Here is a 57,671-nt window from a genome sequence, read left to right as displayed (position 1 = left end):
AACCCCGGTTCGCGGCCTTCGTCATCGCGACGGTAAACGTAATTGATTTCCTCGCCTTCGACGGCGCTGATGATCGCCCAGGTTTCGTGGTTGTGGGGGATGGTGCTCTTGCCTGGCAACAACGAGTTCAGATACAGCGTCGGTGTGTCGCCATCGTCATTCAGACGGTAGCGAAACGCCGTGCTGCCCTGCCCCGGCACCGGTGCGGGAAATGCCTCGAAGTTGAACAGATCACGCCGCTCGGCAAGGTCTTCGAGCAGGACAACAATTTCTGCCAGCGCGGCGCGGTCGACGCCACGTTGATTGATCACACGGATTTTCTGCAGAAAATCCTCAACGACGGCGGCACGGTTTTCGGTACTCATGAACGGGCTCCTCGGTGTCAGACGGACAGGCTGTAGCGACCCAGATTGGTCAGCAGATAGGGGTCGTTGGCGACGACAGGACGGCGCCCCGGATCGCCCAAGGCATGGCGCAAAAAGGTTTGCGTGCGCTCGCTGTCCGGGTGTTGAAAAATCTTTGCGGCGCTGCCGTGTTCGACGATCACGCCGTTTTCGGTGAAGTAGACGATGTCGCTGATTTCTTCGGCGAAACGCATCTCGTGGGTCACCAGCACGCAGGTCATGCCCTCTTCGGTCAGCTCACGAATCACCGTCAACACTTCACCAACGGTTTCCGGGTCGAGGGCCGAGGTCACTTCATCGAACAGAATCAGTTCCGGGCGCATTGCCAACGCCCGGGCGATCGCCACGCGCTGCTGCTGACCACCGGAAAGTTGCCCGGGAAAGGCATCGGCCTTGTGCTCCATACGCACTTTGGCGAGCAAGGCACGCGCTTCTTTTTCCGCCTCGATCCGGCTGCGGCCCAGGACTTTGCGCGGCGCGATCACCAGGTTCTCCAGCACCGACAAGTGCGGGAACAGGTTGTACTGCTGAAAGACAAACCCGACCTGCTTGCGCAATTCGATGCGCTGGGCCTCCTGAGCCAATGTGTGCACCTCGGTGTTGCCCACGCGGATCGTGCCGCGCTGCGGCTGCAGCAGACCGGTGATGCAACGCAAAATGGTCGATTTGCCGGAGCCGGACGGGCCGATGATCGACACCGCCTGACCACGATGGACATCCAGATCGATGCCCTTGAGCACCGGGTTGCTGCCGAACGACAGGTGCAGATCGCGCAGGCTGATCAGGGGCTCGGCGACGGTTTCAATAGAAGGCATAACGTCGCTCCAGGCGTTGGGTGAGACGGGAAATCGGGTAGCAATAGGCGAAGAACAACGCCAGCAGACTCAGGTAAATCACCACGGTAAAACCGGTCATGTTTACCGTGTTGCTGGCGATTTGCGCGGTATCAATCACGTCGTGTACGCCCACCAGTGAGGCCAGCGCGGTGCCCATGGTGATGACGGCATACAGGTTCATCCACGGCGGCAACATGCGCTTGAAGCATTGCGGCAGGATGATCGAGCAAAAGATCTGCCCTCGGCTGAAGGCCAGCGAACGCGCGGCTTCCCACTGGGTGCTGGGGATCGAAGCAATCGCGCCGCGGAAGATTTCCGCAACGTTGGCGCTGGCCGGCAAGGCCAGGCCGATGGTCACCTTGACCCAGTCCGGGAACGACACATACGTGCTGCCGATGTGGATCTCGAACGGAAACACGTAAGTGGTGAAGTAGATCAACACCAGCCACGGTGCATTGCGGAAAATCTGCACCCAGATTCGCGCCGGCAGGCGCAGCAAGCGCAATGGCGACAAGGCCAGGGCGCCCACCAGCAACCCCAGCACCGATCCCAGGCCGATGGCGACCAGACTGATCAGAATGTTCTGCGCAAAGCCTGTGGCCAGCGCCGGCGACCATTGCAGCAGCGCTTTGAGCACCGGACTTTGTGGGGTGAAGTAGACCAGCCAGAGCACAGTACCGGCCGCCAGCAGCAACTTGCCGAGGTGTCGACGCGGCCAGGTCAGCGGCGCGGCAACGGATGATTCAATGGCCATAGCCGGGCATCCTCAGGCGCGCTTCGAGGTAGCGCCCCATACAATTGACGGTAAAGCTCAGCAGGCCGAAAAAGCTCAGGATCAGAATCATCAGCTCCAGCACGTTGTCGCTCTGGGTCCAGATCATGATCGCCGCGTAGGTGATATCGCCGACGGCAATCGCCGAGGCCACGGCGGTCATCTTCACCAGATCAATCAGGTTGTTGACCAGTGACGGCAAGGCAAAACGCAGAGCCAACGGCAGTTGCACGTTCCACAACAACTGACGGCTGTTGAACGCCAGAGAGCTGGCAGCCTCCAGCGTCACCGCGGGCACGGCCTCAATGCCGGCGCGCAACGCCTCGGCATGAAAAGCGCCTTTGTGCAGTGAGATCACGATCACCACCCAGGCGAACGGCGTCAGCGGATTCGCCGCGCCGACGGCTTGGGTCAACAACATGTTCAGCACCAGAAACGCGCAATACAGCTGCACCAGCGTCGGTGTGTTGCGGGTGACTTCGACAAATACCCGCGCCGGTCTGGCCAGCCACGGTTTGCCTGAGGTCAGCATTGCCGCCAGTCCGATACCGGCGAGCAAGCTGCCGACGATGGTCAACAGGCACAGCCACACCGTGGTCAATGCGCCCTGTGCCAACGTGCCGCGCTGATAGGCGTCGAGCAGGAAGCTGTAATTGAGACCGAAACCGGCGGTCCAGTGGACGAACATTTCCAGCCAGTGATTCATGCGGCGCCCCGCAATTGTCGGCAGGCATGAGCGATGCGGCGCCCGGCTTCAGCCACGTTGTCGGTCGCGGTGGCGATTGACAGGCGAAACCATGGCGACAAGCCGTAAGCACTGCCCGCCACAGCCGCGACACCCTCATCCAGTAAATACGCGACGACATCCGCGTCATTGTTCAGGCGCACACCGTCCGGGCGATAACGCCCGAGCAGACCGGCGCAGCGGACAAACACAAAGAAACCGCCCTGCGGCTCAAGCACTCCCAGGCCGTCGATGTCGCGCAAGGCGTTCATCAGCAAATCCCGACGCCAGTGATAAGCCGCCACCTGTTCCGGCAAGAAATCCAGGCCTCCGTCGAAAGCTGCCAGTGCGGCGGCCTGCCCCACCGAGGACGCACCGGAAGTCGATTGCGACTGCACGACCGCCATGGCCTCAGTCAGCACTTGCGGGCCGGCGCCGAAACCGATGCGCCAACCGGTCATTGCGTAGGTTTTCGAGACGCCGCCGACCAGCAGACAGCGCGCTTGCAGATCGGGCGCCACATTGAGCAGGCTCTGTGCCGGTTGACCGTCAAAGCGAATGTGTTCGTAGAGTTCATCCAACAGGATCAGCACCTGCGGATGACGGCGCAGAACGGCAGCGATCGCTTGCAGCTCAGCCACGCTGTACACCGCGCCACTCGGATTGCCGGGACCGTTGAGGATTAGCCAGCGGGTTCGTTCGCCGATGTGCTGTTGCAGTTGCTCGGCGCTGAGCTTGCAGCCCTGCTCAAGTCCGCACGCGATAAACACCGCCTCGCCGCCATTGAACCGCACACTGTCCGGAAACGACGGCCAATACGGTGTCGGCACCAGTACTTCATCGCCGTCATCCAGGGTCGCGGCGAACGCGTTGAAGATGATCTGCTTGGCGCCGTTGGCGATCACGATGTCGGCCAGCGGATAGTCGAGACGGTTTTCTCGTTGCAGTTTGCGCTGCACCGCCAGGCGCAAGGCTTTCACGCCGGGGGTTGGCGTGTACTTGGTTGCCCCGGCAGCGATGGCGGCATAGGCGGCTTGTTTGATGTGTTCGGGGGTGTCGAAATCCGGCTCGCCGGTGGTCAGGTCGAGAATGTCGCGACCGGCCTCACGCAATTCAGTCGCGCGGGATTTGGCGGCGGCATTGGCCGACAGCGAGACGCGTTGCACACGTCGGGACAGGCGCAGGTTCATGGCGCAATCACCTCCACGACTTTACCGGGATTAAGCAGGTTTTTCGGGTCCAGCGCCTGCTTGATCCGCCGCATCAGGTTCAGCTCGACCGGGCTTTTATAGCGTTCAAGCATGTCCCGTTTGCGCTGACCGATACCGTGTTCGGCGCTGATCGAACCGCCGTGGGCATGGGCGCTGTCATGGACCAGCTCGCTCAATGCGGCGTAGTTGGCCATGTGCGCCTCGACGGTCGAGTCCAGCGGGTGCGCCACGTTGTAATGCAGGTTGCCGTCGCCCAAATGACCGAAGGTGAAATGACGCACGCCGGGGAAATGCGTTTGCAACAACGCATCGGTGTGCGCGACGAACGCCACGATTTGGGAGATCGGCACCGAAATGTCGTGCTTCATGTTGCGTCCGGCGCGCTTCTGCGCCTCGCTCATGTTTTCCCGCAGCAGCCATAGCGCTTCGCTCTGAGCGAGGCTTTCGGCGATCAATGCGTTGGCGAGCAAGCTGTTTTCGAACGCTTCGCCGAGCACCTCTTCAAACGCTTCGCGCGCATGGCTTTCGCTGTGGTTATCCGACAGTTCGAGCAAGGCGAACCACGGCAGACTGACGCCGAGAAACGGTTGCGGCCCTTCGGGAAACTGCTCGCGTAACAACGCCAGACACTCGGCGCTGAGCAGTTCGAACGCCGTGAGGCTGGCGCCGAAACCAGCGCGTGCATGGGAAAGGAATGTCACCGATTGAGCGAGGGAGTCGAAAGCCAGCAACGCCGTGGCTTGCGCCTTGGGTAACGGGAACAGCTTCAGCGTCGCCGCGGTGATAATGCCGAGTGTGCCTTCGCTGCCAATAAAAAGATCGCGCAGGTCGTAACCGGTATTGTCCTTGCGCAAACCGCGCAGACCGTTCCAGATTTCGCCCTCAGCGGTCACCACTTCCAGGCCCAGGGTCAGTTCGCGGGTATTGCCGTAGCGCAACACGGCAGTGCCGCCGGCATTGGTGCCCAGATTGCCGCCAATCGTGCAACTGCCTTCGGCGCCCAGACTCAGTGGGAACAAGCGTCCGGCCTGACGGGCAACGTCCTGAACGTTTTGCAGAATGCAGCCGCTCTCGACGGTCAGGGTGTCGTTATCGGTGTCCACCGAGCGCACCCGATTCAGGCGATCAAGCAGCAACAGAACGGCGTAACCACTGGCGTCCGGCGTGGCGCCGCCCATCAGACCGGTGTTACCGCCCTGCACCACGATGGGGGTGTCCCGTGCCACGCAGGCACGCACTACCGCCGCGACTTCCTGGGTACTTGCCGGGTGTACAGCGGCAATGACTTGCCCGACATACCGGCCCTGTTTGTCAGTCAGGTACGCCGCCGCGTCTTCGCTGCTCTGTACATGGTTGGCGCCGAGCAGTTGCTGCAACGCTTCGAACAATGCCCGGCTCATGATTGCGCCGCCAACGGCGCCGCATTGCGGTACTGCTCGTGCAAGTCACGCAAGGCCTGCGACGGTGCCATGCCGGTGCGCTCGCCGAGTTCGATCAGCCAGCCACTGCGGTGCCAGTCACGGACGATGGCATCGAGTTTTGCCTGGGTATCGTGCTCGCCCTTGCGTAGCCAGATCACTGAGTTGGACGGAATCAGATCGTTCGGCAGCGGCGTTTCATAACCGGACCACTCGGCATCGCTTGATAATGCATGCATGGTCGGGCTGACATGCACCGCTGCCACACAACCATTGCCGCGCAGCGACAGCAGCGATTCCGACTGACTGCGGAACGCCTTGATCTCGGCACCGTAGGTTTCCTGCAAAGGCTTGATGAAATTGCTGCCCTGCGACACGCACACCGGTTTGCCCTTGAGATCGGCCCATTGGGTAATGCCCGCACCCTTTCGAATCAACGCCGCGCCACCGACCTCCTCGTAAGGCGTGGGCACGTAATCGAGAATTTCGGCGCGCTCATCGGTGAACTGCATGTTGGCAATCAGGATGTCGACCTTGCCCTGCTGCAAGAACTGCACGCGATTGGGTGCCAGCACCGAGACGGTTTTGGCTTCGACGCCCAGTGCCTTGGCAATGCCCTTGGCCAGTTCGACGTTGTAGCCCAGGTGCTCGCCGGTCTTCGGCTCGATCGTACCGAACGGCGGGCCGCTGAGAATCACCCCGACGCTGATGGCGTGGCGTTGCTCGATCTTGTCCAGCGTCGCATCGGCCTGGGCGAGACTGGCGACCATACCGGCACACCCCGCCAGGCACAGGGTTAGCAGATTTCTTGCGGAAAAATGACGGTTCATGCACGACTACCTTGCAAGGCCATCGCGCAGCACGATGGACCGTGGAAAACGTGGGCGATCAGGCGCCGTTGGCTTGAAACTGCTTTTGCAGTTCCACCAGCGCAGGTGATGCGGGGGTGATGTGGTTGCGGGTCTGGGCTTCAATCAGCCAGCCGCTGCGATGCAGGTCTTGGATGATCGGATCGAGCCTGGCCTGGGTGTCGCTTTCGCCGCGACGGGTCCAGATCACCGACGGTGCGGGGTTGAGTTCGGGACTGATTGCTCGATAGCCCTGCCATTCGGCGGAGTCGGCGAGCAGCGGATTGATCAGCGTGGCGTCATGCACCGCCGCGACGCAGTTGTTGCCACGCAGGGCGAGCAACGATTCCGACGAGCTCTTGAAGGCTTTGATCTCCACGCCCAAATCGGTCAGCGGCTTGACGTAACTGCTGCCCTGCGAGGTGCAGACTGCCTGGTTTTTCAGATCTCCCCAGCGGGTGATCTTGCTGTCCTTGAGTACAGCGGCGGTGCCACCGACGCGATAGAACGGCGTCGGTACGAAGCCGAGGATCTCGCCGCGCTCGGCGGTCCACTCCATGTTGGCAATCAGCAAATCGACTTTGCCTTGCTGGAGAAACTGCACGCGGTTCGCGGGCAGGACCGGCACCAGTTGCACTTCAGCGCCGAGGCGACGGCCCAACTCCTGCGCGAGCTCAACGTTCAGGCCTCGCGGCTTCTGCGTGGCAGGATCAATCCCGCCGAACGGGCCACCGGACAGCAACACGCCGACCACCAACTGATGACGCTGCTCGATCTTCTCCAGCGTCGCATCCGCATGGGCACTCGCACTGCCGGCCAGCGCGATCAGAGCGCCCATTACCACGGGCAACCATTGTTTAACAGGCGTGCGCTTGAGCAACATGAACTTCCCCCAGATGGTTGATCGGCGTACCCCGATCTGTATGAGGGCATCCTATGTACCGCGCAGGTGTAACGGAAATTCAAATATCTAATATCGTTATAACTCGGCGTATTGCGACTTTTGGTATAAGCCTTTGAGCCCTGGGTTTACTGGGAGTCTGGATTGATCAATTCAACCCATCGACAGAAACACATCAACATCTGTAATGTTTAGCGTTGCCGTATTGATATAAAACAGCCAACAGGAATGGCCATGTCGACATCATCGACCCTCGACCTCGAATTGCTGCGCACCTTTATTGCTGTTGTGGATCACCACAGTTTTGCCGAGGCCGGCGCACAACTGGCGCGCACGCAGTCGTCGGTCACCCAACACATGCAGCGCCTGGAACAACTGGTCGGCGTGAGTCTGTTCGAGAAGCGCGGGCGGCAAAAACAACTCACCGAGGCTGGAATGCAGTTGTTGCGCAATGCACGGCAAATGCTTTTGCTCAACGACGAAGCACTTAATGGTCTGCGCGAAAGCACTCTGAGCGGCGTGTTGCGCATCGGCTCGCCCCACGACATCGCCGATACCATCCTGCCGCCGATGCTCAGCCACATCGCCCGCTCGGCCCCGCGCCTGCGGCTTGAGATCGACGTCGGTCGCAGTCCGTTTCTGATGGAAGACTTGCACCGCGGCAAGATCGACATGGTCATTTCCACCCGCCAGGACGCCAGCCTCGAAGGCTTCGCCCTGCGCACTTCGCCGGTGTGGTGGATTTGCTCGGCGCAGTACATCCATAACCCCGGCGAACCCTTGCCGTTGATTCTGGTGGACGAGCCGAGCATCTATCGACGCTACGCACTGGAAGCGCTGGAACGCGCGAACATCCCATGGCGTCAGGCGTATCTGGCTTCCAATCTGATCGGAATCAAAGCGGCGACACGCGCGGGTCTCGGCGTCACGGCGCGGAGTATGGAAATGCTCGGGCCGGACATGCGCGTACTGGGTGAAACCGACGGGTTGCCACGGTTGCCGGACGTGACCTATTACCTGTGGATCCGCCCCAACACCGTGAACCCGCTGGTGCGCCGGGCTTATGAGTTGATCAGAAGCCGTCAGGGCCTCTGATTGATCCTGAACTGAAGCCGGCGATCAATAGCCCCAGATCACCCGGTAGGTTTCTTCTCCCCCTTCGCGCTTTAATGCACCGGCAGGACCGCTTTCGTCGGTACGAAAGCACAGGTGCGGCTTATCGTTGTGTGAGCATGCAACGAGGTCTGCACCCGCGGCCCGCTTATTCAGTGCCGCCAGTTTTTGTTCGAGCTCGGCCACCTCAAGCCGACGTTCTGCGATCTGATCCAGCGTCGGAACCAGCAGCCACACGGCAAACACCTGGGCTGCCAGGACGATGACGACAGTCGCGATGATCCCTGACCAGAGTCTTTTGGTCAGGTGACGGCTTTGCTCTTGATACCGCGCCGTGACCGAACGTGCCACCTTGTCAGCCTCCACGAATTTCTCCCGCAATGACTGTGCGGTTTTCTTTGCAGTGGCTTCAGCGATCTCGTTTAGTGACTGCTTGACCGTTTCCGGAATCTTTCGAATGCTCTGTTGCACGGTTTCAGCCAGCGGTTGCAACTGCGCAGTCAACTTTGCTGCTGATTCCCGGTCGTGTTCAGCAGATGCCATGATCGCCTGAGCGGCGTTGACCAGTTCTTGAAGGTGTTTCAATGAAATCTCGCTCAACGATGGACTCCTGGTACGCGTTTTTTTCAAACATGTGACGGCGATATTGGGACACGAGCAGGACGGTCTATGGCTCCCAATCCATCTCAGGTGCCTGATACTCCATTTCTTTCTCGGCCACATCTGGCATTGCCCGCTCCAGGCGCGCGGCCAAACCCATACTCCGTTTCTCGTAATCAACAAGCCACTCGCGATGCGGTAAATCCAGGTCCGTTATGTCCCTGAGTTGCGCAAAATGAAGGGCTCCACCGCCACCCAACACCAGCAGTAAACCGCTGGTACCGGTGTCTTCTTTTCCTTGAGTCATTCGCACCAGGGCCAGATATCGCTGAGCCCGTTCAGTTGAAGTCTCTGGAGTCGGGACCAGAGCCTGTTTTGCAGTCTGTCGGATAAAGTTTTCCATACCCTGGGCCACACGTGCATCGGTGCCCAAGGCTTCAACGTAGGGAACCGCGCGCACCAGTAAAGGGTTATCCACTTCCGAAGATGCGGCTACATCTACGTACCAATGTATTTGTTTAGACGTGGCCCTCATCTCATCGTTTTTTTCCAGTGCCGCCATTAGTGCACGGTGGCGAAGCTGCTCTTTTTGCATTCGCGCACCTTGAGCCTTGAACTCGATCAATCTGACAACCCCGGGGAAGGTCAACAGAACATCGCCTAACGCCGTGTCTGCGGGTGTCTGTTGCAAAAGGTTCACTACACTTGGAAATGGCGTTGTTTTGCCCTCCAGACCGGAGCGTATGGCGAAGCCCAAACCGTATAAAAAATTTCCGATGGCTACGTTTTCATAAAGCTTCAACAGTTGTTCTCCCCAACGTTTGCTTAACCGTATGTATTCAGGACGTGCCTATAGCCGACTCCACGTCTGTAACTCCGTCCGTCAGTCGCGAGCCTACTCCATCTACGCGGTGAGGCCAGGTCCGCATCTGTCACAAATAACAGCTTTCCTGGCAAAACAATCACACATTGCTGAAATTTAGAAAAACTTTTCAACCCTCTGAGTGCGCCAGCCTCGGCTCAAAGGCGTTATTGAATGACCAACAACGCTTTATTACCGAATTTGTGATTTAACTAGATAGTTACCTAATTATATAATGCGTTCCTCATTTCAACGGGACACTCAACGTGAAGCAGAGTCAACGCCTCTCAGGCATCTCAAAATTCATTCTCGTCGGGCTGGGCGTCGTGATCGCCCTGCTCGGCTTGGCGCTCGCTGCTGGCGGCGTGAAGTTGGTCACCCTGGGAGGCTCGTGGTACTTCCTGGTGGGCGGTGTGGTCATGGCCGTTTCCGGTCTGCTGATCGCGCGTTTCAAGCTGGCTGGTGCGTGGCTGTTCGCCGCGTTTCTGGTGGGCACCGCGATCTGGGCAGTGAGCGATGCCGGCCTGGTGTTCTGGCCGGTGTTCTCGCGCCTGTTCATGTTCAGTGTGATCGGTCTGGTCGTGGCGCTGGTCTATCCGCTGCTCAAGCGTGCCAACGGCAGTGTTGCGGGTCGCGGCGCTTACGCCGTGGCTGCGGTGCTGGCGGTCGGCGTGGTTGTAGCGGCCGGCAATATGTTTGTCGCCCATCCAACCGTGGCGGCAACCGGCACTGGCCCAGGCCTGACCCCGGTCGAGCCGGACAAGGCGCAAAAGGACTGGGCGCACTACGGTAATACCGAGGGTGGCAGCCGCTTCGCTGCGCTGGACCAGATCAACCGCAGCAACGTCGACAAATTGAAAGTCGCGTGGACCTACCACACCGGTGACGTCGCCGAGAGTGATGGCAACGGTGCTGAAGATCAGCTCACCCCGCTGCAGGTTGGCAACAAGGTGTTCATCTGCACCCCGCACAACAACCTGATCGCCCTCGATGCCGACACCGGTAAAGAGCTGTGGAAGAACGCGATCAACGCTCAGTCGAAAGTCTGGCAGCGCTGCCGTGGCATGGCCTATTTCGACGCCACCGTCGCTATCGCTCAGCCGGCCAATTCGAAAATCATCGAAGCCAAGCCTGCTCCGGCCGCCAATTGCCAGCGTCGTCTGCTGACTAACACCATTGATGCCCGCCTGATCGCGGTCGATGCGGACACCGGCGAGTTCTGCCAGGGCTTCGGCAACAATGGCCAGGTTGATCTGAAGGCCGGTCTGGGCAACGTCCCGGACAGCTACTATCAGCTGTCCTCCGCTCCGCTGATGGCCGGCACCACCGTGGTGGTTGGCGGTCGCGTGGCTGACAACGTGCAAACCGACATGCCGGGTGGCGTGATCCGTGGTTTCGACGTGATGACCGGCGCCATGCGTTGGGCCTTCGACCCGGGTAACCCGCAGGATAAAAACGCACCGGCCGACGGCAGCACTTATGTGCGCAGCACGCCGAACAGCTGGGCGCCGATGTCCTACGACCCGGCGACCAACACCGTGTTCCTGCCGATGGGCAGTTCGTCCACCGACATCTATGGTGTCGAGCGCAGCAAACTCGATCACACCTACGGCGCTTCGATTCTGGCGCTGGACGCCACCAGCGGTGACGAGCGCTGGGTATTCCAGACCGTGCACAACGATCTCTGGGACTTCGACCTGCCAATGCAGCCGAGCCTGATCGACTTCACCAAGGACGGCAAAAGCATTCCGGCGCTGGTCATCGGCACCAAGGCCGGGCAGATCTACGTGCTCGACCGTGCCACCGGCAAACCGCTGACCGAGGTTAAAGAAGTCCCGGTCAAAGCAGCGAACATCCCGAACGAACCGTACTCCCCGACTCAGCCGAAATCGGTGGGCATGCCAGAAATCGGTGCTCAGCACCTGACTGAATCGGACATGTGGGGCGCAACCCCGTACGACCAGTTGCTCTGCCGCATCGACTTCAAAGGCATGCGCTACGACGGCCTGTACACCGCGCCGGGCATGGACAAATCGCTGAGCTTCCCGGGTTCGCTGGGTGGCATGAACTGGGGCAGCATCTCCACTGACCCGGTACACGGCTTCATCTTCGTCAACGACATGCGTCTGGGTCTGTGGATTCAGATGATCCCGTCGCAGAACAAGGGTCAAGCCGCTGGCGGTGGCGAAGCGCTGAACACCGGCATGGGCGCCGTACCGCTGAAAGGCACGCCGTACGCTGTGAACAAGAACCGCTTCCTGTCGGTGGCCGGCATTCCTTGCCAGGCACCACCGTTCGGCACGCTGACGGCGATCGACATGAAGACCCAGAAAATCGCCTGGCAGGTTCCGGTCGGCACCGTTGAAGACACCGGTCCACTGGGCATCCGCATGCACCTGCCGATCAAGATCGGTCTGCCAACCCTCGGCGGCACGCTGTCGACCCAAGGTGGTTTGATCTTCATCGCCGGCACCCAGGACTTCTACCTGCGCGCCTTCAACAGCGGCAACGGTGAAGAAGTCTGGAAAGCACGTCTGCCAGTCGGCAGCCAAGGCGGCCCGATGACCTATGTTTCGCCGAAAACCGGCAAGCAATACATCGTCATCACCGCCGGCGGTGCGCGTCAGTCGACTGATCGCGGCGACTACGTGATGGCTTACGCCCTGCCGTAAACCGAGGTGTTCACGTAAAGCGCGGCACCTTCGGGTGCCGCGCTGCTTTTCCCCTATTGCTCAAGTTTTCTGCAGGAAGATTTACATGCTATCGGCTGTTGGTTTTTCCCGTTCCAACCTGTTCAAAGGCCTGGTGCTGGGCCTCACATGCACCACCACCCTCCCCGCGCTGGCCGACAATGATTCTGATCTGTTGACCCGCAGCACCCTGACCGGTGACTGGGGTGGCTTGCGTCATCAGATGGATGAACAAGGCATCAAATTCACCGGCGACTACAGCGGCGAAATGGCTTACAACGCCGATGGCGGCTTGCATCGCTCGGCGCGCTACTCGCAGAACATCAAGCTCGGCGTGCAGTTCGATCTGAGCAAGATGTACGGCGTCGACAACGCCGGCAAAGTCCAGCTGACCATCAACGACCGACGTGGCAACAGCGCGTCCGAAGATCTGGTCGGCAACCGTCTGCCGATTCAGGAAAACTACGGCGGCCTGTACACGCGCCTGACCGAACTGAGTTACGAGCGCAGCCTGTTTACCCCGGCGCTCAATGTGAAACTCGGTTACATGGCCATGGGCAACGACCTTGGTGGTCTCGACAGCGGCATCCTCTGCAACTTCATGAACGCCGGTTTCTGCGGCCATCCGCTGAACATGTCCGGCGGCAGCGGCTGGACCAACTACCCCAACGCGCGCCTCGGCGTGCGAGTGAAATACGACCTGTCGTCGTCCTGGCAACTGCGCGTGGCGGCGTTCAACGTCGACCCGGAAAGCAACGGCAACTCCAGTCGCGCCTGGCACCTTGGCCCGAAACACACCACCGGCACCGTGGTGCCCATCGAGCTGGTGTACAAACATGCGGGTGAGCTGCCTGGCGAATACAAGCTCGGTTACTACTACGACAGCTCTGATGTAAAACGCATCGGCAGTGACAAAGAAGTGTCCGGTCGCGGCGGTCATTACCTGCTGATCGATCAGGCGATCTGGAGCTCGCCGACCTCCGAGGGCCGTAGCCTGCACGCTTTCGGTCAGTACTCGGCGGCCAGCGAAGCAGCCTCGCCGTTCAGCAAGTGGTACGGCACCGGCGTGGTGCTGTACAAACCGTTCGAAGGTCGTCCGCGTGACACCGTTGCTCTCGGTTACGGCCGCGCCGTGCCGAACCCGCGCAGCCGTGACGTTTTGCAGGACGCCGCATTGAATAACGGCACAGCGTTCCCGAACCTGGACAGCGCCGAGCAATTGATCGAACTCGGTTACGGTTATCAGGCCACGCCTTGGCTGACCCTGCGCCCGAATGTGCAGTACATCATCGAGCCGGGCGCGTTTTCCGCGCAGGATATCGACAATGCGCTGGTGATCGGATTGCAGGTAAAAGCAGCACTCTGATATCGACGGTTTGAGCACCCGGCAGCATTGGTCTCAACTGCCGGGTGCTGGCTGATGGATGCGACCGTGGCTGAGGCAAGTCAATGCCAATTGGCAGCGATCACGGGAACCAATGCTGTCTGGTAGGCTGCGGGCAGTGTTGTTTGTCCGCTTGCCGGAGGTGCAAAGGCTGCCATGGCAGTGACCAGATTATTGACTTGAGTGTCCAGCAGCACCTTTCCTCCCGATGCCGTAAATTGTTCAACATGGTGTTCGTTGCCCAGATACCAGTCCTGTATGAGCAACTGATCGGACTTGCCGATGACGCTGACTTCCAGGTCATTGTCGACCCGGCGAAACCAGAGATTATCGGCAGCGGCCGAAATCAATGCGACATCGACATCGCCGGTGAAAGACTCTGTCTCTATGATCCGGTCGCGCCCACTGCCGGCGGTCAATAAATATTTGTCGCTGCCTGTGCCCCCCGCCAGGACATCATTTCCAGCCATGCCATTGAGGGTATCGTCACCCGCCTGGCCCATCAGGATGTTGGCGGCGCCATTGCCCAGCATAATGTTCGCAAGGGTGTTACCGGTTCCATTGATTGCCGCGCTGCCGGTCAACGTCAACCTTTCAACATTCTCGGATAATACGAAAGAAACGCCCGCACGAACGTGATCATTTCCTTCGTTCGCTTTCTCGATAATGACATCCGTCGCAGTACTGACTTCGTAAGTATCGTCGCCATACCCGCCAATCAGCGTATTGCGCCCTGCTCCCCCCGAAAGCGTGTCATTACCGTAGCTGCCTTCGAGCCTGTCATCACCCGCACTTCCTGTCAGCACCAGCGGCTCATATACCTCGCCTTTCCAGGCCGCGACCAATAAAGGTTGCAAAGCACTTTTCACTTCTGGCGAAAGGTTTGTCTGGCCGAGCGGCGGCAGTGCAAGTCCGGCCATCGCCTGAACCAGTGTCTCGACTTGCGCCGCCAACAGCGTGCCGCCATTGGAAGATACAAACGCTTCGACCCGATAACGCTCACCGAGATACCAGTTGGTGACGACCACGCCATCGATAGTCCCGATGATGCTGACCTCCAGATCATCGCCTGTACGTCTGAACCAGAGCTGATTGGCCAACACTGAATTGGTGAACGCGACCGTGTCGAGGTTCTCGTTCGGATCGTTTTCCACAATACGATCCTTGCCGTTTCCGCGTGCAATGACGTAACGATCATTGCCTGCGCCGCCAACCAGCAGATCGTCGCCCTCAAAACCATTCAATATATCGAGGCCACCTTCGCCTCGCAGTGTATTGCCAGCAGCGTTACCGAAGAGAACGTTGTTGCTGTCGTTGCCAGTTCCGTTGATCGCATCGGTACCTGTCAGGGTCAGTAACTCGACATATTCAGGGAGGACAAAACTCACTGAGGACTTGATCGCGTCGGAGCCGCCATCCACCGTTTCAATCACCGAATCTTCAGCGCTGGAGACGATGTAGATGTCGTTGCCAGCGCCGCCGATCAGGATGTTTGCGCCTGAGCCGCCGTTCAGCGTGTCGTTGCCGGCGCCACCGTCGAGCGTGTCGTCACCCGCGTAACCGTTCAATAAATCATCGCCGGCCTTGCCCAACAACACATCGTCTCCCGCACTTCCCTCAAGGGTATCGTTTGCGGAGGTCCCTTCTTTGGTAATTCCCGGCACTTTCGGCGCCGTCCAGTTTTCTTGGAAGGCTGCAGCCAATGCGGTCGCGAGCGTGGCGGGAAGGCTGAGTTGCCCGACAGCCGGCGACGGCAATGCTGCCATCACCTCGACCATTTTCTGCACCCCTGCCGCCGTCAGCGTTTTGCCGTCGGCAGTCTTGAACTCTTCAACTCGATACTGCGTGCCCAAAAACCAGTTTTCCACGACAACGTAATCATCGGTCCCGATGATGCTCATCCGCAGATCATTGCTGACTCGTTGCAACCAGAGTTGTTCGGCAATGATATTGGCCGCGAACTGGACGATATCGCGATTGCCAGCCGTCGCGTCACTTTCCACGATGCGGTCATGGCCATCGCCACGCCCGAACCGGTAGAGGTCGTTGCCGCTTCCTCCCACCAGGACATCATTGCCTTCGTTACCCGCCAGGGTGTCATTGCCTGCCCCTCCTTCCAGGCGGTCATCTCCCTGCGCGCCAGTCAGTTCGTTCGCACCGGCGTCACCGGTGAGCGTGTCGGAGTAGGAAGAGCCAATGACATTTTCAAAACCACTCAGGGTGTCCGTTGCGCCTTCACCGTTACGTGCGGTCCCCGAAGCCAGATTGACGGCGACGGCCGATGACACGGTTCGATAGTCCAGCGTATCAACGCCCGCACCGCCGCTAAGGATATTGTTGCCAGCACCTCCGCTGATGCGGTCGTTGCCGTCGCCGCCACTGATCTGGTTGTCCTGGCTGTCACCCGTCAACTGGTCGGCAAATGCGCTGCCGAACATATTTTGCACATGCGTGAATCCATCAAAGTCTCTCGGCGTGAGCGAGTCGAGCTTCACACCAACGCCATGCATCAATCCTGAAAAATCCACCGTATTGACACCCAGAAGGTTGTCATAAAGAGAAAGACTGTTGACGGCTACACCACTCAGCGTCAGCAGTGTCACCCCTGGCCTGAACGACAACCGTGTCTGCGCGGAGGTATCTTCATCCACATAAAGGGTTTGAGAACCGGGTGTCAGCAAGAGTCGATCACCCGACAGTCCGACCTGGAAATTGTTCACTCGATGGCCCGTTGCACCTGGCAGGTCGGTGAACACAAAGGTGTCACGCCCTGCTCCGCCCGTCAGCACGTGCCCCGCGCCTGCTGCGGACACCAGCAGGCCACCGGAGCCACTGGCCACCGCTGCGGCATTCACCCCGGACACGAATTGTGCAGTGGCATACCCAAGCATTGCCCCCACAGCCGCCGGCAAGGCCTGCAGACTGGCCGCCGCTGCGGCGTACGCATTTTGCGCGTTAGCCTGTGCAATCAGGATCGATGCCGCTTTATTTCTGTCAACCTCGGAAGCCCAGTCATAACGTACGGTTTGCACCACATCGACCCATACGCCCTCGCTTGGTTTGAAGACGTTGGTTGGAACAAATCGTTGAGTCGTCACCGAGCGGTTGGCGGGCAAAACACTGCCCAACCGATCGCGATTGCGGGTCACCGCTTCTGCTGCAACAGACAATTGCGAGAGTGCGTTCTGATAAAGCGAAATCGCGTTGGCAAAGCCTTGTTCAAAGGCTGCGGCCGCGGATCGGGCAGACTGAATGCTTTTTTGATCGCGTGCGTTATTGGCCCCAATGGCCTGGCCCAAGGCGAATTGTCGAGCGGTGGCGGACGAGGCCGCAGCCTGCCCGGCGGTTGTAGTCGCTGAAAGGGAACTAGTGATCAAACCCAGATCCGCTATAGAGGCACTGACCACACCAACACCTCGTTCGAGGCGACTGGCAGGGACAGTAACCGACTGCGGAGAGGACACTTCAATGGTTTGCTGGATATAAAAAGCATCGGGATTGAGCGCGGTTATCCGTTCATAGCTCGTCACATAATCGGGACGTCCCTGCAACGGATTGGTTGAGTCAAAATTATTGGCCGTTGAGATGACATAAGTCTCGGCGTCGCTGTTCGTTCGATAGCGATAACTGTTGAGGCCCGGATTCAGATAAAACGAGGACACCTGAGCGGACAATGCGCGGACAGACGCGTTGGCGTTGTTCAAAGCGGTCACCGCCGAGGCCGACTGATTGACTGCGGCGTTGGCCAGGGTCGCGCCTTGAAGAACGCTGCCTGACTCGTAAAGACGTCGTGTCTCCAGCGCCACGCCAGTCACTGAGGGCACCAAGGGCACATCGACTACGGTGCTGAAATAAGCCGCCAATGAGGGCGCCTGCGCAATGGTCGCCGGATCCATTGGATCAAACCCGGGGTTGGTCTGTTGCCACGCCGCTGTCGTTGCGACAGCAAGTTCCGCCGCCTCCCGGCTCAATTTCAGGCCATTGCTCAGTTCGATCGACGCCAGTTTTCGATAGTCGGCAACGAACCAGTCCTGAATGGAAACCTAATCATGAGTACCCAGTACCGAGAGAACCAGATTGTTTCCTTCCCGCGCTAGCCACAGATCGCTCGCCTTGATACCGGCCTGCAACGCTAAAGTGGAGCTGGGCCCCGCATTGGCTGATACCCCGTTAAGCAGTGAGTCCTGACCGTCGCCTCGATCAAAGAGGTACCTGTCATTCCCGCCTGCACCGACCAGGCGATCGTTGCCCCGGCCCCCGATCAGGACATTATTGACCGTGCTGCCGGTCAATGTGTCGCGCCAGGCCGACCCGGTAATGTTCTCAATGCTGTAAAGCGTGCTGCCAAGACTATCGCTGCCGGTCGACAGGTTTACGCTTATCGCACCGTTCGCTTCGGCATAGCTGACGGAGTCCGTGCCCGTATTACCATCCAGCCAGTAACCTGCGCCGGTGATCACAAAGGTGTCGTTACCGCTTCCACCTCGCAGAACCGAAGCCCAATCACCACCAATCAACGTATCACCGTAGTTTGACGCGGTAATTTCGTTCACATGGACCTGGCCGTCGAACAAGCCGTTGGCTCTCAGGCTTCGAACCCCGGCCTGATTGAATTCGGCAAACGACATGGCACGAACACCACTGAAATTGGCATACAGATTCAATTCGGCAGCGTTCACGCCGAGCAGGTCGGCATAGCGCTGGCCGTCCGCTGTACTGACGCGTACCCCCGTCGAAAGGCTGGTGATTTTTGCGCCGTCGCCCAAACCGAGAAGTTGAATCTGGTCACCGGCACTGCCCGCTTGAAAGCCTTGCAGAGTCACTTGGCCGGAGGCCAGGCTGAGCAAAACATTGTCGACGCCACTGTTGAGTTGAAACTGCTGAGCGCCTTGGCCTGCCAGGATCAGGTTGTACGCGTTGCCCACCGCGACCGTACTGCCGCTGACGCCTGCATAGGCTTTGGCATAACCCGCCGACTGTGCAAAAGCCCCCAAGGACGCATCGATTCCGACTTTCAAGTCGCGGAACAATTGCAGAACACCGGTATAAGCGGCAAAGGTGTCCGCAGCGAAACCGGCATCCTGGGGGGAGAAAAAGGTATAGCCGCCCGCCAGATGCCCCGTGTAAGACGTGTTGATCGGCACCAGCACATTCAATTCCGCACGCAAGTATTCCAGTTGCGCGGCATACGTAGCCCAGGCCGCAGCGGTACCCAGATAAGACGTCGCGGCGGCACCCCAGGACGCCGCAGCCGATGCCGCACTTGCCAGCGCCGCTGCACGATATGCAGGCGTGGAAAGCGCATTGGCGACCAGAGCCGCGCTCTGGGCATTGGCGAGTGCCGTCGCCCCGGCATCGACAGACTGCAAAGTGGTAACGACCGCATTGTAGTAAGACGAACCCGATTGCATCAGCGCCATCACATCTTTCCCGGCACTGCTGCCACGCTGCACTGCCGGGTTCTCCCCGGCATGCGAAGTAATCAGCGTGGGGTCTTTCACCGTCAGCAAGGGGTTGGGATAGCCCTGATACGTGTGCGAGCGCGCCGTGTTCATCCAGTTTTGCAATGTTGCAATCTGTGCCGAGAAATTCGGAACCCTGGCTGCCAGCGCGGCATTTACGCCGCGTGCTTGGCCCGCCGCCATTGCGGCATAGCCTTTTGCCGCGTAATCAGCAAATACCAGGGTGCCAGGACTGACAGGTCCGGAGCTAGTGGCGCTGTTGGCAAGCTGTTCGCTCAAGCCGACATCCGCCACTTCGCGGCGAGTTCCGTCGGCGAGTGTGAACCGGGCTGTCGAATCGATCAGTCCGCCAGCCACTTGCCGACCATCATGGATCGAATGCAGATCAATGGAGGCAATTCCCAAAGCCGCCAAAGTCTTCAGTTCGCCGCGCGACGCAATGCCGTTCTGGTCGGCGTCTACCCAGACCTGGACACTATCGAAGTAACTGGCACCGGTCCGGGGATCGATCAGCGCGGTCTCGCGTGAAAATACAGCGCTTCCCGCCTGAGTCAGTGTCGCCAGAGCAGAGAAGCCGTTCTGACCGGCCTGGGCGGTTTGGCCTGGCGCAGCAAAGGACTCACCGAACCATTCGGCAGAACTGTCGACAGTGCCGTTGCCGTTGCTATCGAACACCAGGATGCCGTTCTCGGCCCCTACCCAACCCACCGCACTTTTGCTGCCATCGGCGTTATGGTCAAACACCGCGTTGCTTTGCGAAGGCGCAATCAACTGGATGCCATTGCCGGTCAGATCCAATACCAGCGGTAAACTGTGCACCAGAGGCTCGTTGCCATAACTCAAGACTTGTACGTTGAACAACGAGGGTGGCCGGGTGTTCCAGCGTTGCTGAGCGGTTATCGCTTGCTGAACGGCCGCCGCCAGACTGGATGCCAATATCAGTGACGAGGGAATCGTGCCACTCAGGGCGATGGGGGCCCAACGGTCCGAGACAGCTGCCAACGCCAGGCGCTGCTGAAGATATTTCAACGACGACGCGTTATCGGCCGCCATCGCGACACCCTCGGCAGGTGTGTTGAAAACAAGGCTGGTTTGCGCTTGTTGGGACTGCATGGCCGTTGCCGTTGCCAGTCCGATAGTTTGTTGAGAGGTCTGGGAAAGATAAGTGGCCAGACCCGCGTCAGTCCCCGTGAAGGTTTTGCCGTTTTGAGTCCAGGTCGTGCTGGCCGGTCGTCCGTCAAAACCGTAGGTCTGCTCGACAGACAGACCGTTCGCATTTTTCCAGGCGACAGCCATGCCTTGCGCGGTCAAACGGTAAGTAGCCGACAGGTCACCATAGCTGTGCTGGACAGACACATTTTGTTTGCCGACCGTCACGCTTGCCTCTTTCGGCACATCGATCAGTGTGACCCCGGCTATTTGTATTTCGATCCCGCTGCCTTTGTATAAAACAGCGCTGCTGCCACCACCTGCCTGCGACAGCGGAATCGACAACTTGATATTTCCATCAGCATCAATTTCGACACCATTGATGTCGTCGATTGAAATCCTGGTAATGTCTTTGAGTAAAACCTTGAGGGCGTTTTGATCGATGGCGCCAGACACAGCCGATGACGTTACGCCGAAATAGTCGATGGTGGTTTGCAGGTTTAGCGGATTGATCAGGTTTTTGTTTGCAGCATCCATGGCTACTTTCAAGAACCCGGAAAGCGTTGCTTCATCGACACGCTCCTGCCAGCGGCCGAAGTCTTCATTAGTGGTGGTGAATTGGGCGGTATTGGAAAGATAAAAAGACTCATAGTTTGTTCTACTGACCTCCGAAGCCGTCAGCAGGTACTCGGCGGTGGCGTTCAAACCACCCGTGCGGTTCCCCCACATGGCCAACTCGGCAACAAATTGCAGGTCAAGGGCGTTTCGGTTCAAACCGCCAGGCCCGTTAGGGTTGTTGGCGGCGGCATCCAGCGCCACGTTTACATACTTTTCGATAAGCACCAGCTGTTTGGCGTCGGCTTCATCGACAAGATCGCGATGGGCCGACAAAGCCCGGTCAACCAGTGCCGTCTCGTTGACGTTGAGCATGATTTTCTGGCTGGCCTTTGAATAAAGGCTGTCAGCCTGAGCCTGAGTCAGCGCGCCGAGCGCAACTTCGGCGTTGAGGATTCCACGAAAGGCCGTTTTAGCGATGCTGCTATTGCCCACATCATTCTGAAGCGAGCCAAATGACAGCCCGCTCTGGCCGGTGGATACCGAGGAAACGTAAGGGTTCGAGCCGCCGATTTCGGAACTTGAAACGGACTTTTTAAGAAAGTCGCGCAACTGCTGACTGTCGAGCACAGGCACCTCCTGGTGAACAGTAAAAAATAATTATGGTTACCTGCGCGCCGTTTCAGCCGCCGTAACAATTTTCATAAATAGTTTTCAACTTCCATTGATCTGAATCTTCAAACGCATCCAGCAGTAAAAAATGGCCGACCATTACATCATTGCAGACAAATACTTGTTTATTCGCGCCGCTGGCTTCATAGCTGCAGACAGCGCCATAACTATGATTACCGTTGGCGATGCCTGCGGGCAGATCGTAAATATCCGAACAAACCGTTATTTGCCCCGGATAACCTTTTTTGTGCAGGCTTTTATTGAATTCAACTAACCGCTGAGCGATCTCCTGCGAACTTTTCAGAGTTCTTGCAATGGACTCATTACCGCTCCACTCCACCTCGCGGGATGACGCATGGGTGCAAAACATATGCGTCGTTAAAAAGACGACTGCCGTAATCCTGTACTTATGCATATCCCGCCCCTGGTGCAGGTCATCGTCTGCTCATCAGCATGGCAGCACTCGTGATCGAGACGCCCATACAGATGAGACTGATCGGGCCGCTCACGACCGAACCGTGATCGGAGAAAAACTCCGCCTCTCTCGCACAAACCCTGCGCCCCCGTCCCGCCAACTGTTCTTCTTCAACGCTCGCGAATGCTTTCGTTGCCGTACTGGACCAGAGGATCCAGGAAGTACTCGATCACTCGACGTCTTCCCGTCTTGATCTCGGCAGTCACCGCCATGCCTGGCGCCAGACGAATGTTCGTGCCGTTCACGGCGATGGTCGAGCGCGCCATGGCAATGCGCATGGAATAGATCAGCCCGCGTTTTTCGTCGTTGATTGCATCGCTCGACACTGAGATCACGGTGCCTGGAACAACGCCGTACTTGGTATACGGGAACGTCTCGACCTTGACCTCGGCGTCCTGACCGGGCTGAACAAAACCGACGTCCTTGTTCGGCAGAAAAGCCTCGATCTCGATAACTGTTTCTTCCGGCACGATCAGCATCAGAGGCTGAGCCGGGGTGACAACACCGCCCAATGTACGCACCGCAAGTTGCTGGACAGAGCCGGATACCGGTGCAGTCAACCGGGTCAGGTGGGCGGACTGCCGCGCCTTGATCAGGTCTTGCTGTAGCAAGGCGATATGCTGATTGCCTTCATTCAAACGTTCCAGGTTTGTCTGTCGGGCATCTGCCCGCAGGGTCTCGCCCTGTTGCCTGACTTGCGAGATAGAAGCCTCGATTTCCTTCAGGCGGCTGCGTTGCACCGCCAGTTCTGCCTCTTGTTCAATGCGCTCGCGCTCGCGTTCCAGGTAGGTATTGCGCGCCACATATTGCTCAGCGACCAAGACTTTCAGAGACTCGGCACGCTGTCGGGCGATGGGTGATGTTTTCTCTAACTTGCTGACCAGCATGCGCGTGGACTGAAGTTCGGCCTGACGGCCAGAGAGTTGCGCCCCGATACCGCTCAGTTTGGCTTGCAAAGACGAAAACTCTGCTTCTGCCAGTCGCTGCCCGTCGGCGAACGCAAGCGGATCGACTTCAGCGGGCGCCAGCAGCGGCATGCGTTCGCCGTTGATGGCGGCGAGCATGGCCTCTGCACGGCCTACCTGCAAAGCCCAGGTCTGTAATTCGTTGATGATGCGCTGCGCTTCCGCCCCGGCCACTGTGCCGTCGAGTTCGATCAGTAAATCCCCCGCATGCACAAGTTGTCCTTCGCGCACGTGAATGGCCTGGACAGTCGCCGTCCCGAACGGCTGCACCACCTGCGTGCCTTCACTCGGAATGATCTTGCCCTCTGCCGTCGCAACAATGTCGACTTGCCCTAATGTCGACCAAAGCACCGCCAAAAGCGCGAAGCTGATGAGTAACCACATCGCGACCCTCGGAGCGGGTGACAGCGCCTTTTCCTGCAAGGACAGCGCGGCGGGCAGAAATTCTGCCTCCTCGGCATCATGCCGTTTGCGCTCCCAGGATTTGCGCTGTCGCCAGGACGTTGTCCATACAACGTTATAGCGCCTGAGCAAATCTCCCCAGGCGCGCAAGGTATGCCCCAAGTCCATGTGTTATCCCTGCTGCATACGATAAAGCGCCGCGTAGTGCCCATGTTCCAGCTGGATCAATTGAGCATGGGTGCCCTGCTCGACGATGTCACCGCTGTCCATGACCACGATACGGTCGGCATCTTTCACCGCCGAAAGGCGATGGGCGATGACCAGTACGCTTCTGCCGTGACTGATCTGGCGCATGTTGTTCTGAATGATGCGTTCGGACTCATAATCCAGCGCACTGGTCGCTTCATCAAAAATCAGGATACGAGGGTTGGTCAGTAATGCCCGCGCAATGGCGATACGCTGCCGTTGTCCTCCCGACAGCGTGGATCCCTGTTCGCCCACCATCGTGTCGTAGCCTTCGGGCAACTGAGCAATGAACTCATGGGCTCCGGCCAGCCGCGCAGCCGCCATGACCTGTTGCAGAGGGGTACCGGGGTCGTTCAGCGCAATGTTGTCGCGAATGCTTCGGTTGAACAGAATGTTCTCCTGAAGGACCACACCGATCTGGCGGCGCAGTGAACTCGCATCGATGGTTGAAATATCCACACCGTCGACCAGGATCCGACCCTGCTCTGGCTGGTACAAGCGCTGCACCAGTTTGGTCAGGGTACTTTTCCCTGAACCCGAGCGCCCGACGATGCCGACGGTTTCACCGGCTGATATGGCCAGACTCACCCCGCGCAATGCCGGTTGCGCGCCGGGCCGATAGCGAAACTCGACCTTGTCGAACAATATGGTGCCGTTCACCGGCGGTAATGCGGGCCGGGGGGTGTGCACCTCCGTGCGGGTGTTGAGGATATCGCCCAGGCGTTGCATAGAAATGCCCACCTGCTGAAACTCAGTCCACAGTTGGGCCAATCGCATGACAGGGCCAGCGACATTCCCGGAAAGCATGTTGAAAGCGATGAGCTGCCCGACCGTCAGTTGGCCATCGATGACAAGTTTTGCCCCCAGCCACATGGTGGCCACGGTGACCAGCTTACTGATCAGGGTGACCCCGCCATTGGCCACTGTGCCAATCGCGGTAGTCCGGAACCCGGCCTTGACGTAAGCGGCCAACTGGTTGTCCCACTTGCGTATCCATTGAGGTTCGACGGCGCTTGCCTTAAGCGTCTCAACACCGCTGATGGTCTCGACAAGGAATGACTGATTCTGCGCGCCACGGTTGAATTTTTCATTCAGTCGGGCGCGTAGAGCCGGAGTGAATCCTAGAGATAGCAAGAAATAACAAGGCAGTGATACCACCACGATCAACGTCAGCCAGACGCTGTAGTAAGCCATGACGGCAAGAAACAAGATGGAGAAAAACAGATCCAGTACCACCGTGATGGAGTTGCCGGTGAGAAAGGAGCGAATATTTTCCAGTTCTCGAACCCGCGCAACAGAGTCACCTACCTGACGCGCGCGAAAATAAGCCAGCGGCAGGTTTAACAAGTGGCGAAACAAGCGTGCGCCCAGCTCGACATCAATGCGACTGGAAGTATGGGCAAACACATAGCTGCGCAGGCCGTTGAGCAGCACCTCGAAGATGACTACCACCAGCAACCCGGCAGCGATCACGTCCAGTGTGGTGAAACTGCGATGCACCAGCACCTTGTCCATCACGACCTGAAAGAACAGCGGAGTGACCAGCGCAAAGAGCTGGAGCACAAACGACACGACAAATACCTCAAGCAACAACCTGCGATACTTGACCACTGCCGGTATGAACCAGCTGAAGTCGAACTTTGCCAAGTCGCCACTGATCGAGGCGCGTGAAGCAATCAGGATCAACTCGCCAGACCAGCGCTCACGCAACGCTTGCACTGTCAGCTCGACGGGGCTGGTCTGGCGTGGATCCTGAATCAATACCTTGTCAGCATCATGGCGCGCGATGATGAAAAAGTTTCCCTGATGGTCGCGCGCCATGGCCGGTAACGGAGTCGTCGCCAGACGATCAACGCGCGTGTTCGACTTACGGGCACGCAGGTCGAGTTTCTTTGCCGCCAACAACACCTCGGTCGTGCCGAAAGCGCGACCATCCAGGCAAAACTCATGCGCCAGTTGGTCAACGTCGACTGCCACAAGGTGGTATCGGGCGAGCATGGCCAGGCACAGCAAGCCTGTGTCGATCAGCGCGGCTTGTGCCCCACCTTCCTGTCCAGGTTCTGCGCCTTCTTTTTCTGGTCGGTTGTCTGCGTATCGAGTGGGGCGAGGAGATTCGGTTTCCAGCCTCATCGATCATTCGCCGTTGCGGCAGGCCGGGGGTTTATGGTGTCGGCTGATATATCCGCGTTGGCGTGGTTGCGGAGCCTGGCGCCGTACGGAGTGCGGACGCACCTCCCCGGCAGATTTATAGCGACAGTGAAGTCATCGCTGTGCTTCATCGTGATATCCCTATCCAGAAAGTAACCCGCATGAAATCCATCCTAGGCCTCACAGGTTGCATTCAACCTTATCTTTCATGGATTTTTTATGACTGCACACTCGCATGGGCTATGGGAGAACAGGATAGGCAAAGCCATAGAGGAATGACCGCTCCATCGCTTAAGCCGCACGGGATCCTGTCATTGAATGGTCGCCGGGGAGGAAACCAGGGCGTAAAGCCCTGGCCGATCGCGGACGTCACTTTTTCTTTTTAGCCGGCTTGTCAGCCTTCTTCGAATCCTTGGCCTTCTCAGGCTTGCTGTCGGCTTTTTTCGCCGACTTCTTCGGCTCGGCATCTTTTTTCTTGTCTTTCTTGTCCTTGTCGGAGGACTTGGAAAGCGCCGAGGCCGCCGCTGATTTCTTCTCAGGTGATGACTTTTTGTCTTTCAAGTCCTTGCTGGCTTTCGAAGCGTCACCTTTGTCTTTGCTTTTCTTTTCGTCTTTAGCCACGTTGACCACCTCTCGGAGTGTGCCGTTATTGACACGGGGCCTGTGCGATTGACCACAAGCTAATCATTAGGCGAGCAGGTTCCGAGGCCGTTCAGATTATTTTCAGGCGTTGAAACAGGCCAAATGAAGGCAGCGCCGAATGCCGCCAGCGCCACCTTCAGCGACTGCCGGTTAATCAGGCCTTGTTACCAGCCTCCTGGAGCGCCTTTTCAGCGTTGAAGCCGTCGAAGTTTTCGAACACACCCATGAAGCCAGGCACGGTCACCTCTCGCGCCCAGTCGCGCTGCAGTTCGCAGTACATTTGCACGCGGCTGATGAGCTTCGCCCCCGCCTGTTCCATTCGGCGCAACGCCGCCTCGTGGGCGGCGAGCGATGTGCCGCCCACCGCATCGACCGGCACATAAACCTCATAGCCTTCCTGGATCGCGTCGAGCACCGGGAAGGTCAGGCAGGCTTCGGTCCACAGCGCGGTCATGATCAGTTTCTTGCGCCCGAGCGCTTTGACTGCCTGCTTGAACTCGGTGTCCTCCCAACTGTTGATCGAAGTGCGGTCATAGATCGGCAGATGACCAAGCACCGCTTGCAACTCTTGAATCGGTGGTTTGTTGCGGCCCGTCGCGACATTGACGGTCGAGTGGATGATCGGCAGGTTGTAGTTGACCGCCGCTTTCGCAACGCTGGTGATGTTGAAGACCAGTTCATCGCGTGGCATCGAGCGGATCGAGGACACCTGAACCGGTTGATAGTCGATGACGATCAATGCTGAATTCTCGGGCGTCAGCAGTTGATCGGTGTGGGGGTTGCGGATTGCTTCGCTTGCCATTTGCAGGTCCTTTTGTATGGGTAACGCACGTCGGTGCAGCGGCCGTGGCCCGTGCGGCTGATGGGTTCCAGAGCACCGGCGAGTTGACGCCGCGCCTGGAAAACCCATTGTGCTGTTCCCCTACTCGCGGCAGTAGTAGCATCCCGAGGCGAACTGTGTCGCGCAAAGGGGAACGCGAAAATGGATATCGAAGAACTGCAAACCTTCGTCGAAGTGGCGGATGCCGGGGGCATTTCCCAGGCAGCGCTGCGGCTCGGTGTTTCGAAATCAATCGTCAGCCGCCGACTGGCCCGGCTTGAAGCAGAACTGGGCGTGCAATTGCTGGCACGCTCGACGCGCGGCGCATCGCTCACCGAGGCCGGCGCGACGTTCCGCGATTACGCCGCCCGAGTCTGCAGCGAAATCGACATCGCCAAGGAAACCATCCTGCCCGCCGGCGCCCTGCGTGGCCGCCTGCGAGTGGCGGTGCCGCTGTCGTTCGGGCCGACACACTTCGCCCCGGTGCTGGCGGAAATGGCTCGCCGTCACCCTCAATTGCACATGCAGACCTGCTACAGCGATCGCTTCGTTGACCTGATTACCGAGGGCTACGATTGCGCCATTCGCGTCGGTTATCTGCAGGACTCCAACTTGATCGCAAGACGTATCGGCCCGGTCTACACCAAGCTCGTCGCAAGCCCCGACTACATCAAAGCGCACGGCGCCCCGGAAACCCCGGACGAGCTGCACGCCCATCAGGCGCTCATGCAAGGCACCGAAGCCTGGCAATTCATGCAGGCTGAAAAGGTCATCACGGTTCGCCCGCAAGGACGCTTCAAGGCTGACAACGGCACTGCGCTCGCCTCGGCCGCGGCTGCCGGCCTCGGCGTCGCCTACTTGCCCGACTGCCTCACCCACGAACACATCACCTCGGGTGCACTCGTGCCGATCATGACCAACCATCCACCGCCCCCGGCCGGTGCCTACCTCCTCCGCGCACCAGGCCCGCATCCCGCGCGCAAGATCCGCGTGCTCACTGATCTGCTGATCGAGTACTTCGGCGAATCGCCGCACCTCGCGGTGCAGCCGCTGTCACAGCACGATGAAGCGCCGGCGTTTAGCTGAGGAAAAATCAAACCTGAAGCCATGAGAGGAGAATTGAGGTGCCGCCACGCCTGCAAAGCCCAACGCGTCGGACTGCCTTCTTGGCAGACACCACGGCGCTGATCCTGTTTTTCACCACCACCGGCATCATCAATGAACGTTTCATTGCCGGCATGACGTGGGATCAGGTTCTGCAGGCGCGCCTGCTGGGTGCGGCGCTGATGATTCCGGTCGCGCGACCTTACGGCCTATGGCGGGATTGGGTGATGACGCGCGCCGGGCAGGGTCGGGTGTCGAGGTTGTGCTGGGACAGTATCGCCCTGGTCAGTTTTCAGGTGCCGATCTATGCGGCGATCATTGCCTTCAGTGGTGCATCGGGCGAAGGATTGATGCGCGGCACGCTGGGTGCGGCGGTGATGATGCTGGTTCTGGGGCGGCCTTATGGGGCGTTTCTTAACGGGGTGCGGAGGCTGTTTGGCTTGCCTCCGGGTGGGGACAGACCGATGTCGTTGAAGGGTTGAATCAACAGCCGGAAGCAGTCGCTCGAGAAATACCGCCGACGCAGCTTCTTGATGAGTAGAAAGCTTCCTCCCACTCCTACAATCGGGACGGTGGTTCACGTCCTGCATTGATCTGTGAAAAGACATGGTCTGGATCTGCCTGGCACCAATATTTGAACAGTAGGCTTGGTTCGGAATCTGCAAAATACTGACTCAGAATGCTCTCGGCGGGGATCGTCAATTTGGGTTCAGGCCATTGCTGAGCTAAAACACCTACGTCTTTGCCCGATAAACAAATAATCCACGTCGCCTTGCCTCCACTGATGGCAGGCAAGTACCCCATACCTTGGATCGCTTCGCACAATGTGCGCAGTGTTAGCGTTGGATCAAGCTTGATTGATGTTCCATGACTTTCCAGATCATCCCCGGCATGCACGCTATCCCGATCAATGCTGATGACACACATGAATGCTCCTTGCCAACGTCGTGCGGTTACTTGAATGACAGTTCCCAGTCGATCTTATACCCCCTCCCCCGGTGCGAACCTATGAATCTCTTCCACGCTGCAAATGGCCATTTACTTATCGAATTCGGTGAGTTGTCGGATGCCGACTGGAAGTCGCTGGAAAGCAAACTGGTTGATGCCTGGGGCTTTCGACGCGTGGGCGAAGTCGTTGTCGGCCTGGACGGAACAATCTGTCCCGACTTCGAGCGCCAGGACCTGACGCTCGCTGCAGGTTGGGACATCTGGTTAGGGTATCACTTGCTGTCTGAGTGCGCCGCCGGCGACGATTTTTTGCAAAGAATGTGTGATGAGCTGCAGTTCTGAGGTATCCATTTTCGGGATTTCAGGTAAAGACCACATTTATAAAACATTTCGTGTTGACAGATTTATTTGCGAAAAAATGTATAGCCAACAATGTAAGTGCCTAGTTTATTAGTGCGAGCAGTCACCCACACGGCACATATACCGCGACCAATTTGCTCGTTCAAATCTGATTTGTTTGTGCAGAGTTCAATCCTGCGATCCGTGTCTGGAACACTGATCCACAGACCAGCCTCGCAACGACTGTATTTCCCGATGGGCGGCCCTGGATAAGTAACTTCATACGCAGACTCATAACTGACAGTTTCACCAGGCAACAGGTAGGCGGCGACAGAATAACAATTTAGAGAAACCATCAAACTCAGGCAGAAACCACCCAAAAAAGACTTTATCGTGCTTCTTGCCGTTGTGCCGGCGCGAATTGTCGGAACTGCAAAAACAACCCCAAAAATAGCGCCAGTCAGCAGGTATGTCGTCAACTCCGGAATTTCCGGCATTAAAATTGTTCGTGATGAAATGTTGGCGGCCCAAAAAAAATAATTAATCCACGCCCCCGCAAGTAAAACCACAACAGCTGTAATAACTCGTTTCTTCATTGTTTTCTTTGGTGAGCCAGGCCTTGTTTCTTGCATGCTATTTCCAGGTAATGCTTGGGTAGTTTATTAAGCGCGTCTCTGAAGTTATCTGTGGTTTCCTGGTCTCAGTATCCCTTGTTCCGATAAGCATCAGTATCACGTTGCATCAGGAACCATGTTTTGTCCCTTATTCTCTTTCAAGATTTCGTTTCAGACGCCCAAGGTCCCTATTGACCAGCAACTTATGGACCAAACCCACCGGCAACATGTAGATGCGCCCAAAGACGTTATGCGTTACGACAGAGGATGTGATCGTAAACACACAATCTGTTATCGAAAGGCAAATCATGACATCCAGATGTCGGTCGCGCACGCTCAGAACGAGCAGGTCGGGGGCAGTATGCTCCACCAGAAAAAAATCCAGCTTTTCTCCAGTCTGTACGGTTTCTCGCCTGGCGCCGGAGAACCCGCCGATGCGCTTCACCCCGAACAGTGAGGAAATCACGTCCCTCGTCCGAAAAGCCAGTCGCATGAACAGCCCCGGCTTGGCCCTCATGAAGTTCCAGGCATCAAGAGTGGTTATCTCAACAGGTAGAGGCATCGAACTGCTGTGATAGTAATCAAGATCGGGCAATGCACTCAGGGTGTGAGCGGGTGATGTGTTGGCCATGCATGTTTCCTGTCGGTGGTCCGACTCGTCACTCGACAATGAAGATTTCAGGGGCGAAAACATCGGGCCAGGCCATCAGTGTCTAACGAGCTGACCCAAGTGTTTATGCGCCATTCGCGGGACGGGCCCACTGCCCGATAAAGTCGCCAATTCTGCGCTCAATGCCACTCTCAACGGTCCGCAGCCGCAGAATGGGAATGCCGCTCTTAGCCAGAATCTCATTTTTCATGGCGTCCCGAGCGGCCTGTACGGGGTGGTCGTGGTACCCGCCATCGACTTCGATCACTCCTATCGGTTGCTTGCCCACTTTGAAATAGATCACGAAATCGCAACTGGCGCGCCGCATGAACGCCTGTTGGGGCTGCGTCCAGTCGAGGCCAGCCGGTGATGCAAGCTGATCCAGCTGAATCTGTGTGTGGTATTTCAATGCCTGGCACGCCGGGGCCGACAGTGCCTCGCGCAGCAACCGGGCCACGATCTGCTCGGACTTGTAGCGTGAATCCTCAGGCCGCAAGCGAGCGTCCAGGCGTGCCAGAGACTGGTCGTACTCGCGGTACAGCAAGTCGAATGCCGAGACCACCGGCGCCCGCACGATCTGCTCGTCTTGCGCGTAATAGCTGATGTAGCGGATCAGCGCAGCAATGTGGCCATTGTTGCCCGTGAACACCTCATCGCCGGTTACCAGGGTGAAGCGATGTTTGGCCCGCGAAACGGCCACGTTGATCATGCGCGGGTCGTCGACGAAATCCAGGCGTGTTCGCCCCTGGTTGTAGCGCTTCTTGTCGAGCACGGTGGAAAACACGATCTCGTCGCACTCGCGCCCCTGAAACTTGTGCACGGTGTCCTTGACGAAATCCGCCGGCAAGTGCGTGCCGGACAGATTAACTTGTGCCCTGTACGGGGCAATGTAACCGCGGCCTTCACCGTCCATTCCGACGGGTTGCCCCTCCTCTTCTAGCACCTTCAGCAGGGAGTCCAGTTCCCGAAGGTTGGTGTTCTTCCGGGCGTGGTTGCCCTTGGCCGTCACCACCAGACGCAGGGGCGCTTCGCCGTTGTCCTCGGTCATCGGCACCAGTGCGTTGTCGTAAAACTGCTGGTTGCAGAACTGGATGATCCTGGGGTGGCAGCGGTAATGCTCTTTCAGCAGGGTTCTGGGCAGCGCGTCCTGGAACACCGCAATGCACGAATCGAGCAAGCTGTAGCGCTCGCAATCGTAGGCCTCGGCGGGCGCTTGCAGCCCCAGCGTCACGGGGATATGCGGCAACTGGCGGTTGTCGCCCACGACGATCAGGTTCTTTGCGCAGCCCAGCGGCAGGATGCCCGGTACGATGTCCTGCAAAGAGGCTTCATCGATGATCACGTAATCGAGGACCGCTCCCGGCGCGATCGAATTGACGATGGAGTGCGTGCCGCTGCCCAGGATAGGGAAGCGCTGCATAAAGGTATCGAAACGCTCGCAGTAGGTTTTGACATCAAAACTGTCCGACGGCGGGACCTGAAGTTGCAGGTGGTGCTTGAGATGCTGCATCGATGCGGTTGTCAGTTCTTTGAGCAGCGCCGTGAAATTCGCGCGCGCCAACGAATCACGGCACGCCTGCAGCTGCGCTTCCTTGTCCCGGAGCGACTTGTCGTAGTAATGCATTTGCAGGGCATGGAAAACGGCCATGCGCGCCTCGGCGTCGGCGAATGGCCTGGTGCGAAAGATCCTGAATTTGAACAGTAGCTCGATACGGTCTTTGAGATGGATGCGCTGTTCGCCGAGGTAAGCCAGGTAGGCCATGAGGTCCGCAGTCTTGCGCGGTGTCAGGCCGTACTTGTCGAGCGTACCGGTGGCCTGTACAGCGCTTTCTGCCTGCCACTGCTGCAGGTAGAGCCGCTCGATGACCAGCTCGTCCAGCTCGATTTGCAGTTGCGCCGCCCTGTTGTGGTCTTGCAGGTGCTGCTTCAAGCGTGTCAGCAGGTTCTGGACCTCATCGAGGGATGGTGCCGCCTCGGGCGCACTTGGCGTCCACGCAGGCAGGTCGTCGAAGAAGGCCTGGCGTTTGCTCTGGTTGCCAAGCTTGGCGACCAGGTGGCCCAGGCCGTATTTCTCCAGCTTTTCGTAGACGTTCTCCACGGCAGCATTGTTGTTGGACAACACTGCGACTGTCTGTCCGCGTAACAGAATGTTGGCGAGGATGTTGAGGATCGTCTGGGTCTTGCCGGTTCCTGGCGGCCCTTCGATCACGCTGACTTGCGCGCTGAATGCCCGCTCGACGGCCTTAAGCTGACTCTCGTTCAGCCCGAACGGATAGATCAGCCCCTGCCCCGGCGCCAGCGTGCCGTTGCGTCCCGTACAGTAGGCTTGCAAGGCAGTGCCAGCGATGGCGGGCAGTTTTTCGAGCTGACGCACCACATTGTCGGCAATTTCACGATCATCCTGCGACTTACCGTGACTCTGTCGGGCTTGCGCCACGGCAGTGAGATAGCGGAAGACCGGCGTGTCCCGCATCGCTGTCGGAGCGGTAAAGCCGATGCCGTCCATTTTGTGAACATAAGGTTTTTTGCCGCCCGGGTAGTGCACGACGGCATAGCGCTCGCCGTAAATCGTAGCGTTGACGATGGGCTTGGTGCCGCCGCGCTTGTGCAGCAAGACATTGCTCAACTCGCGGGTGGGCGAAACCAGGCAATCACTGAGCGGGCGGGTGTCTTTTTTTCTGGAGGGGTAATGACAGGTCAGCTGCAGAAATGCGTCCCTGTCGCTCCAGCGAATCGCCCAGTCGCTGATCTTTGCGGTCTTGTCCTCACCATCCATCTGAATCGAAGCCATATTCCTCGTCCCTATACGCATGACATCCGGCTTCGCTTCGCGCCGAATGCTACCTCTCCAGTAGCCGCCATATTGCCATCATTGCATGCAAGGTCGATAGCCCGGCCTTTAACGCCTGCGCAGCGCCGGACGCATTGAAGAATCGCCGAGCAGATGCAGGGTTTCGTCAAGGACGTCGACATCGGCAATGAGGCTGGCAAAATCCCAGTAGCGGTTGAACGTATCGGATGTGTGGTGGTACGTATTCGAGTCATAGAAATCATGCCGCTTCATGCCTTCCTCAACGCCTCCTTTGAACAAGTCGCTGCCGGTGCTCACCTGCACCGTGGGGATATCAATCCGGGCAAAACTCGCCTGATCAGAGCGGAAAAAGTATCCCGCCGAAGGCTCTTCATCGAGACTGATTGTGCGCCCCAGGGTGTGGGCGGCACTGACAAAGGCATTGGGCAAATCGGACTGATCGCCGTCCACCAGAAACAGATCACGGGTTCTGCCAATCGGTACGAAACCATCGACGTTGAGCGCCGCCACCACATCCAGCCCCGTCTCGCGGATCAACTGTGCGACCCGTGCGGAACCGTGCATGCCGACCTCTTCAGCAGACGTCCAGGCAAAGAGCACCGTGCGCCGCAGCGGCGTGGTGTCGGCCAGACGTCTGGCCAGTTCAAGCAAGACCGCCACACCGATCGCGTTATCGACAGCGCCCGGGTAATAACCGCTGCCGTCGGCGGTTTTGCCGAGGTGATCCAGGTGCGCGCAGAACAGGACACATTGGCGGGGAAACAGTCGGCCCTTTTGCATCGCCAGCGCATTCCGGCAATGCCGGATGACAATGTCGCAATCGAGCCGCAGTTGCAGGTGTGCATCGAGCCGGCACGGGCGTCCCGCCATTGGCCTGGGGTCGGCGATGAATGCATCAAGGTCAACACCGCCGTCGGCTAACAATCGCCGTGCGAACCGTTCGCTGCAGAACCCTTCGAAATCCAGCCGACTGCGCACTGCGTGCGGAAGAAAGCGAAACGGCCGGCGCATTTCGTCCTGCACCAGATGAAACGCGCTGCCGAACAGTTCATCGGTGTGGACGATGATTACGCCCGCCGCACCTTGGCGGGCCGCTTCTTCGTATTTGTACTCCCAGCGCCCGTAGTAACTCATGCGCTGGCCGAGGAACAGTTCGCCTCCCGGGCTGTTGCGTCCGGGATCGTTGGGCAACACCACGACCACTTTGCCAACAACATCCAGTCCGGCGTAATCGTCCCAGTCGAACTGCGCTGCGACAATGCCATAGCCGACAAAGACCAAAGGCGCGTGGTCGAGTAAAACCCTGGTTTGCTGTGAGCGGATCAGCAGTTCATCGTCCTGTTCGAGGTTGTAGCGGGTATCACCCTGAATGATCGTCCGGCAGCTTTCGGCATCGGATCGCACCGTGGCGCAACCGAGAGGGACTGACTGGAACAGGCTCCGGCGGCCCTGCCAGGGCGTCAACCCTAGCGCTCGTACTTTTCGCGCAATCCACAGTGATGCTCGCCACGCACCGGGTTCCCCTGCCCCGCGCCCGGCAAAACGGGCGCTGGACAAGGTCCGACAACTTTCGGCGAGCGCTGCCGCATGGAGCTTGTTTTTCAGGTAACCGCGAAAGACCGGAGCGCGAGCGTTTTTTTGCCTGGCTTTTTTCAGGAGCGCGCGTCGCATGTCGGCTCCCCTTCCCCTGGCCACTTGAACAGCCGGGCGGCGTTGTCAAAGAACACCTGCCGGTGGTGCTGCTCGTCGATTGCACTGGCGCACGCGGCCACGTACCCAGGGTAATCGACGCTGGGCCAGCCCGAACCGAAGAGGAACCGCTCCGGTTTGCCGGTGTAATCGAGCATCCAGCGGATCGGTTCGACCATCAACCGACCAAGCGTGGCTTGCGAAACATCGCTCAGCGACCCTTCGATGATCGAACTGAGTTCGAGCCAGACGTTGTGGTTTTTCGCGGCCAGCACAGCGGCATCGGTAAACCACGGGTTACCGCTGTGAACCAGAACGAAGTTCACGTCCGGATGGTCGACGATGACCTCGTCCAGGCTGAGCGGGTGTGCGTACTTGAGCTTGGAGCGATGCCAGCCTGTGTCGCCACTGTGGAAGAGCACCGGGACATCAAACTGACGCGCCAGGGTGTACAGCGGCATGAGCCTGTGATCGTCAGCATGCACATGCATGAATCCCAGATTGATTTTGATGGCCCCATAGACACCGTGCGCCAGGTCCTGCGCCAGCGACTCTGGCGACCACTCAGGCTGAGCGATGACCGCGCACCTGGTCATGCCCAGCGCCTGCAACTGCCCGGCATCGCAACCGGGTTTATGCGAATCCGTTACGGATGCGCGGATGTCGAAGCGCGCTTGCAGCGCCTTGAAAGCTTGCAGACTGTCCGCCCGCGCAAATTCGGTATGCACGTGCGCGTCGAAAACAGGCCCGGAATAACGACTCATCGAAAACTTCCTTGTGTGGACGATCGCAATTGCCGCGCATCCCGTTGCGCGACCGCTCAAGCGCTAACTGCTGGCACTGCTGTAGGAACGCAGCGCAAACAGCCAGAACACCCGTGACAGACAAACAAACGCGACGGCAAAAAGCAGCGCGCCCATGACCTCCTGCCAGCCGACCATGCCCATGGCCGCCGCTACCGGGACATTCGAAACGAAATACACCGGGACCAGAAACGTCAGGACCATGCGGATCGTCTGCGGAAACGCCGTGACCGGAAACCGCGCGATCTCCATGAGCGTGTAGCTGATGATCCAGACATCACCAATCTTCACAAACCAGATCGACAAGGTGCAGGTGATCAGAAACAACGAGTAGAAGATCGCCACTCCTGCCGCCATCAACCCCAGAAACGCCGAGAGATTGCCCACCCCTAGCGCACCTTCGATGTGCATCGCATACACAACGACCGCAAGCCCGATCAATACACGAGGCAGTTCCCAAAGGCTGATTTTCGAGCATGACACCAGAAACTGGCTGTCGACCGGGCGCACCAGCATGTAGTCCAGATCCCCGGTGCGCACTTGCTCCGACAGCGCGTGCAGGCTGGGAAACAGCCAGACCTCAAGCAAACCTTCCAGCACCAGGGCCACGCCGAACAGCGCCAGTACCTGATGCAGGTTCCAGCCCCCCAGACTTCCGACTTCGCTGAACATGGCATCGAGGAAGTACAGCGCCAGGAGCATCCCGACCACCGTGTTCAGGGCATTGGTGACGGCATTGATACGAAATTCCAGCTCCGCAAGCATCGAATGCCTGATCAGGGCCAGCAGCACTTTCAACGGTCGCAGGTTCATATGCCGGCCCCCGAAAAACGCTTCAACCCTTGGCGCCACAGCCTTCGGCGCAGCCCCACCAGCAGCACCACCCAGAACAGCTGCACCGCGAAACCCTGCAGCAGATCGCCGTCGGCAGCCTTGCCGATCAACACCTTGACCGGAAAATCCAGTGAGGCGGAAAACGGCAGCAACGCCACCAGATGACGGGTCGCTTCGGGAAACAGGTCGACCGGAATCAGCATGCCGCCCAGCACCGTGTACATCGACCAGACCATTGCATCCAGCGCCAGCGAATTGGCCATCCAGAACGCAAGCAGGCCGACGCAGTAATAGATATGGAAAATAATGATCCAGGCCAGCACCAGCGAGACGAGGAATAACGGTAATCGCCAGGCGATCGCTGCCAGGTCGATGACAAACAACGAGGCCCCGACACAGAACACGGTGATGACGATCGGTGCGCGTACCACCATCTGTCCCAAATGCTCCGCCACATGAAACCAGAAGGGTGCGACCGGTTTCAGCAGGCGACCGGACAGCGTGCCTTGGCGGATTTCGTCGTTCAAAACGAAGATGACCCATACGGCAGTCAGCTGTCTGACCAGATAGATGCCGAGGAAATACGCCACGAAATCACTGGGCGCATAGCCGCCGATGACCTTGTCCCGAGACAGCTCCCACCAGATCATCATCATGAACAACGGTGCAACGCCGCTGATCAACCAGACAAACAACTGCGCCCGGTAGACCACCGTCACCAGCACGCTTGTACGAATCAGGCGCCCGGCGATGCCGGGCCACGAAGCCAGAGCAACCATCACGCGTGCTCCTTTGGCAGCAACAGGCGCGGAAACGCCTGCTCCAGAGAGGGCGTCTGGATCGAGATGTCCGTCACCGGAAAGTTCGCCAGCAGTTGCGCCACGGTGTCGGCGAACTGCTCTTCAGGCACCAGCAGCTCGGCGCTTTCACTGTCCAGGCTGAGCAGATTGCCGTAAACGCTCAGTTCGTCGCTGCCGACTTGCGAGGAAAAGCGCAGGCTGACCTGGCGTTCGTTGACGTGCGCCTTGACCAGCGCCTGACGTGCGCCATCGAACACCACGCGTCCTTGGTCCAGCACGATGACGCGGTTGGCCAATGCCTCGATGTCCGCCATGTAATGGGAGGTGAGAATGATCGTGGCGCCAGACTCGCGGTTGTACTCAAGGAGGAATTTGCGAATGGCGACCTGCATTTCCAGGTCAAGGCCGATGGTCGGCTCGTCGAGAAACAGGATACTCGGGCGATGCAGCAGCGAAAGAATGAGCTCGCATTTCATCCGTTCGCCCAACGACAGCTTCCTGACTGGACGCCGAATGATGTCGCCGGCGGACAGCAACTGGCACAGCTCATCGATCCGGCGCCTGCATTCGACAGGCGCAATATCGTACAGCGCACCATGAAGATGGAAGGACTCCAGCGCCGGCAGATCCCAGGTCAACTGCTGCTTTTGCCCCATGACCAGCGCGATCGACTTGAGAAACTCCGCGCGCCGCTTGAACGGGTCATGGCCCAGTACCGAGAGGTGCCCTGCGCTGGGTCGCACGATACCCGAGAGCATTTTCAGCGTGGTGGTCTTGCCCGCGCCATTACCGCCGAGAAAGCCGACCACCTCACCCGCCTCTATCGAGAAGGAAACATCCGTAACAGCCGGTACGTACGTCTTCTCGCGACGAAAGTAACTCAGCAGGCTGCGCGACTGCTCGTCACGGGCCCGGTAAACTTCGTAAACCTTGCTGATACCACACAGCTCGATTGCTTTTGACATACCTTTCCTTGAAATCCCGCATCCTTCACTTCAGTCAACACGCCAGCATGTAGCGGTGGCGATCCCTGTATGTTGGCGTACTCAGCCACGGCGAGCCAGCAGTTGATCGTGATGGGCTTGCACAGACAAACCGTCGTCGATCACCAGGCAAACCGCAGGCAACAGGCTCGATTGCGCCAACAGGCCGAGGCCGAGTACTTCTTGCAGTTTGAAACCGGCCGCCAGCAGCATCGCCTTCGTCCGACCGACGTCAACCGTGATCAGGTGCACCAGACACGGCGCCGCCATCAACGCGGTCGACGCGTTGTCGGGTAATGTCTGACGATCAAGAAAGGCCAGACGCTGCTGGCCGATCATCAAGCGTCCCGGCTCCATTGCGATGCTGACCCGGTCATCCAGGTGTGTGAAGTAATGGTGTTGTTCCTGCTCGGGCCGGGCACAGAGCAAGGACACCCCGCCGAGCGCAAACAAGCCGTTATCCGAGACTTGAGTGGCAAGGTCGCCACCGATGCCGCGCACATACTCGATGAGCGACAGACTGACATCGTCCGTACCGCCAGCGGGTACGTTGGCGATCAGCCAGGCCGGCGCCGTCTCCCCCGCCGGAGCCTTGGCCGACAGGGTCAGGGCCGCGCGTTGCGAGGGCAAAAGGCACGCCAGATGTGCCACCAGATCCGTTGAACACAGCCAGATTGAACAACCTCGATCGCTCCCCTCCAGATTGCCCGAGCAGAACTCCAGGTACCCGCCGTTCAGCCGGAAGAATGCGCTGACACGGCCATCATCGTGACGCACTTGTCGCGTATGCGCCGTAAAGCCTGCACGGGTGAACTGGCCGATGACCTCATCGAACAGGCCTTGCGACACAGGGTAGACGACGTGATCCAGATGGGAAATCACCGGCGCCTTCCCGGCAAAGCGCATGGCTCACCCGCTACACCTGGCGACTGCCGCAATGGTTTTTTGCGCTGCGTCACGCGGCTACGCCTGTCGAGGCTTTTGTACCTCGGGTGCAGAGCGTTACGCCATGCTCGTGCACGCCACCACTTTTTTCCTCTTGGCTGACACCTTGCAGGCCCGCCGCTTTGAAGGCTTCGAGGAATCGGCTTCGTGGCCAGCGTGTCAGCTTGACCTCCAGCTCTTGCTCCCATCCCTGCGACTCTTCGCTTTCTTCGTAGTAGTCCACCATGACAATCAGCTCGCCACCGGGCGCCAGCAGGCCGGCGGCTTTTTCGATAGCGGCGGTGACGTCTTCGAAGTAATAGAACACCTCCATGGAAAAAATCAGCTCAAACTGCATGCCCGCCGGCCGCTGCCAGTTCATGAAACTCTCGACATCAATGTCGACATTGCGGCAGTCCTGGACTCTGGCTCTGCACATGCGCGCCATTTCCTGACTGAGCTCCACGGCACGGCAATAGCCTTTGGCAAACTTCGAGCGGGCCATGTACTCCAGGGCATATCCGTTGCCCGGACCGATCTCCAGGTAGCGACCTGCAGAGGGTTCAAGCGCGGACAATACCGGTTCGACCCGCGCCCAATGCTCGCGGGCCATGTCCACCGCGCCATCCTCGATGGCCCACTCGTCGAAGAGCGTCTCGACTTCCAGTTCGTGACTCATCCAACACTCCTGTTTACTGCCGGGGTTCGATCCACGCTAGCGGATCCATTGATAAAAATGCACAGCGTTACGGTGCGAGCCAATTACCAGGTGCCCATCATCAGTGAGCAACGGCGAAGAATGAAATCCCGTGTCGTGCTCCAGTTGCCACAAGGTTTGTCCGCTATGTTGGGCCAGGCAGTGCAAGCGCTCATCGGTGCCGACGAACAACGCGTCGCCGCTTGGCAGCACGGTGAAGGGTGTGTAGCGGAATTCGCAGGCGAGATTGACCCGCCACAACATCTTCAGGCTGTGCAGATCAATGCCGTACACGTGACCGTCATTGCTGCCGACATACGCCACACCTTCGGGCGACAGGCTCGGGCAGGACACCACGAAACCGTCGGTGTGAAATTGCTGCAGCACCGTGCCGTCGGCAGCATTGAAGACAATGATCTTGCCGTCGACTTCGGTGCCGATGATCCCGCGTCCCGAGGCATGGTCGATCGCAGCAGTGCCTTCAAACCGGCTGGTTTCGGTGATTCTCCAGCGCTCCTCGCCTTCGGGGCTGAAGCACATCAGCACATTGTCCGTACCGACGATGACATTGCCGTTCCCGTCCAGTGCCGGTGAACTGTAGAGGTCGTCCTCAACCTGATCGTCGAAGGATTGCTTCCACAGCAACGTGCCCGAAGCATGATCGACGGCGTAGAGCGTATGGTCGTAGCTGCCGGCGTAGACGATATCCCTGGCCGAGTCGATGGTCGGGCTGGCGTGAAACGGCCCCTGCGCCTGAAACGTCCACAGGCATTCGCCGTCACGGGAGATGCGACGTAGCAGATGGTCCTCGCAGCCCACGACGAAACTGCCGTCTGCCGACACGGCTGGCGAGCTGTAGACCGGTCCCTGAGTCGCAAACCGCCACTGTGGCTCGCCGTCACTCAAGCGTACGCACTGCAAGCTGTTATCCCAGCAGCCGAACAGAATCCGGTCATCAGCGATCCTGCCGGGAATGCTCCATACCCTCTCGTCGCAGGACACCGTGCGTTGAAAAGTCGGAGGCGCCTGCCAGTCCTTGTGCGAGCTTTCATGCCAGGGTCTGTGACTGCGCAGCGCCTGGTTGTTTTTGTACCAGGTGCTTTGCAGGTGCTGCGCATACACCGTTCCGGGTGCCGCGCGATCCGCGGTAACGCTCAGCATGAGGTGTACCTGGCACTTTCGATGCCGCCGCCGTACTTCTCGGAGATTTCGACCTTGTAACCGTTAGGGTCAATAAAATAAACGGAACGTGAAGAATGATATTGAACTTCATAGTCCGGCAGTAACTTGACGCCATGATCGCGAAGTTGCGTCAATACTCGATCAAAGTCCTCCACCAAAATCCCGAAGTGAGTAATTTCCAGTCCGTCGTTTTTTACGCCGCGACCTTCTGCATACTCATGCATGCACAAATAAAGTGTTTCATTGGCCCCGATCGTCATCCAGCGAGTAAATGCGCGAATACCCACCTCCTTGACTTCGAAGCCAAACACTCGCGCATAAAAATCGCGACTCTCTTCAATGTCAGCGACGTCCAGCTGAATATGATCCACAGCGACTATCCTGATCTTGTCAAGTACGACGCTCATTGGACTAACCCTCGATATTCGTCGGGCAATATACCGTCAGCATGCCAGCGGTCGATGCAGGACTTGAAGTAAGGCAACTGTTCTGGAACATGTTCCAGGGCCACTCCATAACCGGCGACGCCTGCGGATATATTGGTTGTGTCCAGCGACAAGGTGCCCTTGAATGCCGCCAATGCCTGATCGAAGTTACCCATTTGCTGGTGACAGGCACCGATCATGTACTGCGAGTAAGTCACTCGTGGAAAACCGATATCGTAAGCTTGCTGGTAACGTTGCAACGCACGCTGCCATTGCTGATCCTTGACTTCGATCTCGGCAGCCTCGTGGTAGGAGATGCTCCAGTGGGGATCGTAGGCGATCAACTCGTCAGCCACCTGGCGGGCCCTCTCGATGTCGCGGGCGACATAGAGCATTTCCTTGAGCTTGGATTCATAGACAGTCTTGCGCGCTTCCCTTGCCGGGATACTCGCGCCTTTTTCACCACGGATGACCGCATCGGCATATTCTTCGGCCAGCAGCATGTATTGCCGCGTGGTTGCCACATCGCCCCGGGCTGCCGGCACCATGGCCAGTCCGCGATAGAACGATGACAGCGAAACCAGATCCACCGGCGCGTCGCTTGAGGCAATCTGCCGGGCGGCCTTTTCGCCAGCGTCGATGAACCATTTGTTCAACTCATCATCGATGGAGTCGCCCTTCAATTTCCAGACAATCGCCTGCGAGCAAACGTCCAGAACCCGGGACGGTGGCATACGCTGAGCCTGCAGCAATGCTTTGAGCGCAGTGAAGTCTTCCTGATGCGATGTGGTCATTTCAAGACGGTTCTGAATGGCGAACCGGGTCAGATGAAATGTCACACGCTGGTCGGGAAACAGTGCCTCGTAAGGGATTTTCGTCAGGACCTGATTGGCGTAGCGGTACCTGCAACTGGCCGCCAGACATTGCGCGAGGCTCAATTTCTGCACTGGCGGGGCCCACTCCAGCATGTCGGCCAACCACTTGACCTTGGTCACCGGGCCATCCATCGGGTAGGAAAAAAACTCCAGTTCGTCGACACCTATGGCGTGGCGCTGCGCCACCTCAATCAACGTCGAGGGTTCAAGCAGTTGAGGCACCCGATAAGGCACCTCATCGAAGTTCTGTTCTGCCAGGCCCGCACACACGGAGCGCGACCAGTTCGTCGGATGGGCGCCTGAGTCATCATAGAAAAACACGGCGCGCGAAAACGCATCGTCCAATTTGCTGTGCATATCACTTTCCCTAATGACATGTAGAAACTGCGCTGTCGAGATTAAATACGGCCGAAGCAACGCTTCGGCCGTACCTCACAAGACACCGGTATCTTGTGTACAGCGGACAATCAGAGGATGAACAGTGCCGAAAGAATTCGGTTCTGTACGCTATTGAACTTAATCATGTTGAAGCTCCTTTTTTGAAAGTATGCATGGCGTATCCATGCGATTCCGTTACTTCATTCGCAGCCAAGTCTTTCAACACGACCGGAATAAAAGTTACCGCTTCTCAGAGGATGAACAGCGCCGACAGCATCCGATTTTGTACGCTTTGATATTTGATCATTTCACTATCTCCATGTGATTTAAAGTTTGCTGCAAATTGCAGCGCCGTAAGATTTAGCTGTCATCCGAAGATACGTCAAGAAGGTTTTTGAAAGGCTCTTGCCAGGGCAAAACGAACCTTCCAGTTAGTTCCAATGGCGTTTTTTGACGTGTATCAATGGTTTAAATGAAAAATAACCCGATCATGTTTTTTGCGATTTGTGACGGTGTACAGAAAGTTACCCGCCGTCGCGCCTCGAGAATTCGGCACCTTCCGCGTTGAAAGGTACAACAGAAACAAATTGCAACAGTCCGTGGTGAATTGACGCACCTGCAAACCTCAACTAGTTTAAACAACCGTCAGCGGTGGTAACTGGAAGTATCCGCCGTGAGACAGCGCATTCGAATGGAGTTCGACCGGCCGACACCCGCCTCGTCAGCCGTATGATCAGGAGCGATCAACCATGAAGTCCCTTAATCTGGGAATCCTCGCGCACGTCGATGCCGGCAAGACCAGCCTTACCGAACGGATCCTGTTCGATGCCGGTGCGCGTCTGCGCCTGGGCAGTGTGGATTCGGGCAACACCTGCACCGACAACCTGCTACTGGAACGGGAACGCGGCATCACGATCAAATCCGCCGTGGCCTCGTTCGAGCTCAACCACCTGCTGGTCAATCTGCTGGACACCCCCGGACACCCGGATTTCATTGCCGAAGTGGAGCGTACGCTTGCCTTGCTGGACCTCGCCGTCGTCGTGGTGTCGGCCGTCGAGGGGGTTCAGGCGCAAACCCGAGTACTGGTCAATGCCCTGCAACGCATGGCGATACCTCATGTGTTCTTCATCAACAAGGTTGATCGCAAAGGCGCCGATTTTCTGCGCACCCTGGAGGCTCTCGAAGTACAACTCAAGAGTCGCCCGTTAGCCTTGTGCGCTGTGCATGAGGCCGGAACGGCGCAGGCGACGGTCGAGCGCTCTGATCCGGCGTCAGCCGAGGTCGCGTCACAGTGGCTGGACGTGTTGTGCGAACACGATGAGACGTTGTTGCACGACTACGTGACGGCGGCGCAAACAATCGAAAGTTCGCGCCTTGAGCAAGCAGTGCGCGAGCAACTGGGCAGAGGACTGATCAATCCGGTGTTTGCCGGGTCCGCCATTACTGGAGTTGGTGTCGCACAGATGATCGAGACGCTCACGCGGTTGGCCCCGGCCAAATGTCACGATACCGAGGCGCCCGTGCTCGCCTCGGTATTCAAAATCGACCGGGGCTGGGGTGGGCACCGGCGTTTTCATGTTTGCGTCCAGGCCGGCACGCTGCACGTACGCCAATCGATCGAGACGCCGCTAGGCACCAGCAGAATCACCGCCATTCAGGTCTCCGAGAGCGGCGGTCTGCAACCGGCAACCCTCGCCCGCGCAGGCCAGATCGCTTGCATCACCGGGCTTGAAGGCGTGCGCATCGGTGATCAGATCGGCGCGTGCAAAGAACGGAACACCGCCGCGCACACCTTTACCCCACCGGCGATCGAAACCCATGTTTCAGCCGCTTTGCCAGCGCAGACCAAAGCCCTCTGGGAAGCATTGAGCCTGCTGGCAGAACAGGACCCGCTGATCGATTTGCGTCGAAATCCAGCAGGGCAAATGTTCGTCTCGCTGTACGGCGAGGTGCAAAAGGAGATCATCCAGGCCACGTTGCAAGAGGAGTACGCCATAGAGGCGGTCTTCGAGGAAAGCTCGGCGATCTGCGTTGAAACCCTGCAAGCGTCTGGTCAAGCCCAGGAATCTATCGATGAACCCGACAACCCGTTTCTCGCCACCGTCGGTATTCGTGTCAGTCCCGGGGCCGCGGGCTCGGGGCTCACGTTTATTCGGCAGGCCCATGCCGGGCTGATGCCGACGAGTTTCTACAAAGCGATCGAAGAATCCGTCTTCGAGAGTCTCAAGGAAGGCCCGTGCGGCTGGATGGTTCACGATTGCGAGGTGACATTGACCACCGTCGACTATGCATCGCCCTCAAGCACTGCGGCTGATTTTCGACACCTCACACCGCTGGTACTGGCTGCAGCGATCACTCGCGCCGGCACCAAGGTCTGCGAGCCACGCAGCCAATTCAGCATCGAAGTGCCGGCGGCCATGAGCAGCGCGGTGCATGGTTTGCTGGCCAAGGCAGGAGCCACAATCCATGGCACCACGCTGGACGCAGAGACCGCGCGGATCGAAGGCTCGATCGTCACCACGCGAATCTACAAGTTGCAGCACCAGATACCCGATGTCACCAGTGGCCTCGGTTTTATGGAGAGCCAACTGGCCACGTATACGCCGATCGCGGGTACCGCGCTTCGACGGGAGCGCACCCTGGCCAACCCTTACAACCGCCAGGATTACCTGCGGCAAGTCAGACTGGGCTTGCGCGCCGGACGGCCGGCGAGCAGTGCTTGATGGCTAAGTAACCGGCGGCTGGCTGATCTGGTTGAGATGACTGACATCGGCGGCCGGCAGGTGCAGTTGCGGGGACGCCATGATCTCGCGCAATTGCTCGACAGTACTGGCCCCCACCACGGGCGCCACCACCGCTGGTTGCGCCAGCAGCCAGGCGAGTGCCACTTGCGTACACGTACTGTCGCAGTCCCGCGCAATCCGACGCAGTGATTCAAGGATCTGCCAGTTGCGCTCATTGAAGTAGTCTCTCTGTACACCGGGCGCGCGCGGAGAATCCGGCAATCTTGCCTGCGGGTGGTACAGGCCAGACAAAAAGCCCTTGGCGAGCGGGTTGTACGGCAACAGCCCGACGCCCTCTTCCACGCACAATGGCTGCAGTTCGGATTCGACTCGACGCCGTTCGAGCAGGTTGTAGCGCTCTTGAACACTGACATAGCCGACCAGTGCGTTGCGCTCGCTGATCGCCAGTGACTTCATCAGGCGCCAGGCCTTGAAGTTGGAGCAACCGATGTAACGCACCATCCCCCGCTGCACCAGATGTTCGAAAGCGCGCAGGGTTTCTTCGACCGGAACGTCATCGTAGTCATCATGGGCCTGATACAAATCGATGCAGTCGACTTGCAAACGCGCAAGCGAACCCTCCACAGCCTTGACGATATGTCGCCAGCAAAGCCCCTCGTCATTGGGCCCGGCCCCCATGCGCCCGGACACCTTCGTTGCAAGCAATACCTGGTTGCGGCTGGCCGTGGTTTTCAACCAGCGCCCGACGAACTCTTCCGAGGCCTTGCCACCGACACCGTCGCCCAGGACCGGGTAGACATCCGCCGTGTCGATCAGGTTACCGCCCGCTTCGACATAGGCATCGAACAAGCGGCGTGAAGCAGGCTCATCCACCCACCAGTTGCATTGCGCGGTTCCCATCGCAATTGCGGAAACCTTGAGTCCCGAGCGTCCCAGTCGTCTGTAGTTCATGATCGATATCGCCGTCCCTGTTACGAAGCTTCCATGATGTCGCGGGGCAGTATAGTGGAGTCGCGGCGCCTGCCCCTTTCAAGGCTGACTGCTTTTGCAGGTATCACAAATACCACCGATACTCCCGCGCACTGATGTCCTGCATAAACGCCAAATGATCCTGGCGTTTATTCTCGCAATACACGTCGACAAACTCAGCGCCCAATCCTTCACGCAATTGCGGTTGATGCTGCATCGCACGCACGGCCTCGAACATCTCCTTGGGGAAATCAATCCCGCTGCTGCGATCTTCGTTCAGCGGCGCAATGGGCTCCTTGCCCGATTCCAGCCCATGCTCCAGCCCCACCAGAATCGCCGCCAGCACCAGATACGGATTGGCATCCGCGCCCGCCAAGCGATATTCAACCCGCAAATTCTTCGCGTCCGACTCGGGAATGCGCAAGCACGCATCACGATCCTCAAATCCCCAACTGGCTTTGGTTGCGGTGTTCACCGTGCCGCCCAAGCGGCGCATCGAGTTCTGGTTCGGCGCGAAGATCGGCATGCTGTGCGGCAGCAATTCCAGACAACCGGCGACCGCGTGGCGCAACGCCTGTTGCTGATTCGCGGCCAGCAGATTATTGCCCGCCGAATCGTAGACGCTGACATGCACATGCATGCCACTGCCGGGATGTTGCAAGTACGGCTTGGCCATGAAACTTGCACGATAACCGTGTTTAAGCGCAACACCGCGCGTGCTGCGGCAGAACAACGCTGCCCAGTCGGCCGCACGCAAGCCATCGTCGAGGTGGCTGAAGTTGATTTCGAATTGACCGGGACCGAGTTCAGCGGTAATCACCGTGGCGTCGATGCCCTGCACCCGCGTCGCTTCGACCATGTCATCCAGCACCGGCGCGAAACGTGAGAGCCGTTCGATGTGCAGGTTCGGTTGATCATCGGCATCGTCAGTCAGGTCGTCGCGGGGGAATTGCGGCAGGCCATCGCGCAGCTTTTTGTCGAACAGATAAAACTCCAGCTCGAACGCCACCACCGGGTGAATGCCTTTGCGCGCCAGGCGCTTGAGCACCTGCGCGAGGACTTCACGGGGTTCGAATTCGATTGGTTTTTCGGTGCCGTCCGAGGTGATCAGCATTTGCCCCAGCGGCTGCGCCTCCCACGTCACCGGTTTTAGTGTGCCAGGCACCAAGCGGCGCACGGCATCCGGGTCGCCGTCGTTGAAGCAGTAATCGCCAATCGGGAACAAACCGCCCTGCACGCCCAGCAACACACAGTTCTGCGGCAACTTCAGGGTGCTGCCGGCGGCGACTTTTTCGAGCATGTCGATTGGATAACGCTTGCCATAAAAGTGCCCGGGAATGTCCAGGGAAATCAGGTCGACATAACGCACTTCGGGGTAGCGTTGGCGAAAGGCACGCACTTCGGCAAGCAGGTCAGCGCAGACAGCGTCCATCGTGTTCATCCTTTGTTGTGATCAGGTGTAGACCCAGAGCACGCGAGTCAGCTGCTCAGTGAGGTTGCCGTAACGGCAGCGGGTATGACTGTCGAACTGAAAGCTGTCGCCGGCTTTCAACGTGGTCGGTTCTTCGTCGTCGCCCAGCCATAAGGTCAGCTCGCCTTCAAGGACGTAACCGCCCTGCTCCGAGCTGTCGGTCAAATGGCGGTCGCCGCTGCTCGCGCCGGCTTCGAGATGACTTTCGAGCATGGAGAACGACGCGCGAATCTGCGGCGACACCAGAATGTCGGTGATGCCGTTGGCGTAATACAGCGTGCGGCGCTCGTCCGGGCGCGTCACCCACGGCAATTCCTTGGGCTTGGGCAGGCTGTAGAAATAGGTGGTCGGCACGCCAAAGGTTTCACTGATCGCGGTCAGATCCGCCACGGTCGGCCGCGACAGTCCGCGCTCGACCTGCGAAAGGAAACCCACCGAACGGCCGATCTTGTCCGCCAGCTCTTTCAGGGTCCACTTCTTGTGCTTGCGCAGGTCGTGGATGAGGATCGCCAGCGCGGCGATTTCTTCTTGCTTGTTCATGGTCAAAGTCTCATCAAATGCTGTCGCGCAGCCGATACCAGGCCTTGCCGATGGCCTCCAGCGGTGCTGCGAAACACTTGCCACCGGGGAAGCTGCCATTGCTCAAGCCCTGATACAGCGCCAGTTCATCGGCATCGCCAAGTATCGCATCGGACACTGCGCGCGCTGCAGCCAACGTCGGCAACACGCCGTGGCCCGAATAGCCCTGCAGCCAATATCGATTGCCCGCGCCGCCGACATCAGGCGTGCGGTTGATCGTCAGATCGATATGCCCGCCCCAGGCAAACTCGATGCCGACGCCTTTGAGCTGGGGGAATACGCGTTCGAGAAACGGCCGTGTTGCCGCAGCGATGTCCTTGGGCATGCCGCCCAGATAAGTGCAGCCGCCGCCGAACAACAAACGGTTGTCCGGCGTGCGGCGGAAGTAATCGAGGACGAATTGGTTATCGGTCACACAGACGTTGCGCGGCAACAGCGCGGTGGCTTGTTCGGACGTCAGCGGCGCGGTGGCGACCTGATAAGTGCCCACCGGCAGAATGCAACGGGACAGTTGCGGGTCGAGTTCATCGAGATAAGCGTTGCAGGCAAGCACCAGCACATCGGCGCGCACCGAGCCGCGCTCAGTGTTGACGCGAAAACCTGCGCCCTCCTCCTGATAACTCAACGCTTTGCTTTGTTCATGGATACGTCCGCCGGCGCGCTCGATGGCGGCCGCCAGACCCAGCGCGAGTTTCAGCGGATTGAGGTGCGCGCCGTGCGGGTCGTAAAGCCCGGCCTGATAACGATCAGTGGCCAGCCATTCCGGCAGTTGTTCTCGAGGAATGAACTGCAAGGCATCATGACCCCACTTGTGACTGGCTTCGTGTTGCCATTCCGTCAGCAGGCTGACCCGGCGCGGCATCACCGACGTCCACAAATGCCCGGGCCGATAGTCGCAATCGAAACCATGCCGTCCGGGCAACTCGCATAATTCCCCAGCCGCCCAGCGCATGCCATCCCACAGCCGTTTTGCCCGCTCATAACCGAGCGCAGCCTCCAACGGCGGCATATCACACGACCAGCCGAGAATCGCCTGCCCGCCGTTACGACCCGACGCCGCCCACGCCACTCGACTGGCTTCCAGCAACATCACGCGCTTGCCAGCCAATGCCAGACGCAACGCCGTGTGCAAGCCACTGAAGCCTGCGCCAATGATCACCACGTCAGTGTCATGTTCGCCTTCCAGAGTCGGTCGATGGCTCAGAATATCGGCGCAACTGTGGGCGTAGTAGCTGTCAACGTGCTGGCTGGATTGCTGAAACATGGCGGCCTCATGAAATTTATTTCTTATAATTTCATGAAAATCTACAGAATAAATTTCACGCCGGCAACCCGCCTTATTCAGTCACGCCGGCATGACAGGTCTGCGCGCGTTGATAACGCTGGGCACGATCAATGCTGTAGCGCATAGCGCCGGCAATGTTCCAGATAGCCTTTTTCATGATTGCCGACCAATTGCACGACGCTGGTCCACAGCCACGACGGCGCATCCAGACGTTTCGAGCGGCAGGTTTGCAAGTCCGCCATCCACTCGGACCGGGTCGTCAGGTCCATTTGCCGGGCATGCGCCACACCGACGACCTGTGCCAGGTAGCCCGCCGCGAGCATCGCATCGCGCTGACTCAACTGATCGAGTTCCAGCTTCATGTCTTGCGGCAACAGTTCGCGGACGAAAAAGCCGTGATCGAGCATGCGTGTCGCCAGCATCCGGTTGCCCAGCCCGGGTGAAAGAAACCGCGCGCCTTCGACCACCCGTTTGCCATTGTCGCGTGGCATGGCTGCACGGGCGGCGCGCGGTGCAGCAGCGCCGACGGCTTCTTTGATATCGAGCAGGCAATATTCCTCGTCATCGCCCTTGCCCACGCCCAGCAGCACCGCATAACGCTTTAACCCCAGCGAACTACAACCCTTTACCCAATACGCCGAGTCGAGCATTTTCACGCGATCATCCTGTGAGCGGCCCTTCAACGACGTCACTAGCGTGTGGATTTCGGGGGTGGCGCAGAGAGTTTTCAGCGCGGCGCGCTCATCGCGCGATAGCGCCCAGAATTGTTTGCCCAGCGGAATGGTTGGCTTGGTGCTCTCGATGCGCTCCTCGGCCAAATGCTTCCAGGTGCGCTGCACGGCACTGCGCATACCCGCTTTGACTTGCGCCGGCCGCGGTGGGTCTTCCTCAAGATCGCCGTCAAAGGCTTGCTCGTAACCGCGCATCATTTCTTCGAGCATGCGTGCGGTGGCCACGCCGGGCAGATCGGAGCCGCGCGCTGCTGTCGCGAGTGAAAGCGCCAGGCGCACCAGATCATGCGCCGGGTTACCGATCACGGTCTGATCAAGGTCACGAATATAGATATCGATCTGCCCTTTGAGGTCCCCGGTCGGGCCCAGATTGCCGGCATGGCAATCGCCGCAGATCCACACCGCCGGGCCTTTGGGCAGGCTGCGGCCCGGTTGGCTGTGCAGCCATTCGTAAAACTGCACGGTGCTGCCGCGCACATAAGCGTGCGCGGATCGGGCCATTTTCAGATTGCGCAGTTGTGACAGCGGTTCAAGTCGGGCGGAAGGACGCGGGGTTTTCATGGGCACTTCTTATGCGGGATGTGAGCTGTTGACCGCTCGCGACGCACGAATGTTTCAAAGTGTTTCAGAGAAATTCGTAGAAGCTACCCGCCCTAAAGTGGCAGTTCTACGCACGCCAGTAATCCTCCACCGTGGCGGTTGCTCAGCGTCAACTCGCCGCCTTGTTCGCGCGCAATTGCCCGCGCCGCCGACAACCCCAGGCCTACGCCTCCGGTGTCGCGGTTGCGCGAAGCCTCCAGACGGAAGAACGGATCGAACACCTGCTCCAACGCCGCTTCGGGAATACCCGGGCCTTCGTCGCTGACTTCGATGCAGATCGAATGATCGTCACGCTTCAACGCAATGACCGGGCGCTGCGCATACTTCAGCGCATTCTCCAGCAGATTGACGATCACCCGTTTGATCCCCAGCGGCCGGCCTTCGTACACCAGATGCGCGGGGCCATCGAAGCCGACGTCGAGGTGCTGGTCACGGTAATCGTCGACGATGGTCTGCAGCAGCTCCGACAGATCGAACGCCGTGGTCTCCTCGCGATGCGTGTCTTCGCGGAAAAACGCCAACGCAGCGTTGATCATCGACTGCATCTCCTCGACGTCACGAATCAGTTTGCCCTGATGATCGAGGTCTTCCATGAACTCACTGCGCAGGCGCATGCGGGTCAACGGTGCACGCAGGTCGTGGGAAATTGACGCGAGCATGTGCGTGCGCTCGGCGATGAAGTGCTGGATCTGCGCCTGCATGGTGTTGAAGGCGATGATCGCCTGGCGAATTTCGTCCGGGCCTTCGAGCTTGATCGGCGGTGCGCGCAGATCGGTGCCGAACCGTTTGGCGGCCCGCGTGAAACGCTGCAAGGGGTTGGCCAGTTGCCGGGTGGCGACCCAGGCGACAAGCAACGTGGCAATCAGTCCCAACGCGATGACGATCGCGATACGCACGCCAAATTCCAGGCCCCAGCTGCGCTCCGGCGGGATAAATGACAACCAGCTGCCGTCGACCAATTGCACGACGGCGGCGTAATGCGCCTGGGGACTGCCGTTCGGCCAGTCGCCTGGGCTGAACACCTCGATTTTTCGATCACTGCCCAGCAGTTGCTGCATCACCGGCACTCTGCTCGCTGGCAGGCGAAGGCCGTCATTGGGCAGATCGAAGTCGGCGCGCTGTGCTTTCCACGACACTTGCAGCATGGCGCTGCTCGCCGCTGTGGCCAGTTGCGGGCGCAGGTTGGCCGGGGCTGCTTCGATCACCCGCGAGGTCGCGGCAATCTGCTCCAGCAGGCCGGTGCGTTCGATCGGTGGCCGCGCCCAGATGCCGGCGACTTGCACGAACAGCGCATTCAATGCCAATGAAGCAATCATCGCCGCCACGATAGTCAGGGCGATGTGCCGGCGCAGTGTATCGGCGCGAAATAGCCGGCGGATCACGAGCGGCTGACCTTGGCGGTGAACAGATAGCCGCCGTTGCGCACCGTACGAATCAGGTCAGGTCGCTTGCTGTCCGGTTCGATCTTGCGACGCAAGCGGCTGACTTGCACATCGATGCTGCGATCGAACGCGTCATGACCGTGGCCGTGGGTCAAATCGATCAACTGCTCGCGGGTCAGAATCCGCTGTGGATGGTCGAGGAACACCACCAGCAGATCGAACTCGCCACCGGACAGCGGAATCATCACGTTTTCCGGTGAGCGCAGTTCGCGACAGGTGATGTCAAGATGCCAACCGGCGAAGGCGATCACCGGCCGCGAAGGCTCAACCGCTTGGGGCTGTTCGCCGGCGCGACGTTGCAAGGCACGCACCCGCGCGAGCAATTCCTGCGGCGCAAAGGGTTTGGTCAGGTAATCGTCCGCGCCCAGTTCCAGACCGACAATGCGATCGCTCAGTTCGGCCATGGCCGTAAGCATGATGATCGGAATGCCCAGTTGCGCACGCACCTTCTGGCACAGGCTCAGACCGCTTTCGCCGGGCATCATCAGATCAAGAATGATCGTGTCCGGGCGCTGCTGCGCAATGGCCGCCCACATCGCCTCGCCATTAGGGGCAACGTCGACCTCATAGGCGTGCTGCACGAAGAACTTCTTCAGCAGCGCGAGAATTTCCACGTCGTCGTCGACGAACAGCAGTCTGCTCACAGTGACAGGATCCATGCACCAAAAAGAGCCAATCTAAAGCCATTCATCGCGCCGGTCATTTATTTCAATCGAGCAACATTCCTGCGCGCCAGACATCAAGCGGACATCCTCCGGCAAAACCGCGCGGGCACTCTGCAGGTATTTCCAGCGGGGGGATTGGCATGAAGGTATTGAACAGCAAACCGGGCGTTACGCAGCACAACGGCAATCGGCCGTTGATTCTGAGCCAGCGCACCGCTGCGCTCGGCCCGGACACACCGGTGGTGTTTCAGGAATCGTGCATGGGGGTTTCCAGTGATCAGAGTACGGTGGTTTTACGCCGCTACTTCGAGCATTTCAGCCCGACCAATGCGCACTGGGTGGAATACGTGCACAGCGTCAGCACCGCCGATCTGATGAACTGGATCATGGCCCACGGTCGATTGCACATCGAGTGCTCGGACAACCTGGCGCAAAACAAGGAAGCGGTTTGATGTCGCGCATTCATTCGCTGTCGCTGTCGATTGTTGCCACGCTGAGCCTGGCGGCGTGCAGCAGCAAAACGCCGGAACACAGCGGCTTTCTGCATGACTACAGCGTGTTGACCGAGCGCCAGTCGCCGTCCGGGCAACCCGTGTTGGCGTGGGTCAGCCCGGCCCTCGCCCGGGGTCGATACACGCAGGTTTATCTGGCGCCGAGTCAGTTTTATCCGGGTGCCGAGCCGACGCAGCGGATTCCCTTAAGCACGCTGTCCGGGGTTACCGACTATTACGACGCGGCGCTGCGAGTGGAATTGGGCAAGGTCATGCATCTGGTCAGTCAGCCGGGGCCGAACACCCTGGTGGTACGCCCCGCCATTACCCAGGTGGCGACCAGCACTCAGGGTTTGCGCTTTTATGAGTGGCTGCCGGTGACCCTTGTCGCTGCGGGTGTGAGCACGGCGACCGGCATCCGCGATCAGGACAGTCAAGTCGCCACCGAAGTGTCGTTCGAGGATGGTTCGACTGGCGAAGTGATTGCCGAATTGGTGCGCAAAGGCACCGGCGTGCCGCTGGAAAACGACAAGCAAGTGTTGACTGCCGATGACGTCAAAGTGGTGCTGGATGGCTGGGCCAGCGACCTCGGTAAATCCTACGCAACCCTGCGCCGGTAGCATTACCCTGTAGGAACTGCCAAAGGCTGCGATCTTTTGATGTCGCCCTTTAAAAGCAAGATCAAAAGATCGCAGCCTTCGGCAGCTCCTACACAGGTGCTCCAGGAAAAAAAGCAGCGAGCAGTGAATTATTTCGTGTCCTCATGTATCTGAGCCAAAGAGCACGCGCCATCAAATAGATGGCATCTACGCGGCACGATGGATCAGCAAAGAGAAGACCCGGATGAAATCACGCAAGAAAACCGTCAAGCCGATCGGCCTGAACGACATCACCATTGTCGACGACGCCAAGATGCGCAAGGCGATCACCGCCGCCGCACTGGGCAACGCCATGGAATGGTTCGATTTTGGTGTGTACGGCTTCGTCGCCTATGTACTCGGCAAAGTGTTCTTCCCCGGCGCCGACCCCGGCACGCAGATGATCGCCGCGCTGGCGACGTTCTCGGTGCCCTTCCTGATTCGGCCGCTGGGCGGCTTGTTCTTCGGCGCCTTGGGCGACAAGTACGGGCGACAGAAAGTCCTCGCCGCGACCATCGTGATCATGTCGCTGAGCACCTTCGCCATTGGCCTGATTCCGTCCTATGCCTCGATTGGCATCTGGGCACCGATCCTGCTGTTGCTGGCGAAAATGGCCCAAGGCTTCTCGGTGGGCGGTGAATACACCGGCGCGTCGATCTTCGTCGCCGAATACGCGCCGGACCGCAAGCGTGGCTTCCTCGGCAGCTGGCTGGACTTCGGCTCGATTGCCGGTTTCGTCCTCGGTGCCGGTGTGGTGGTGTTGATCTCGACGACGCTGGGCGAAGCCAAGTTCGAGGAATGGGGCTGGCGTCTGCCGTTCTTCCTCGCCTTGCCGTTGGGCATGATCGGTCTCTACTTGCGTCACGCCCTGGAAGAAACTCCGGCGTTCCAGCAGCACGTCGAAAAGCTTGAGCAAGGCGATCGCGAAGGGTTGGCCGGCGGCCCAAAAGTCTCGTTCAAGGAGGTCGCGACCAAACACTGGCGCAGCCTGATGACCTGCATTGGCGTGGTGGCGGTGACCAACGTTACCTACTACATGCTGCTCACCTACATGCCGAGTTACCTGTCGCACAACCTGCACTACAGCGAAAACCGAGGCGTGCTGATCATCATCGCGATCATGGTCGGCATGCTGTTCGTGCAGCCGGCGATCGGCTTTATCAGCGACAAGATCGGCCGCAAACCTTTCATCGTCGTCGGCAGCATCGGTTTGTTCATTCTGGCGATTCCGGCGTTCATGCTGATCAACAGCGGCAAGATCGGATTGATCTTCGCCGGCCTGCTGATGCTGGCCGTGCTGCTGAACTTCTTTATCGGCGTCATGGCTTCGACACTGCCAGCGATGTTTCCCACGCACATTCGCTACAGTGCGCTGGCGGCGGCTTTTAACGTTTCGGTATTGATCGCCGGCCTGACCCCGACCGTGGTCGCCTGGCTGGTCGAAAGCACCAACGATCTGTACATGCCGGCGTATTACCTGATGGTCATCGCCGTGGTCGGTCTGGTCACCGGCGTAACGATGAAGGAAACCGCCAACAAGCCGTTGCGTGGTGCCGCCCCGGCCGCGTCCGACCTTGAAGAGGCCAAGGAACTGCTGCAAGAACACCACGACAACATCGAGCAGAAAATCGAAGACATCGATGCTGAAATCGCCGCGCTGGAAGCCAAACGCAAGGAACTGGTGCAGCAGCATCCGCGAATTAACTAAGCCGGGTGCCGCGGTCAGGCAAAGCGCCTGACCGCGGCATCGATGAACTGGCGAACTTTCGCGGTCTTCTGCCGATGCGCCGTGTACAACAGATGCATTTGTCTGCTCGGCGCCTCGAATCCCTCCAGCAATCTGACCAATTCCCCCCTGCGCAACGCCGGCTCAAGAAAGTCGGCAGGCCCCAGCACTACCCCGAAACCATCAACCGCCGCTGACAACAACGCCTTGCTCTCGTTGACGTGCAGGCGACTGCTGACCGGCACGCGCTCGACCTCAGCGCCATTGAAAAACGACCACTCATGGTCGGCAGGCCGTGACCAATAGGCATAACCCAGGCACTCATGCTGTTGCAGATCGGCGGGCACTTGCGGCGTGCCGTGTTCGGCCAGATAGCGTGGCGCCGCGCAGACGATCAATCGATACGCAGCCAATGGCCTCGCAGTCAGACTGGCCGTGGCCAACGGGCCAATCCGAAAAGCCACCTCAAACCCATCCTCCACCAGATCCACCGCGCGGTCGGTCAAGTGCAGGTCGATTTCCACCTCGGGGTACTCGCGCAAGAACGCGGTCACGAACGGCATCAGACTGTAAGAGCCAAAGCTCACCGGCGCGCTGACCCTGAGCTTGCCGCGTGGTGTGTCGTTCATGACTTGCGCCAGTGAGTCAGCGGCTTCAGCCTCACCGACGATGTGCTTGCAGCGCTCGTAGTAGGCCTGGCCCAGCTCCGTCAGGCTCTGCCGGCGCGTGGTGCGATTGAGCAACCGAGCACCGAGCCGCTGCTCAAGGGCAGCAACGTGCTTGGCGACCATTTGCGCTGACATGTCCAGGCGTTGCGCGGCGCTGGCGTACGAGCCGGCTTCGGCCGCCATCACGAAAGCCGCCATGCTAGTCAGCCGATCCATTCGATACTCCTGTTAGCGAAAGTAAGTAACAGAGTGCGATTTATCTGCACCTGGTCAGGAATCATCATAGTGGCTCCCCACCTGACAGAGG

Annotated in this window: 49 protein-coding genes (1 of these 49 only partly in view); 10 read left to right on the top strand and 39 right to left on the bottom strand. The window is 58.8% G+C overall.

Annotated elements, in window-relative coordinates; translation table 11 throughout:
- The 8 genes in view from U6037_RS14110 to U6037_RS14075 are tightly spaced (at most 58 nt apart) and all read right to left on the bottom strand, a layout consistent with a single transcriptional unit that may run on beyond the window.
- A protein-coding gene (locus U6037_RS14110) for a cysteine dioxygenase (protein ID WP_322847206.1) crosses the window boundary here: on the bottom strand, positions 1-365 show its 5' portion. The gene continues 232 nt to the left of window position 1, outside the view; 365 of the gene's 597 nt are visible here — the first part of the coding sequence; the start codon lies at positions 363-365; its stop codon lies off the left edge, out of view.
- Between the two features lie 17 nt (positions 366-382).
- Complete coding sequence (locus U6037_RS14105) at positions 383-1,219, bottom strand: amino acid ABC transporter ATP-binding protein (RefSeq protein WP_141125683.1); 837 nt, start codon at positions 1,217-1,219, stop codon at positions 383-385.
- Positions 1,206-1,994 carry an amino acid ABC transporter permease gene (locus U6037_RS14100; protein WP_141125684.1) on the bottom strand — a complete coding sequence of 263 codons (789 nt, stop codon included), beginning with the start codon at positions 1,992-1,994 and terminating at the stop codon, positions 1,206-1,208. Before U6037_RS14100 ends, U6037_RS14105 begins: the two co-directional genes overlap by 14 nt.
- Positions 1,984-2,718, bottom strand: a complete 735-nt coding sequence (locus tag U6037_RS14095) for an amino acid ABC transporter permease (RefSeq protein ID WP_322847205.1) — start codon at positions 2,716-2,718, stop codon at positions 1,984-1,986. The genes U6037_RS14100 and U6037_RS14095 overlap by 11 nt, the downstream gene beginning before the upstream one ends.
- Entirely contained in the window at positions 2,715-3,926 is a 1,212-nt protein-coding gene (locus U6037_RS14090) for an aminotransferase class I/II-fold pyridoxal phosphate-dependent enzyme (RefSeq protein WP_322847204.1), read from the bottom strand. Before U6037_RS14090 ends, U6037_RS14095 begins: the two co-directional genes overlap by 4 nt.
- Positions 3,923-5,347, bottom strand: a complete 1,425-nt coding sequence (locus U6037_RS14085; RefSeq protein ID WP_322847203.1) for an FAD-binding oxidoreductase — start codon at positions 5,345-5,347, stop codon at positions 3,923-3,925. Before U6037_RS14085 ends, U6037_RS14090 begins: the two co-directional genes overlap by 4 nt.
- The gene (locus U6037_RS14080) at positions 5,344-6,195 is read right to left on the bottom strand and encodes a transporter substrate-binding domain-containing protein (protein ID WP_322847202.1); all 852 of its coding nucleotides are present in this window, start codon (positions 6,193-6,195) and stop codon (positions 5,344-5,346) included. Before U6037_RS14080 ends, U6037_RS14085 begins: the two co-directional genes overlap by 4 nt.
- Positions 6,196-6,253: 58 nt before the next feature.
- Positions 6,254-7,096, bottom strand: coding sequence for a transporter substrate-binding domain-containing protein (locus tag U6037_RS14075; RefSeq protein WP_322847201.1), 843 nt, complete (start codon positions 7,094-7,096; stop codon positions 6,254-6,256).
- Between the two features lie 252 nt (positions 7,097-7,348).
- Between U6037_RS14075 and U6037_RS14070 the strand changes: the two genes are divergently transcribed.
- Positions 7,349-8,209 carry a LysR substrate-binding domain-containing protein gene (locus U6037_RS14070; protein WP_322847200.1) on the top strand — a complete coding sequence of 287 codons (861 nt, stop codon included), beginning with the start codon at positions 7,349-7,351 and terminating at the stop codon, positions 8,207-8,209.
- Positions 8,210-8,233: 24 nt separating this feature from the next.
- Here U6037_RS14070 and U6037_RS14065 read toward each other — a convergent pair whose 3' ends face one another.
- Positions 8,234-8,827 (bottom strand): hypothetical protein, encoded by a 594-nt coding sequence (locus U6037_RS14065; RefSeq protein ID WP_322847199.1) that lies wholly within the window; start codon positions 8,825-8,827, stop codon positions 8,234-8,236.
- A gap of 67 nt (positions 8,828-8,894) precedes the next feature.
- Positions 8,895-9,629, bottom strand: a complete 735-nt coding sequence (locus U6037_RS14060; RefSeq protein WP_322847198.1) for a hypothetical protein — start codon at positions 9,627-9,629, stop codon at positions 8,895-8,897.
- A gap of 326 nt (positions 9,630-9,955) precedes the next feature.
- Between U6037_RS14060 and U6037_RS14055 the strand changes: the two genes are divergently transcribed.
- Positions 9,956-12,361 carry a glucose/quinate/shikimate family membrane-bound PQQ-dependent dehydrogenase gene (locus tag U6037_RS14055; RefSeq protein WP_322847197.1) on the top strand — a complete coding sequence of 802 codons (2,406 nt, stop codon included), beginning with the start codon at positions 9,956-9,958 and terminating at the stop codon, positions 12,359-12,361.
- A gap of 85 nt (positions 12,362-12,446) precedes the next feature.
- Positions 12,447-13,745 carry a carbohydrate porin gene (locus tag U6037_RS14050; RefSeq protein ID WP_322847196.1) on the top strand — a complete coding sequence of 433 codons (1,299 nt, stop codon included), beginning with the start codon at positions 12,447-12,449 and terminating at the stop codon, positions 13,743-13,745.
- 80 nt (positions 13,746-13,825) lie between these two features.
- On the opposite strand, the gene U6037_RS14045 is transcribed toward U6037_RS14050, so the two are convergent.
- From U6037_RS14045 to U6037_RS14015, 7 genes are all read right to left on the bottom strand, one after another.
- Positions 13,826-17,659 carry a calcium-binding protein gene (locus U6037_RS14045; RefSeq protein WP_322847195.1) on the bottom strand — a complete coding sequence of 1,278 codons (3,834 nt, stop codon included), beginning with the start codon at positions 17,657-17,659 and terminating at the stop codon, positions 13,826-13,828.
- 147 nt (positions 17,660-17,806) lie between these two features.
- A complete protein-coding gene (locus U6037_RS14040; RefSeq protein ID WP_322847194.1) occupies positions 17,807-21,559 on the bottom strand; it encodes a calcium-binding protein in 3,753 nt (1,250 codons plus the stop codon).
- 52 nt (positions 21,560-21,611) lie between these two features.
- Positions 21,612-22,016 (bottom strand): hypothetical protein, encoded by a 405-nt coding sequence (locus U6037_RS14035; RefSeq protein WP_322847193.1) that lies wholly within the window; start codon positions 22,014-22,016, stop codon positions 21,612-21,614.
- 170 nt (positions 22,017-22,186) lie between these two features.
- Positions 22,187-23,611, bottom strand: coding sequence for an HlyD family type I secretion periplasmic adaptor subunit (locus U6037_RS14030; protein ID WP_150649296.1), 1,425 nt, complete (start codon positions 23,609-23,611; stop codon positions 22,187-22,189).
- A gap of 3 nt (positions 23,612-23,614) precedes the next feature.
- Positions 23,615-25,687 (bottom strand): type I secretion system permease/ATPase, encoded by a 2,073-nt coding sequence (locus U6037_RS14025; RefSeq protein ID WP_322847324.1) that lies wholly within the window; start codon positions 25,685-25,687, stop codon positions 23,615-23,617.
- A gap of 519 nt (positions 25,688-26,206) precedes the next feature.
- On the bottom strand, positions 26,207-26,467 hold the full coding sequence (locus tag U6037_RS14020; protein WP_163013585.1) for a hypothetical protein: 261 nt from the start codon (positions 26,465-26,467) through the stop codon (positions 26,207-26,209).
- Positions 26,468-26,633: 166 nt separating this feature from the next.
- Positions 26,634-27,281, bottom strand: coding sequence for a hydrolase (locus tag U6037_RS14015; RefSeq protein ID WP_127927489.1), 648 nt, complete (start codon positions 27,279-27,281; stop codon positions 26,634-26,636).
- A gap of 180 nt (positions 27,282-27,461) precedes the next feature.
- Between U6037_RS14015 and U6037_RS14010 the strand changes: the two genes are divergently transcribed.
- On the top strand, positions 27,462-28,385 hold the full coding sequence (locus tag U6037_RS14010) for a LysR family transcriptional regulator (protein WP_322847192.1): 924 nt from the start codon (positions 27,462-27,464) through the stop codon (positions 28,383-28,385).
- Between the two features lie 80 nt (positions 28,386-28,465).
- Positions 28,466-28,885 (top strand): L-alanine exporter AlaE, encoded by a 420-nt coding sequence (gene alaE, locus U6037_RS14005; protein WP_322847191.1) that lies wholly within the window; start codon positions 28,466-28,468, stop codon positions 28,883-28,885.
- Between the two features lie 76 nt (positions 28,886-28,961).
- Here alaE and U6037_RS14000 read toward each other — a convergent pair whose 3' ends face one another.
- On the bottom strand, positions 28,962-29,330 hold the full coding sequence (locus tag U6037_RS14000; RefSeq protein WP_127927483.1) for a hypothetical protein: 369 nt from the start codon (positions 29,328-29,330) through the stop codon (positions 28,962-28,964).
- Positions 29,331-29,411: 81 nt separating this feature from the next.
- Between U6037_RS14000 and U6037_RS13995 the strand changes: the two genes are divergently transcribed.
- Positions 29,412-29,693, top strand: a complete 282-nt coding sequence (locus U6037_RS13995; RefSeq protein WP_127927481.1) for a hypothetical protein — start codon at positions 29,412-29,414, stop codon at positions 29,691-29,693.
- A 62-nt stretch (positions 29,694-29,755) separates the two neighbouring features.
- Here U6037_RS13995 and U6037_RS13990 read toward each other — a convergent pair whose 3' ends face one another.
- The 13 genes from U6037_RS13990 to U6037_RS13930 all read right to left on the bottom strand — a co-directional run bounded on the left by U6037_RS13990 (position 29,756) and on the right by U6037_RS13930 (position 43,334).
- Positions 29,756-30,322, bottom strand: a complete 567-nt coding sequence (locus U6037_RS13990) for a hypothetical protein (RefSeq protein WP_322847190.1) — start codon at positions 30,320-30,322, stop codon at positions 29,756-29,758.
- A gap of 130 nt (positions 30,323-30,452) precedes the next feature.
- Positions 30,453-30,935: a DUF2867 domain-containing protein gene (locus tag U6037_RS13985; RefSeq protein WP_127927477.1), complete on the bottom strand. Its 483-nt coding sequence runs from the start codon at positions 30,933-30,935 to the stop codon at positions 30,453-30,455.
- Positions 30,936-31,038: 103 nt separating this feature from the next.
- The gene (locus U6037_RS13980; protein ID WP_322847189.1) at positions 31,039-33,744 is read right to left on the bottom strand and encodes an AAA domain-containing protein; all 2,706 of its coding nucleotides are present in this window, start codon (positions 33,742-33,744) and stop codon (positions 31,039-31,041) included.
- Positions 33,745-33,852: 108 nt separating this feature from the next.
- A complete protein-coding gene (locus U6037_RS13975; protein ID WP_322847188.1) occupies positions 33,853-35,169 on the bottom strand; it encodes a M20/M25/M40 family metallo-hydrolase in 1,317 nt (438 codons plus the stop codon).
- Between the two features lie 248 nt (positions 35,170-35,417).
- Positions 35,418-36,218, bottom strand: coding sequence for an amidohydrolase family protein (locus U6037_RS13970; protein ID WP_322847187.1), 801 nt, complete (start codon positions 36,216-36,218; stop codon positions 35,418-35,420).
- Between the two features lie 63 nt (positions 36,219-36,281).
- A complete protein-coding gene (locus U6037_RS13965; RefSeq protein ID WP_322847186.1) occupies positions 36,282-37,070 on the bottom strand; it encodes an ABC transporter permease in 789 nt (262 codons plus the stop codon).
- Positions 37,067-37,870, bottom strand: coding sequence for an ABC transporter permease (locus U6037_RS13960; protein WP_322847185.1), 804 nt, complete (start codon positions 37,868-37,870; stop codon positions 37,067-37,069). Before U6037_RS13960 ends, U6037_RS13965 begins: the two co-directional genes overlap by 4 nt.
- Entirely contained in the window at positions 37,870-38,856 is a 987-nt protein-coding gene (locus U6037_RS13955; protein ID WP_322847184.1) for an ATP-binding cassette domain-containing protein, read from the bottom strand. Before U6037_RS13955 ends, U6037_RS13960 begins: the two co-directional genes overlap by 1 nt.
- Before the next feature lie 81 nt (positions 38,857-38,937).
- The gene (locus U6037_RS13950; RefSeq protein WP_322847183.1) at positions 38,938-39,780 is read right to left on the bottom strand and encodes a hypothetical protein; all 843 of its coding nucleotides are present in this window, start codon (positions 39,778-39,780) and stop codon (positions 38,938-38,940) included.
- A gap of 49 nt (positions 39,781-39,829) precedes the next feature.
- Complete coding sequence (locus U6037_RS13945; protein ID WP_322847182.1) at positions 39,830-40,477, bottom strand: class I SAM-dependent methyltransferase; 648 nt, start codon at positions 40,475-40,477, stop codon at positions 39,830-39,832.
- Positions 40,478-40,513: 36 nt separating this feature from the next.
- Entirely contained in the window at positions 40,514-41,656 is a 1,143-nt protein-coding gene (locus U6037_RS13940) for a PQQ-binding-like beta-propeller repeat protein (protein ID WP_322847181.1), read from the bottom strand.
- Complete coding sequence (locus U6037_RS13935; protein WP_322847180.1) at positions 41,650-42,084, bottom strand: VOC family protein; 435 nt, start codon at positions 42,082-42,084, stop codon at positions 41,650-41,652. The genes U6037_RS13940 and U6037_RS13935 overlap by 7 nt, the downstream gene beginning before the upstream one ends.
- A complete protein-coding gene (locus U6037_RS13930; protein WP_322847179.1) occupies positions 42,081-43,334 on the bottom strand; it encodes a tetratricopeptide repeat protein in 1,254 nt (417 codons plus the stop codon). The genes U6037_RS13935 and U6037_RS13930 overlap by 4 nt, the downstream gene beginning before the upstream one ends.
- Before the next feature lie 770 nt (positions 43,335-44,104).
- Here U6037_RS13930 and U6037_RS13925 point away from each other — a divergent pair.
- A complete protein-coding gene (locus U6037_RS13925; RefSeq protein ID WP_322847178.1) occupies positions 44,105-46,078 on the top strand; it encodes a GTP-binding protein in 1,974 nt (657 codons plus the stop codon).
- A gap of 3 nt (positions 46,079-46,081) precedes the next feature.
- Here U6037_RS13925 and U6037_RS13920 read toward each other — a convergent pair whose 3' ends face one another.
- From U6037_RS13920 to U6037_RS13890, 7 genes are all read right to left on the bottom strand, one after another.
- Positions 46,082-47,050, bottom strand: a complete 969-nt coding sequence (locus tag U6037_RS13920) for an aldo/keto reductase (RefSeq protein WP_322847177.1) — start codon at positions 47,048-47,050, stop codon at positions 46,082-46,084.
- A gap of 103 nt (positions 47,051-47,153) precedes the next feature.
- Positions 47,154-48,500 (bottom strand): glutamine synthetase family protein, encoded by a 1,347-nt coding sequence (locus U6037_RS13915; RefSeq protein WP_322847176.1) that lies wholly within the window; start codon positions 48,498-48,500, stop codon positions 47,154-47,156.
- A 21-nt stretch (positions 48,501-48,521) separates the two neighbouring features.
- A complete protein-coding gene (locus tag U6037_RS13910; protein WP_007913292.1) occupies positions 48,522-49,079 on the bottom strand; it encodes a helix-turn-helix domain-containing protein in 558 nt (185 codons plus the stop codon).
- A gap of 13 nt (positions 49,080-49,092) precedes the next feature.
- A complete protein-coding gene (locus tag U6037_RS13905) occupies positions 49,093-50,382 on the bottom strand; it encodes an FAD-binding oxidoreductase (protein ID WP_322847175.1) in 1,290 nt (429 codons plus the stop codon).
- A 128-nt stretch (positions 50,383-50,510) separates the two neighbouring features.
- Entirely contained in the window at positions 50,511-51,695 is a 1,185-nt protein-coding gene (locus U6037_RS13900; RefSeq protein WP_322847174.1) for a DUF2252 family protein, read from the bottom strand.
- 92 nt (positions 51,696-51,787) lie between these two features.
- Positions 51,788-53,116, bottom strand: a complete 1,329-nt coding sequence (locus tag U6037_RS13895) for an ATP-binding protein (RefSeq protein ID WP_322847173.1) — start codon at positions 53,114-53,116, stop codon at positions 51,788-51,790.
- Complete coding sequence (locus U6037_RS13890) at positions 53,113-53,835, bottom strand: response regulator (RefSeq protein WP_322847172.1); 723 nt, start codon at positions 53,833-53,835, stop codon at positions 53,113-53,115. The genes U6037_RS13895 and U6037_RS13890 overlap by 4 nt, the downstream gene beginning before the upstream one ends.
- A gap of 146 nt (positions 53,836-53,981) precedes the next feature.
- Here U6037_RS13890 and U6037_RS13885 point away from each other — a divergent pair, with 146 nt between their 5' ends.
- The 3 genes from U6037_RS13885 to proP all read left to right on the top strand — a co-directional run bounded on the left by U6037_RS13885 (position 53,982) and on the right by proP (position 56,678).
- The gene (locus U6037_RS13885) at positions 53,982-54,293 is read left to right on the top strand and encodes a hypothetical protein (protein WP_242208351.1); all 312 of its coding nucleotides are present in this window, start codon (positions 53,982-53,984) and stop codon (positions 54,291-54,293) included.
- Entirely contained in the window at positions 54,293-54,952 is a 660-nt protein-coding gene (locus U6037_RS13880) for a DUF3313 domain-containing protein (protein WP_322847171.1), read from the top strand. The genes U6037_RS13885 and U6037_RS13880 overlap by 1 nt, the downstream gene beginning before the upstream one ends.
- A gap of 223 nt (positions 54,953-55,175) precedes the next feature.
- Positions 55,176-56,678: a glycine betaine/L-proline transporter ProP gene (proP, locus tag U6037_RS13875; protein WP_242208353.1), complete on the top strand. Its 1,503-nt coding sequence runs from the start codon at positions 55,176-55,178 to the stop codon at positions 56,676-56,678.
- A gap of 14 nt (positions 56,679-56,692) precedes the next feature.
- Here the strand turns inward: proP and U6037_RS13870 are convergent, their stop codons facing one another.
- Entirely contained in the window at positions 56,693-57,580 is an 888-nt protein-coding gene (locus U6037_RS13870) for a LysR family transcriptional regulator (RefSeq protein WP_322847170.1), read from the bottom strand.
- Positions 57,581-57,671 lie beyond the last annotated feature (91 nt).

The organism is Pseudomonas sp. B33.4 (assembly GCF_034555375.1).
Classification (GTDB): domain Bacteria; phylum Pseudomonadota; class Gammaproteobacteria; order Pseudomonadales; family Pseudomonadaceae; genus Aquipseudomonas.
The sequence above is the reverse complement of the archived record's forward strand: the minus strand, read 5'-3'. Positions and strand labels throughout refer to the sequence as shown.

What these genes read in the sequence shown, in the direction of transcription:
- U6037_RS14105 (WP_141125683.1), bottom strand. Translation starts at nt 1,219, where the DNA reads ATGCCTTCTATTGAAACCGTCGCCGAGCCCCTGATCAGCCTGCGCGAT.
- U6037_RS14100 (WP_141125684.1), bottom strand. Translation starts at nt 1,994, where the DNA reads ATGGCCATTGAATCATCCGTTGCCGCGCCGCTGACCTGGCCGCGTCGA.
- U6037_RS14095 (WP_322847205.1), bottom strand. Translation starts at nt 2,718, where the DNA reads ATGAATCACTGGCTGGAAATGTTCGTCCACTGGACCGCCGGTTTCGGT.
- U6037_RS14090 (WP_322847204.1), bottom strand. Translation starts at nt 3,926, where the DNA reads ATGAACCTGCGCCTGTCCCGACGTGTGCAACGCGTCTCGCTGTCGGCC.
- U6037_RS14085 (WP_322847203.1), bottom strand. Translation starts at nt 5,347, where the DNA reads ATGAGCCGGGCATTGTTCGAAGCGTTGCAGCAACTGCTCGGCGCCAAC.
- U6037_RS14080 (WP_322847202.1), bottom strand. Translation starts at nt 6,195, where the DNA reads ATGAACCGTCATTTTTCCGCAAGAAATCTGCTAACCCTGTGCCTGGCG.
- U6037_RS14075 (WP_322847201.1), bottom strand. Translation starts at nt 7,096, where the DNA reads ATGTTGCTCAAGCGCACGCCTGTTAAACAATGGTTGCCCGTGGTAATG.
- U6037_RS14070 (WP_322847200.1), top strand. Translation starts at nt 7,349, where the DNA reads ATGTCGACATCATCGACCCTCGACCTCGAATTGCTGCGCACCTTTATT.
- U6037_RS14050 (WP_322847196.1), top strand. Translation starts at nt 12,447, where the DNA reads ATGCTATCGGCTGTTGGTTTTTCCCGTTCCAACCTGTTCAAAGGCCTG.
- U6037_RS14045 (WP_322847195.1), bottom strand. Translation starts at nt 17,659, where the DNA reads ATGGATCCGGCGACCATTGCGCAGGCGCCCTCATTGGCGGCTTATTTC.
- U6037_RS14035 (WP_322847193.1), bottom strand. Translation starts at nt 22,016, where the DNA reads ATGCATAAGTACAGGATTACGGCAGTCGTCTTTTTAACGACGCATATG.
- U6037_RS14030 (WP_150649296.1), bottom strand. Translation starts at nt 23,611, where the DNA reads ATGGACTTGGGGCATACCTTGCGCGCCTGGGGAGATTTGCTCAGGCGC.
- U6037_RS14025 (WP_322847324.1), bottom strand. Translation starts at nt 25,687, where the DNA reads ATGCTCGCCCGATACCACCTTGTGGCAGTCGACGTTGACCAACTGGCG.
- U6037_RS14015 (WP_127927489.1), bottom strand. Translation starts at nt 27,281, where the DNA reads ATGGCAAGCGAAGCAATCCGCAACCCCCACACCGATCAACTGCTGACG.
- U6037_RS14010 (WP_322847192.1), top strand. Translation starts at nt 27,462, where the DNA reads ATGGATATCGAAGAACTGCAAACCTTCGTCGAAGTGGCGGATGCCGGG.
- U6037_RS14000 (WP_127927483.1), bottom strand. Translation starts at nt 29,330, where the DNA reads ATGTGTGTCATCAGCATTGATCGGGATAGCGTGCATGCCGGGGATGAT.
- U6037_RS13995 (WP_127927481.1), top strand. Translation starts at nt 29,412, where the DNA reads ATGAATCTCTTCCACGCTGCAAATGGCCATTTACTTATCGAATTCGGT.
- U6037_RS13990 (WP_322847190.1), bottom strand. Translation starts at nt 30,322, where the DNA reads ATGCAAGAAACAAGGCCTGGCTCACCAAAGAAAACAATGAAGAAACGA.
- U6037_RS13985 (WP_127927477.1), bottom strand. Translation starts at nt 30,935, where the DNA reads ATGGCCAACACATCACCCGCTCACACCCTGAGTGCATTGCCCGATCTT.
- U6037_RS13980 (WP_322847189.1), bottom strand. Translation starts at nt 33,744, where the DNA reads ATGGCTTCGATTCAGATGGATGGTGAGGACAAGACCGCAAAGATCAGC.
- U6037_RS13970 (WP_322847187.1), bottom strand. Translation starts at nt 36,218, where the DNA reads ATGAGTCGTTATTCCGGGCCTGTTTTCGACGCGCACGTGCATACCGAA.
- U6037_RS13965 (WP_322847186.1), bottom strand. Translation starts at nt 37,070, where the DNA reads ATGAACCTGCGACCGTTGAAAGTGCTGCTGGCCCTGATCAGGCATTCG.
- U6037_RS13960 (WP_322847185.1), bottom strand. Translation starts at nt 37,870, where the DNA reads ATGGTTGCTCTGGCTTCGTGGCCCGGCATCGCCGGGCGCCTGATTCGT.
- U6037_RS13955 (WP_322847184.1), bottom strand. Translation starts at nt 38,856, where the DNA reads ATGTCAAAAGCAATCGAGCTGTGTGGTATCAGCAAGGTTTACGAAGTT.
- U6037_RS13950 (WP_322847183.1), bottom strand. Translation starts at nt 39,780, where the DNA reads ATGCGCTTTGCCGGGAAGGCGCCGGTGATTTCCCATCTGGATCACGTC.
- U6037_RS13945 (WP_322847182.1), bottom strand. Translation starts at nt 40,477, where the DNA reads ATGAGTCACGAACTGGAAGTCGAGACGCTCTTCGACGAGTGGGCCATC.
- U6037_RS13940 (WP_322847181.1), bottom strand. Translation starts at nt 41,656, where the DNA reads ATGCTGAGCGTTACCGCGGATCGCGCGGCACCCGGAACGGTGTATGCG.
- U6037_RS13935 (WP_322847180.1), bottom strand. Translation starts at nt 42,084, where the DNA reads ATGAGCGTCGTACTTGACAAGATCAGGATAGTCGCTGTGGATCATATT.
- U6037_RS13930 (WP_322847179.1), bottom strand. Translation starts at nt 43,334, where the DNA reads ATGCACAGCAAATTGGACGATGCGTTTTCGCGCGCCGTGTTTTTCTAT.
- U6037_RS13925 (WP_322847178.1), top strand. Translation starts at nt 44,105, where the DNA reads ATGAAGTCCCTTAATCTGGGAATCCTCGCGCACGTCGATGCCGGCAAG.
- U6037_RS13920 (WP_322847177.1), bottom strand. Translation starts at nt 47,050, where the DNA reads ATGAACTACAGACGACTGGGACGCTCGGGACTCAAGGTTTCCGCAATT.
- U6037_RS13915 (WP_322847176.1), bottom strand. Translation starts at nt 48,500, where the DNA reads ATGGACGCTGTCTGCGCTGACCTGCTTGCCGAAGTGCGTGCCTTTCGC.
- U6037_RS13910 (WP_007913292.1), bottom strand. Translation starts at nt 49,079, where the DNA reads ATGAACAAGCAAGAAGAAATCGCCGCGCTGGCGATCCTCATCCACGAC.
- U6037_RS13905 (WP_322847175.1), bottom strand. Translation starts at nt 50,382, where the DNA reads ATGTTTCAGCAATCCAGCCAGCACGTTGACAGCTACTACGCCCACAGT.
- U6037_RS13900 (WP_322847174.1), bottom strand. Translation starts at nt 51,695, where the DNA reads ATGAAAACCCCGCGTCCTTCCGCCCGACTTGAACCGCTGTCACAACTG.
- U6037_RS13890 (WP_322847172.1), bottom strand. Translation starts at nt 53,835, where the DNA reads ATGGATCCTGTCACTGTGAGCAGACTGCTGTTCGTCGACGACGACGTG.
- U6037_RS13885 (WP_242208351.1), top strand. Translation starts at nt 53,982, where the DNA reads ATGAAGGTATTGAACAGCAAACCGGGCGTTACGCAGCACAACGGCAAT.
- U6037_RS13880 (WP_322847171.1), top strand. Translation starts at nt 54,293, where the DNA reads ATGTCGCGCATTCATTCGCTGTCGCTGTCGATTGTTGCCACGCTGAGC.
- proP (WP_242208353.1), top strand. Translation starts at nt 55,176, where the DNA reads ATGAAATCACGCAAGAAAACCGTCAAGCCGATCGGCCTGAACGACATC.
- U6037_RS13870 (WP_322847170.1), bottom strand. Translation starts at nt 57,580, where the DNA reads ATGGATCGGCTGACTAGCATGGCGGCTTTCGTGATGGCGGCCGAAGCC.